This is a genomic window from Novosphingobium sp. HNCC26BN242 (genome assembly GCF_057180525.1).
Genome location: NZ_JBXUGM010000001.1, coordinates 1,477,680 through 1,535,195, shown reverse-complemented (window position 1 = coordinate 1,535,195; position 57,516 = coordinate 1,477,680). Strand labels below are relative to the sequence as shown.

General features: G+C 62.5%; 52 protein-coding genes (2 of these 52 running past the window's edge). 33 read left to right on the top strand and 19 right to left on the bottom strand.

The genetic code is table 11. From position 1 onward, the window contains the following. The 11 genes in view from AC2A1F_RS07050 to AC2A1F_RS07000 are tightly spaced (at most 17 nt apart) and all read right to left on the bottom strand, a layout consistent with a single transcriptional unit that may run on beyond the window. Positions 1 to 234, bottom strand: the 5' portion of a protein-coding gene (locus tag AC2A1F_RS07050) for a nuclear transport factor 2 family protein (RefSeq protein ID WP_484208024.1). It extends 213 nt beyond the left edge of the window; 234 of the gene's 447 nt are visible here — the first part of the coding sequence; its start codon is at positions 232 to 234; its stop codon lies beyond the left edge, outside the window. Between the two features lie 4 nt (positions 235 to 238). Then, positions 239 to 1,390: an acetyl-CoA C-acetyltransferase gene (locus AC2A1F_RS07045; protein ID WP_484208023.1), complete on the bottom strand. Its 1,152-nt coding sequence runs from the start codon at positions 1,388 to 1,390 to the stop codon at positions 239 to 241. Beyond that, on the bottom strand, positions 1,383 to 2,414 hold the full coding sequence (locus AC2A1F_RS07040) for an acyl-CoA dehydrogenase family protein (protein ID WP_484208022.1): 1,032 nt from the start codon (positions 2,412 to 2,414) through the stop codon (positions 1,383 to 1,385). The genes AC2A1F_RS07045 and AC2A1F_RS07040 overlap by 8 nt, the downstream gene beginning before the upstream one ends. Positions 2,415 to 2,431: 17 nt before the next feature. Continuing rightward, a complete protein-coding gene (locus tag AC2A1F_RS07035) occupies positions 2,432 to 3,577 on the bottom strand; it encodes an acyl-CoA dehydrogenase (protein ID WP_484208021.1) in 1,146 nt (381 codons plus the stop codon). Beyond that, complete coding sequence (locus AC2A1F_RS07030) at positions 3,577 to 4,332, bottom strand: enoyl-CoA hydratase family protein (RefSeq protein WP_484208020.1); 756 nt, start codon at positions 4,330 to 4,332, stop codon at positions 3,577 to 3,579. Before AC2A1F_RS07030 ends, AC2A1F_RS07035 begins: the two co-directional genes overlap by 1 nt. Further along, positions 4,332 to 5,402, bottom strand: coding sequence for an NAD(P)H-dependent flavin oxidoreductase (locus AC2A1F_RS07025; protein WP_484208019.1), 1,071 nt, complete (start codon positions 5,400 to 5,402; stop codon positions 4,332 to 4,334). The genes AC2A1F_RS07030 and AC2A1F_RS07025 overlap by 1 nt, the downstream gene beginning before the upstream one ends. Then, entirely contained in the window at positions 5,402 to 6,295 is an 894-nt protein-coding gene (locus AC2A1F_RS07020) for an enoyl-CoA hydratase (RefSeq protein WP_484208018.1), read from the bottom strand. Before AC2A1F_RS07020 ends, AC2A1F_RS07025 begins: the two co-directional genes overlap by 1 nt. A 14-nt stretch (positions 6,296 to 6,309) precedes the next feature. Then, complete coding sequence (locus AC2A1F_RS07015; RefSeq protein ID WP_484208017.1) at positions 6,310 to 7,101, bottom strand: CoA-transferase subunit beta; 792 nt, start codon at positions 7,099 to 7,101, stop codon at positions 6,310 to 6,312. Then, on the bottom strand, positions 7,101 to 7,982 hold the full coding sequence (locus AC2A1F_RS07010) for a CoA transferase subunit A (protein ID WP_484208016.1): 882 nt from the start codon (positions 7,980 to 7,982) through the stop codon (positions 7,101 to 7,103). The genes AC2A1F_RS07015 and AC2A1F_RS07010 overlap by 1 nt, the downstream gene beginning before the upstream one ends. Next, a complete protein-coding gene (locus AC2A1F_RS07005; RefSeq protein ID WP_484208015.1) occupies positions 7,979 to 8,917 on the bottom strand; it encodes a VOC family protein in 939 nt (312 codons plus the stop codon). The genes AC2A1F_RS07010 and AC2A1F_RS07005 overlap by 4 nt, the downstream gene beginning before the upstream one ends. A 5-nt stretch (positions 8,918 to 8,922) precedes the next feature. Continuing rightward, positions 8,923 to 9,699: an SDR family oxidoreductase gene (locus AC2A1F_RS07000; RefSeq protein ID WP_484208014.1), complete on the bottom strand. Its 777-nt coding sequence runs from the start codon at positions 9,697 to 9,699 to the stop codon at positions 8,923 to 8,925. Between the two features lie 202 nt (positions 9,700 to 9,901). On the opposite strand from AC2A1F_RS07000, the gene AC2A1F_RS06995 reads away from it, so the two are divergent. Next, positions 9,902 to 11,353, top strand: coding sequence for an FAD-dependent oxidoreductase (locus AC2A1F_RS06995; protein ID WP_484208013.1), 1,452 nt, complete (start codon positions 9,902 to 9,904; stop codon positions 11,351 to 11,353). 23 nt (positions 11,354 to 11,376) lie between these two features. After that, the gene (locus tag AC2A1F_RS06990) at positions 11,377 to 12,339 is read left to right on the top strand and encodes an aldo/keto reductase (RefSeq protein WP_484208012.1); all 963 of its coding nucleotides are present in this window, start codon (positions 11,377 to 11,379) and stop codon (positions 12,337 to 12,339) included. Between the two features lie 123 nt (positions 12,340 to 12,462). Here the strand turns inward: AC2A1F_RS06990 and AC2A1F_RS06985 are convergent, their stop codons facing one another. Beyond that, positions 12,463 to 13,269, bottom strand: coding sequence for a sugar phosphate isomerase/epimerase family protein (locus AC2A1F_RS06985; RefSeq protein ID WP_484208011.1), 807 nt, complete (start codon positions 13,267 to 13,269; stop codon positions 12,463 to 12,465). 120 nt (positions 13,270 to 13,389) lie between these two features. Between AC2A1F_RS06985 and AC2A1F_RS06980 the strand changes: the two genes are divergently transcribed. From AC2A1F_RS06980 to estDL136, 14 genes are all read left to right on the top strand, one after another. Beyond that, positions 13,390 to 14,058, top strand: coding sequence for a hypothetical protein (locus AC2A1F_RS06980; protein ID WP_484208010.1), 669 nt, complete (start codon positions 13,390 to 13,392; stop codon positions 14,056 to 14,058). Between the two features lie 5 nt (positions 14,059 to 14,063). Then, positions 14,064 to 15,659, top strand: a complete 1,596-nt coding sequence (locus AC2A1F_RS06975; RefSeq protein WP_484208009.1) for a GMC family oxidoreductase — start codon at positions 14,064 to 14,066, stop codon at positions 15,657 to 15,659. A 4-nt stretch (positions 15,660 to 15,663) separates the two neighbouring features. Then, complete coding sequence (locus AC2A1F_RS06970) at positions 15,664 to 16,752, top strand: zinc-binding dehydrogenase (protein ID WP_484208008.1); 1,089 nt, start codon at positions 15,664 to 15,666, stop codon at positions 16,750 to 16,752. A gap of 131 nt (positions 16,753 to 16,883) precedes the next feature. Beyond that, complete coding sequence (locus AC2A1F_RS06965) at positions 16,884 to 18,059, top strand: sulfotransferase family protein (protein WP_484208007.1); 1,176 nt, start codon at positions 16,884 to 16,886, stop codon at positions 18,057 to 18,059. A 16-nt stretch (positions 18,060 to 18,075) separates the two neighbouring features. Then, positions 18,076 to 18,837, top strand: coding sequence for an SDR family NAD(P)-dependent oxidoreductase (locus AC2A1F_RS06960; RefSeq protein ID WP_484208006.1), 762 nt, complete (start codon positions 18,076 to 18,078; stop codon positions 18,835 to 18,837). A gap of 13 nt (positions 18,838 to 18,850) precedes the next feature. Next, positions 18,851 to 19,621: an EthD domain-containing protein gene (locus tag AC2A1F_RS06955; protein ID WP_484208005.1), complete on the top strand. Its 771-nt coding sequence runs from the start codon at positions 18,851 to 18,853 to the stop codon at positions 19,619 to 19,621. Positions 19,622 to 19,637: 16 nt separating this feature from the next. Continuing rightward, the gene (locus AC2A1F_RS06950) at positions 19,638 to 20,510 is read left to right on the top strand and encodes an SDR family NAD(P)-dependent oxidoreductase (protein ID WP_484208004.1); all 873 of its coding nucleotides are present in this window, start codon (positions 19,638 to 19,640) and stop codon (positions 20,508 to 20,510) included. A 253-nt stretch (positions 20,511 to 20,763) separates the two neighbouring features. Beyond that, the gene (locus AC2A1F_RS06945; protein ID WP_484208003.1) at positions 20,764 to 22,182 is read left to right on the top strand and encodes a cytochrome P450; all 1,419 of its coding nucleotides are present in this window, start codon (positions 20,764 to 20,766) and stop codon (positions 22,180 to 22,182) included. Positions 22,183 to 22,192: 10 nt separating this feature from the next. Then, positions 22,193 to 22,525 (top strand): 2Fe-2S iron-sulfur cluster-binding protein, encoded by a 333-nt coding sequence (locus tag AC2A1F_RS06940; RefSeq protein ID WP_484208002.1) that lies wholly within the window; start codon positions 22,193 to 22,195, stop codon positions 22,523 to 22,525. A gap of 285 nt (positions 22,526 to 22,810) precedes the next feature. Then, positions 22,811 to 23,683 (top strand): SDR family NAD(P)-dependent oxidoreductase, encoded by an 873-nt coding sequence (locus tag AC2A1F_RS06935; protein ID WP_484208001.1) that lies wholly within the window; start codon positions 22,811 to 22,813, stop codon positions 23,681 to 23,683. Next, a complete protein-coding gene (locus AC2A1F_RS06930) occupies positions 23,680 to 24,111 on the top strand; it encodes a nuclear transport factor 2 family protein (protein ID WP_484208000.1) in 432 nt (143 codons plus the stop codon). The genes AC2A1F_RS06935 and AC2A1F_RS06930 overlap by 4 nt, the downstream gene beginning before the upstream one ends. Continuing rightward, positions 24,108 to 24,914: an SDR family NAD(P)-dependent oxidoreductase gene (locus AC2A1F_RS06925; RefSeq protein WP_484207999.1), complete on the top strand. Its 807-nt coding sequence runs from the start codon at positions 24,108 to 24,110 to the stop codon at positions 24,912 to 24,914. Before AC2A1F_RS06930 ends, AC2A1F_RS06925 begins: the two co-directional genes overlap by 4 nt. Before the next feature lie 2 nt (positions 24,915 to 24,916). Continuing rightward, complete coding sequence (locus AC2A1F_RS06920) at positions 24,917 to 25,819, top strand: NAD-dependent epimerase/dehydratase family protein (RefSeq protein WP_484207998.1); 903 nt, start codon at positions 24,917 to 24,919, stop codon at positions 25,817 to 25,819. A gap of 16 nt (positions 25,820 to 25,835) precedes the next feature. Beyond that, complete coding sequence (estDL136, locus tag AC2A1F_RS06915; RefSeq protein ID WP_484207997.1) at positions 25,836 to 26,762, top strand: chloramphenicol hydrolase; 927 nt, start codon at positions 25,836 to 25,838, stop codon at positions 26,760 to 26,762. A 56-nt stretch (positions 26,763 to 26,818) separates the two neighbouring features. On the opposite strand, the gene AC2A1F_RS06910 is transcribed toward estDL136, so the two are convergent. After that, positions 26,819 to 29,086: a TonB-dependent receptor gene (locus tag AC2A1F_RS06910; protein WP_484207996.1), complete on the bottom strand. Its 2,268-nt coding sequence runs from the start codon at positions 29,084 to 29,086 to the stop codon at positions 26,819 to 26,821. A gap of 79 nt (positions 29,087 to 29,165) precedes the next feature. Continuing rightward, on the bottom strand, positions 29,166 to 29,921 hold the full coding sequence (locus AC2A1F_RS06905; protein WP_484207995.1) for an SDR family NAD(P)-dependent oxidoreductase: 756 nt from the start codon (positions 29,919 to 29,921) through the stop codon (positions 29,166 to 29,168). A 174-nt stretch (positions 29,922 to 30,095) separates the two neighbouring features. Between AC2A1F_RS06905 and AC2A1F_RS06900 the strand changes: the two genes are divergently transcribed. Then, positions 30,096 to 31,847, top strand: coding sequence for an N-acyl-D-amino-acid deacylase family protein (locus tag AC2A1F_RS06900; protein WP_484207994.1), 1,752 nt, complete (start codon positions 30,096 to 30,098; stop codon positions 31,845 to 31,847). 134 nt (positions 31,848 to 31,981) lie between these two features. On the opposite strand, the gene AC2A1F_RS06895 is transcribed toward AC2A1F_RS06900, so the two are convergent. Then, entirely contained in the window at positions 31,982 to 32,485 is a 504-nt protein-coding gene (locus tag AC2A1F_RS06895) for a nuclear transport factor 2 family protein (protein WP_484207993.1), read from the bottom strand. 162 nt (positions 32,486 to 32,647) lie between these two features. On the opposite strand from AC2A1F_RS06895, the gene AC2A1F_RS06890 reads away from it, so the two are divergent. Beyond that, entirely contained in the window at positions 32,648 to 33,997 is a 1,350-nt protein-coding gene (locus AC2A1F_RS06890; RefSeq protein ID WP_484207992.1) for an MFS transporter, read from the top strand. On the opposite strand, the gene AC2A1F_RS06885 is transcribed toward AC2A1F_RS06890, so the two are convergent. From AC2A1F_RS06885 to AC2A1F_RS06875, 3 genes are all read right to left on the bottom strand, one after another. Then, positions 33,998 to 34,546 (bottom strand): nuclear transport factor 2 family protein, encoded by a 549-nt coding sequence (locus AC2A1F_RS06885; RefSeq protein WP_484207991.1) that lies wholly within the window; start codon positions 34,544 to 34,546, stop codon positions 33,998 to 34,000. Then, positions 34,539 to 35,309: an SDR family NAD(P)-dependent oxidoreductase gene (locus AC2A1F_RS06880; RefSeq protein WP_484207990.1), complete on the bottom strand. Its 771-nt coding sequence runs from the start codon at positions 35,307 to 35,309 to the stop codon at positions 34,539 to 34,541. The genes AC2A1F_RS06885 and AC2A1F_RS06880 overlap by 8 nt, the downstream gene beginning before the upstream one ends. Before the next feature lie 130 nt (positions 35,310 to 35,439). After that, positions 35,440 to 36,195: a helix-turn-helix domain-containing protein gene (locus AC2A1F_RS06875; RefSeq protein ID WP_484207989.1), complete on the bottom strand. Its 756-nt coding sequence runs from the start codon at positions 36,193 to 36,195 to the stop codon at positions 35,440 to 35,442. A 151-nt stretch (positions 36,196 to 36,346) separates the two neighbouring features. Between AC2A1F_RS06875 and AC2A1F_RS06870 the strand changes: the two genes are divergently transcribed. From AC2A1F_RS06870 to AC2A1F_RS06860, 3 genes are all read left to right on the top strand, one after another. Further along, positions 36,347 to 38,089 (top strand): D-aminoacylase, encoded by a 1,743-nt coding sequence (locus AC2A1F_RS06870; RefSeq protein WP_484207988.1) that lies wholly within the window; start codon positions 36,347 to 36,349, stop codon positions 38,087 to 38,089. A 135-nt stretch (positions 38,090 to 38,224) separates the two neighbouring features. After that, complete coding sequence (locus AC2A1F_RS06865) at positions 38,225 to 39,103, top strand: Coq4 family protein (protein ID WP_484207987.1); 879 nt, start codon at positions 38,225 to 38,227, stop codon at positions 39,101 to 39,103. Between the two features lie 142 nt (positions 39,104 to 39,245). Continuing rightward, positions 39,246 to 41,702: a TonB-dependent receptor gene (locus tag AC2A1F_RS06860; protein WP_484207986.1), complete on the top strand. Its 2,457-nt coding sequence runs from the start codon at positions 39,246 to 39,248 to the stop codon at positions 41,700 to 41,702. 71 nt (positions 41,703 to 41,773) lie between these two features. Here AC2A1F_RS06860 and AC2A1F_RS06855 read toward each other — a convergent pair whose 3' ends face one another. Beyond that, a complete protein-coding gene (locus AC2A1F_RS06855) occupies positions 41,774 to 42,958 on the bottom strand; it encodes an acyl-CoA dehydrogenase (RefSeq protein WP_484207985.1) in 1,185 nt (394 codons plus the stop codon). A 127-nt stretch (positions 42,959 to 43,085) separates the two neighbouring features. Here AC2A1F_RS06855 and AC2A1F_RS06850 point away from each other — a divergent pair, with 127 nt between their 5' ends. The 12 genes from AC2A1F_RS06850 to ribB all read left to right on the top strand — a co-directional run. Then, positions 43,086 to 43,568 (top strand): (2Fe-2S)-binding protein, encoded by a 483-nt coding sequence (locus AC2A1F_RS06850; RefSeq protein WP_484207984.1) that lies wholly within the window; start codon positions 43,086 to 43,088, stop codon positions 43,566 to 43,568. Beyond that, positions 43,558 to 45,762, top strand: coding sequence for a xanthine dehydrogenase family protein molybdopterin-binding subunit (locus tag AC2A1F_RS06845; RefSeq protein ID WP_484207983.1), 2,205 nt, complete (start codon positions 43,558 to 43,560; stop codon positions 45,760 to 45,762). Before AC2A1F_RS06850 ends, AC2A1F_RS06845 begins: the two co-directional genes overlap by 11 nt. A gap of 185 nt (positions 45,763 to 45,947) precedes the next feature. Further along, a complete protein-coding gene (locus AC2A1F_RS06840) occupies positions 45,948 to 46,547 on the top strand; it encodes a gluconate 2-dehydrogenase subunit 3 family protein (protein ID WP_484207982.1) in 600 nt (199 codons plus the stop codon). Positions 46,548 to 46,577: 30 nt separating this feature from the next. Continuing rightward, positions 46,578 to 48,266, top strand: coding sequence for a GMC oxidoreductase (locus tag AC2A1F_RS06835; protein WP_484207981.1), 1,689 nt, complete (start codon positions 46,578 to 46,580; stop codon positions 48,264 to 48,266). Next, positions 48,266 to 49,387 (top strand): ThuA domain-containing protein, encoded by a 1,122-nt coding sequence (locus tag AC2A1F_RS06830; RefSeq protein WP_484207980.1) that lies wholly within the window; start codon positions 48,266 to 48,268, stop codon positions 49,385 to 49,387. The genes AC2A1F_RS06835 and AC2A1F_RS06830 overlap by 1 nt, the downstream gene beginning before the upstream one ends. 123 nt (positions 49,388 to 49,510) lie before the next feature. Beyond that, positions 49,511 to 50,455 carry a sulfate adenylyltransferase subunit CysD gene (gene cysD, locus AC2A1F_RS06825; protein WP_484207979.1) on the top strand — a complete coding sequence of 315 codons (945 nt, stop codon included), beginning with the start codon at positions 49,511 to 49,513 and terminating at the stop codon, positions 50,453 to 50,455. Between the two features lie 110 nt (positions 50,456 to 50,565). After that, positions 50,566 to 52,476 carry a sulfate adenylyltransferase subunit CysN gene (gene cysN, locus AC2A1F_RS06820; protein ID WP_484207978.1) on the top strand — a complete coding sequence of 637 codons (1,911 nt, stop codon included), beginning with the start codon at positions 50,566 to 50,568 and terminating at the stop codon, positions 52,474 to 52,476. 8 nt (positions 52,477 to 52,484) lie between these two features. Beyond that, on the top strand, positions 52,485 to 53,225 hold the full coding sequence (locus tag AC2A1F_RS06815) for a 3'(2'),5'-bisphosphate nucleotidase CysQ (RefSeq protein WP_484207977.1): 741 nt from the start codon (positions 52,485 to 52,487) through the stop codon (positions 53,223 to 53,225). A 177-nt stretch (positions 53,226 to 53,402) separates the two neighbouring features. Continuing rightward, positions 53,403 to 54,515 carry a helix-turn-helix transcriptional regulator gene (locus AC2A1F_RS06810; RefSeq protein WP_484207976.1) on the top strand — a complete coding sequence of 371 codons (1,113 nt, stop codon included), beginning with the start codon at positions 53,403 to 53,405 and terminating at the stop codon, positions 54,513 to 54,515. Between the two features lie 55 nt (positions 54,516 to 54,570). After that, a complete protein-coding gene (locus tag AC2A1F_RS06805) occupies positions 54,571 to 54,936 on the top strand; it encodes a thiol-disulfide oxidoreductase DCC family protein (RefSeq protein WP_484207975.1) in 366 nt (121 codons plus the stop codon). Then, the gene (locus AC2A1F_RS06800; RefSeq protein WP_484207974.1) at positions 54,933 to 56,276 is read left to right on the top strand and encodes an ABC1 kinase family protein; all 1,344 of its coding nucleotides are present in this window, start codon (positions 54,933 to 54,935) and stop codon (positions 56,274 to 56,276) included. Before AC2A1F_RS06805 ends, AC2A1F_RS06800 begins: the two co-directional genes overlap by 4 nt. A 48-nt stretch (positions 56,277 to 56,324) precedes the next feature. After that, on the top strand, positions 56,325 to 57,516 hold the 5' portion of the coding sequence (gene ribB / locus AC2A1F_RS06795) for a 3,4-dihydroxy-2-butanone-4-phosphate synthase (protein ID WP_484207973.1). Its footprint extends 83 nt past the window's final position; only the first 1,192 of its 1,275 coding nucleotides appear in the window; the start codon lies at positions 56,325 to 56,327; the stop codon falls past the right edge of the window.

Below are 57,516 nucleotides of genomic sequence, written 5' to 3'. Positions count from 1 at the left end.
CACTTCGATAATCGGGTTCGTAATAACGTGCCGGGTGCGCGGCGTGCCGCAAGGATAGATCCGCACAAACGCGCGCCACTGCGCCAGCATCGGCGCAGCCCCTTCCACCACTTGCCCACCGCTCATCGTCACGCGGGCATGGGCGAACATCTCGGCCACCTGCTCCAGTTCGCCCGCATCCATCAGTTCGGCATAGCGATAGAGCAAGTTGGCGATTTTCGTGGCCGCGCCCATGGCCTTACAGCCTTTCGATGATGGTGACGTTGGCCTGGCCGCCACCTTCGCACATCGTCTGCAGACCATAACGCCCGCCGGTGCGCTCCAGCGCGTTCAGCAGCGTGGTCATCAGCCGCGCACCCGATGCGCCCAGCGGATGGCCCAGCGCAATCGCGCCGCCGTGGATGTTCACCTTGTCGTGGCTGATGCCCAGTTCCTGCATCCATGCCATCGGCACAGACGCAAACGCCTCGTTGCATTCGAACAGGTCGATGTCGTCCACAGTCATGCCGGCCTTGGCCAGCGCATATTGCGTGGCCGGGATGGGCGCGGTCAGCATCCACACCGGATCGTCGGCACGGACCGAGATGTGGTGGATGCGCGCACGCGGTTTCAGCCCGTGTTCCTTCACCGCCCGTTCGCTGGCCACCAGCAAGGCGGCGGCGCTGTCGCAGTTCTGGCTGGCCACGCCTGCGGTAATCACCCCGCCTTCCTGCACGGTGCGCAGGGCGGCAAGGCCTTCCAGCGTGGTGCCGGGGCGGATCGTCTCGTCATGGGCAAGATCGCCCAGCGGCGCAATTTCATTGGCGAACCAGCCCGCATCGGTCGCTGCCTGTGCGCGTTGGTGGCTGGCCACGGCAAATTCTTCCATCGCCGCGCGGGTGATGCCCCATTTGGCTGCGATCATCTCGGCCGAGTTGATCTGATTCAGCAGCCCATCGCCATAGCGTTCGCGCCAACCGACCGAGCCTGTGAACGGATCGCCAAAGCCATAGGCCTCACCGGCATACATGGCAGCGGAAATCGGAATGGCGTTCATGGCCTGACTGCCCCCTGCCACCACCAGATCCTGCGTCCCGCTCATCACGCCTTGCGCGGCAAAGTGCAACGCCTGCTGGGAGGAGCCGCACTGCCGGTCAATCGTCGTGCCGGGCACATGCTGCGGCAGACCTGCCACCAGCCAGGCGGTGCGGCCAATGTCGCCCGCCTGCGGCCCGATGGTATCGCAACAGCCCCACACAACGTCGTCCACCAGCCCTGCGTCAATCCCGGTCCGCGCGATCAGCGCCTTGATCGGATGCGCGCCAAGATCGGCGGGGTGGATTTCGGCTAGGCTGCCCTTCTTGCGCCCCACAGGCGCGCGCACGGCATCGATGATATAAGCTTCAGGCATGTTCATTCTCGCGGGCAAAGGTTTGATCCGCGCCAACCGGCTGGCTGAACACGCGCGTGGCAATGCGGCTGGTGTGGAAAGCGGGCGTGCCCCAGCTCTGCTTCAGCGCCAGCGCCCGCTTCAGGAATAGGTGGACGTCCACCTCCCATGAATAGCCCATCGCGCCATGCACCTGGATCGATGCACGCGCGGCCTGCTCTGCCGCCTCCAACGCCACGATCTTGGCCTGCGAAGCGCGGGCGCGTGATTGCACGTCGCCGTGGGCAACCTCTGCCGCAGCGGCAAAGACCATAGGCCGGGCAAATTCAATCGCCGTCTGCGCGCTGGCCAGATGGTGCTTGACCGCCTGATACGAACCAATCGGCTTGCCAAACTGCGTGCGGTCCTTGGCATAGGCCACCGCCAGATCGACTGCGCGCTGCGCAAGGCCCATACCCATCGCCGCCGCAAACACCGCCGCGCGGTCCAAGGCCAGGCCCCAATTCGCAGGGCCAAGGTCCGTTGCGCTGGACGCATCCCACTCGATACGGAACAAGCGGCGGAACGGATCGATGGATTCCACCGGCGTCAGCGTCACCTTGTCAGGCGTGGTCACAAAGGCGTGGCCATCGCGCTCGATCACAATCGCAGCGGCGATATTGGCATTGGCGACCACCGGATTCATCGCAGGCGCCACCGCAATGATCGCCGCCGGATCGGCCAGCGCCGGATGACCGGGCGCAAGGCTGGCCAGCAGCGGCGCGCCGATCCCGGCGCTTTCCACCAGCGGCTCGGGCAAGGCCACATAGCCCGCCTCAATCGCGATCAGCGCAAAGTCCAGTTCGCCCAGCCCCATGCCGCCCGCCGCTTCGGGCAGCAGCAGCGCGGCAAAGCCGTTCTCTACGATCTGCGCCCAGCGCGCAGCGTCAAACGCCGCGCCCTGCTCCATCAGCTTGTGCCAGTGATCGGGCGTGCAGGTATCGCCCAGCAACGTGCGGGCGGTGTCGGCAAACATCTGCTGTTCATTGGAAAGGGTGAAGTCCATCGGTCCGTTCCTCCCGATCAGCGCGGCAGGCCGAGCATGCGCTCGGCAATGATGTTGCGCTGGATTTCGTTGGACCCGGCATAGATCGACCCGGCCAGCGAGAAGATGTAATCGTCGAGCCAGTCATGCTCACCGGTCGGCGTGACTAGCTCAGCCTCCGCGCCCAGAATCGCCAGCGCGGTTTCGTGCAGGTGGATGTCCATTTCTGACCAGAAGATCTTGTTGGTCGATGCCTCCGCCCCGATTTTTGCGCCTGCCATCAGCCGCGATGCGGTTTGATAGATGTTCAGCGCATAGGCCTCGGCATTCACATGCGCGCGCACCACCGCGCCTTCCAGCGCCGGATCACAGCTGTTCTTGCGCCGCTGCCACAGCGCCGCCAGCGCAGCGGCAGCCTCCTGAAACCGCGCAGGCGAACGCAGCATCAGCCCGCGCTCAAACCCTGCCGTCGCCATGCAGATGTGCCAGCCCTGCCCTTCATCGCCCAAGCGGTTGAAGGCAGGCACCCGCACGTTATCGAGGAATATCTCGGCAAACCCGACATGCCCGTTGATCTTGCGGATCGGATTGCGCGTCACGCCCGGTGCGTCCAGCGGGAAGAAGATCAGGCTCATCTCCTTGTGCCGCTCGCTCCCCGGCGCGCGGAACAGGCCGAACGCCCAATCGGCAAAGGCGGCGCGGCTCGACCAGATCTTGTGCCCGTTGAGCACATATTCGTCGCCCTCAAGCACGGCGGTGGCGCGCACGCCCGCAAGGTCAGACCCGGCCTGCGGTTCAGACCACGCCTGCGCCCAGATCTCCTCGCCGCTCGCCATCGGCGGCAGGAAGCGTTGCTTCTGCTCGTGCGTGCCGAATTCCATCAGCGTGGGACCCAGCAGGAAAATGCCGTTCTGGTTGACCCGCCCCGGCGCGCCCGCGCGGTAATACTCTTCTTCAAAGATCAGCCACTGGATCAGGTCCAGCCCGCGCCCGCCATATTCCTTGGGCCAGGTAACCATGCCCCAATCGCCGCTTTTCAGCGTCGCTTCCCAAGCGCGGTGGGCCTCAAAACCTTCGCGCGAGGCATCGAAATGCTCCAGCTTGCCCGTGGGCACATGCGCTTCCAACCACGCGCGCACTTCGGCGCGGAAGGCAGTCTGTTCAGGAGTGTACGTCAGATTCATCAGAACTTTGCCACCGTGCCGGTTTCCACAAAGGCATCGCGCGCCTTCTGGCTGTCTTCGTGCATGTACATTTCCAGCGTGAAGCCTTGTTCCCAGCGATAGCCCCGGTCCACATCGCGCGGCTCCAGCCCGTTCAGCGCTTCCTTGGCGATGACCAGCGCCTTGCGGCTTTTCGATGCAATCACGCCGCAGAACGCCCGCGCCTCGGCCACCAGATCGGCGCGCGGCACCACCTTCTCCACCGCGCCAAGGCGATAGGCCTCAGCCGCCGGGATGTTTCCGCCGGTAAAGAACGCCGCGCGCACTTTATGCAGCGGCAACATCCGCGAAAGATGACTCGCCCCGCCCATTGCACCGCGATCCACTTCGGGCAGCGAGAAATAGGCATCATCGGCCGCAATGATCGTGTCCGAAGCGCCGCAGATGCCGATGCCGCCCCCGATTACGAACTTGTGCGCGGCCACTACCACCGGAATCTCGGCATCGCGGATCGCCTTGAAGGTAAGGTAATTGCCGCGGTTGAGCACCGTAATCCGCTCGGGATGCGCCTGCATCTCCTTGATATCCACGCCCCCGCAAAACCCGCGCGACTCCTCCGCCGCACGGATCAGCACCACGTTGACTTCGGGATTGCTTGCCGCGTCCCTGATGATCGCCGGCAGCGACATCCATGTTTCGCTGTCAAACGCGTTGACCGGCGGCACATCGAACACGATCTCGGCGATGCGGTCCTTGATGCTGGTGGTAATTCCCATCAAATCTCTCCGTTCGTGAGAGCGGCAATCCTCGCGCGCGCCTCAGCCTCGATCCCCTGCATAAGGTCGGCACACGTAGGCAGATCACTCAGCCGCCCGGCCACCACGCCCGTGGCCATCAACCCATTCTGAGCATCGCCCGCTTCCACCGCGCGCATGATCATCATCGGGGCAGCCGCCGCCATGATCGCCTGCGCCAGCGGCATTTCGCCATGCGCGGTCATGGCCTTGGCGCTGGCCAGCACCTGCCCCACACTCCAGCCATTCTGGCGCTTCATCTCAAGCCCGGCTTCCATCGCGCGCGCCCACATCGCCAGTTTGCCCGATCCTTCGATCCGGCGGAGCAGCGGGTTCAGGATCATCCGCTGCGGAATGCCGTCCACCTTGGTGGTTACCGCAATGTCCCCGGTCCCGGCTTTGACATAAGCCGCCTTGGGCGCGCTCGGCACCGGGCTTTCGGCGGTCATCAAGAACCGCGTGCCCATGGCAATGCCCACCGCGCCAAAGGCCAGCGCCGCCGCCAGCCCGCGCCCATCGCCAAAACCGCCTGCGGCCACCACGGGCACGTCCACTGCGTCCAGCACTTGCGGCAGCAGCACCGTGGTCGGCACCGCGCCGGTATGGCCGCCGCCTTCACCGCCCTGCACAGTCACCATCTCACAGCCCAGTTGCACCATCTTCTGTGCATGTTTCACTGCGCCCACGGTGGGGATGCACAGGATGCCTGCATCACGAAACGCGCCGATCATCTTGGCGTCCGGCCCGCGCCCGAAGCTGACCGCGCGCACCCGGTCCTTGTTGGACAGAATCGCCTGCACGATCTGATCGGCCCCGGGCTGAAAGCTGTGAAAGTTCACGCCGAAATTGTGCGGCGTAAGGTCCCGCAACCGCGCAATTTCCTCGCGCGCTTCGGCAGGCTGCATCACCGCACAGGCCAGAAACCCGAACGCACCCGCATTGCTTGATGCGGCGACAAGCTCCGGCTTGGCAACCCAACCCATCGCGGTCTGGATCACCGGCAACCGGCACCCCAGACGCTCGGTCAAAATCGTGGCAAGCACATCGCTCATCAGGATTTTTCGGCCTTGTTGGCCGATGCCGCAGATTTCCCGCTCACGCCGCCGATGGAATCGCCGGTCAGCAGATCGTTCTGCGCATGGGCAAAGTGGTGCATGTGATAGACCGCGTCCATCGCCGCCCGCTTGCCGCGCAGTTCTTCCACGTGGTTCACTGCCTGCTTGGTCAGCCAGTTGCCCAGCCGGTTCTGCGTGGCAAGCTTTGCCGCCCACACCGTTGTCGCCTCTCGCAACTGGTCACGCGGCACCACCTTGTTGACCATGCCGAAATCATAGGCGCGTTGCGCGGGCATGCGCTCGCCCAGCAGCAGGAATTCCTTGGCCACGCGCGGCGGCAGTTCATAGGCGTGGGCGAAGTATTCCACGCCCGGAATGCCCATCAGCGGGTTGACCGGGTCCTGAAAGAACGCATCTTCCGATGCCACGATCAGATCGCACACCCACGCCAGCATCAGCCCACCGGCCACACAGGCGCCCTGCACCATCGCGATGGTCGGCTTGGAAATGTCGCGCCAGCGGCGGCACATGCCCAGATACTGCTCCTGCTCACGCGTATAAAGCAGCTCTGCACCCGGCTTGTTGGTGTGCGGCGGAAACATCAGCCGCTTGTCGAACTCGTGATGCAGATCGCGCCCCGGCGTGCCGATGTCGTGCCCGGCGGAAAAGTGCTTGCCCTCGCCCGCCAGCACGATGCAGCGCACCGCATCATCTCGCACCGCGCGGTTGAAGGCATCGTCCAGCGCATAAGTCATCTGCCCGTTCTGGGCATTGTTGAACTGCGGCCGGTTCATCGTGATCCAGGCCACGCCGTCCACCACTTCGTAGCGCACCGGCTCGTCCGTCTCGTAAACGATGTCGACGGCCTTGGGCGTCACCAGATCGGACATGTCACGCTCTCCCATCACGCAGCCCGCTTCGCTGGCGGGTTGTCTTTCAGCACGGTGGCACGGATGTTGTGCGGGTCAAGGCTGGCGATGACTTCCAACGCTTCAGCGGTCGGCAGCAGCGTTTCGGTGACATTCTCGGCACAGACCAGTTCAAACCCAGTCGCCGCCTGCACGTCCTCAAACGTCACGCCGGGATGCAGCGAAACCACGCGGATCGCGTTTTGCGCACCCCCAAAGTCCATCACGCACAAGTTGGTCACGATCGTGCGCAGATCGACAGCGGAATAGTTGCCACCGGGAACGCGCTTGGCCGGATTGTACCCCACGCCCGAAATCATATCGACTTCCGGCACGAACACGCGAGGGCCGTGCGCCGGGAAGAAGAACGAGTTAGGGTGGTAGATCGTGTTGCCCGGAAACCCGCGCACACCCAGCATCTGCGTCTTGGGCTTCTGGTACGTGCCGCCCATGTACGACAGGTTGATCTGCCCGAACCGGTCCAACTGCGTCGGCGTCACCATCGCATGGCGGCGGCCAGACCACACCGCGCTATCAAAAAAGCGCGAGAACGGCAGATGCCCCGCCGGTTTGCGGTCATCATACTTGCGCGGCCCCAGCGGCACCGGCTGTTCGACCAGATAGGCCTCGCCATCGGTCATCATCAATTCGGGCGTATGCGTCAGCTTGGCGAGGCCCGCGGCCAGACGCGGCACCGGGCCAACGCCCGTCGCCACGATCTCGCCATTGTCGCGGAACGCTTCGGAACAGGCAAAAATGCACAAGTCTACAAGAGAGATATCACTCATCAGAAAATCGGCAGCGGGAGAGCCGCGACCGCCTCCTTTCCGCCAATGGATTCAAGATATTCGGCTTCCGATGCGCCCACAAAGCGGTCTGCCACAGCTGCCCAGTCACCAGGATCGCGCGCGCTGTCGGCATAGGCCTTGAACGCCTTCATATCCCAGCCATAATGCGGCGGCATCGAGCTGGGGTGCGCCCCGCCCGGCATTTCCACCACGCCTGAAACAAAGCACCGCTCGAACAGATTGAATTGCGCGTCCTGCGGGTAGTGGTCCTCCATCCGGTCCACCAGTTCCTCGCACGAAACATAGGCCTTGGCCGCTGCCTTGGCGAACCATTCATCGTAGTATGCGTCCGGCCCGAACACCTGCACGTTCCCGCGCCAATCGCTGCGGTTCACATGGATCAGCGCCGCATCCAGTTTCAGCGCGGGCATCGCGATCAGCGTTTCGGCATCGTCGTAGGGCGATTGCACGGTCTTCAACCCGCCCAGTGCGGCCAGATCAGTGCCAAGCCCGACACGCGTCGGCAGGAACGGCAGGCCAAAGGCTGCTGCCTTCAGCCCCCACTGGAACATGCCCTCGTCCAGCTCCAGCACTTCCAGCATGCCGCTTTCGCGCGCTTTGCGGAACCACGGCTCCAGCGGAATGGCATCAAGGCTGACAAACGCAAACACCAGCTTGCGCACTTTGCCCGCCGCGCACAGCATCCCCACATCTGCCCCGCCATAGGCGACCACGGTCAAGTCTTTCAGGTCAGAGCGCAGGATTTCGCGCACCAGCGCCATCGGCTTGCGCCGTGGACCCCAGCCACCAATCCCCAGAGTCATGCCATCGGACAATTGCGCAACGATTTCCGCTGCGCTCATTCTCTTGTCGAGGCTCACGCCTGTACTCCCTGTGATTCTGCGCCTGATTGTTCTTCCATGGCTTTCTGCCACGCCCAGACATGGCCCCATTCGCTGGGCACCAGATGCGCGGTCGGCGTCCAGCTTTTGGGGTCGATCACCAGCGGATCAGACCCGATCTCGATGTCAAAGCCCGCTGGCGTCTGCATGTAAAAACCAAACGTCTGGTCATTCACATGGCGCCCGATCGAGGCGCTTTCGGGCACCTTGTTCACTCGCATCCGGTCATAGCATTTGCCCACATCGCTCTGCGTCTTCATCTCCAGCATCAGATGGACGCAGCCCGATGGCGGCACCGGCATTTCGCCGATCGCCACCGAATGATGGCGGCCATTGTCGGCATGCATGAAGGCAAAACCCATGCCCGGATCATTGGGATCGTCGGTGAAATGAAAGCGCGGAATGTCGGTGTCGGCAAAGCCGATGGCCTTGTAAAAGCTGTGAGCCTCGTCAAAATTGGGCGTGGCAAACACCGCATGGCCCATGCCCATGTCACCGGTCACAAACCCGCTGACGCCCACTTCGGAAACGAACGCCACATCATCGCGCGTGTCGCCGCAAAAGAATTCCAGGCCATTGCCCGAAGGATCGCTGGTGCTGAAAAAGGCCTCCACGCCGCGCGCCGCAGCACCTGCTGCATCGCCATCTGTCACCGGGCGGCCCAGCCCCGCAATGGTGTCACGCAAAGCCGCCAACGACCCTGCATCGCCCACGTCATAGCCTGCCGCCAGCAGCCTGTCGGCCTCACCCTGCTCCACCCAGAAGCGGAACGGGCGATCATCGATGCGATAAGTCGCAACCCCTTCTGCAGGGCTCGTACCCCGCATCACGCCCACCACTTGCGTCATGAAGTGGTCCCACGCGTCCGCCTTCGCGGTAGCAATCCTGACATAGCCCAGTGACTTGATGCCCATGGCCGTCAACTCCCTTTAACGAGGTCGAGGAAGTAGGGCCGCTCGCCCCCTCCATCGACGTTGATGCGTGCGCCGCTGACCCACGATGCCAGGCTGGAACTCAGCCACAGCACGGCGCCCGCCACGTCCATTCCGGTGCCCATGCGCTGCAGCGGCAGTGATTTCGCCACCGCATCCTGCGCAGCGGCGTCGCCATATGTTTCCTCAGCCGTCTCGGTCTGCATCAGCCCGACGATGATCGCGTTCACGCGCACCCCGTCCGGCCCCCACTCCTGCGCCAGGCTCTGTGTCAGGCTCAGCAGCCCGGCTTTGGCCGCGCCATAGGCCGCCGTGCCGGGTGATGGGCGGATGCCCGATACGCTGGCGATGTTGATGATGCTGCCGCCACGTTCGCCAGAGTTGGCTTCCTGCATGTGGGCATAGGCATATTGCGACATGTACATCGCCGAATGCAGGTTCAGCTTCACGATGGCATCGAAAAAGCGCGGGCTGGCCGTGGCCGGAGCCTGTGGCGAACCGCCCGCATTGTTGACCAGAATATCCAGCCGCCCATGCTGCGCTGCCACCGCCTCAACCAACCCTTGCGCCTGTTCGGGATCGCGAATGTCTGCCGCGCGAAAAGCAATACCTTCAGGCAGATCATCCGGCGCAGTCCGCCCGCACACCGTCACCGCCGCGCCCGCCGCTGCCAGCGCCTGCGCAATCTGCCGCCCAAGCCCGCGCGTTCCGCCGGTGACGATAGCGACCTTTCCGGTCAGATCGATGTGGTCCGTGCCCTGCACCGGGGCTGCTCTCCCATGTTCTGCCGATGCAGGCGAAAAACCCGCTGCACCAGATTCGAAATCGCCAATATCGAAAGGCTATAGGCTTTTCAATTGACGATTTGCGTATCCAATGCAATCTTAAATTACGAATGCAGTGCAGAAATGCACGAAATTGAGTCGTGCCGCCGAATGCGCATGGCCATGGGAGTGGAAGACGCAGATGACCGCATATTCGCCGCACAAACCGTTGCCGATCACACACGTGCCGCAGTGGGATTTTGAAACCGACATCGCCATTATCGGCTTTGGCGCCACCGGAGCCAGCGCCGCCATCGAGGCGCGCGAGGCGGGCGCGCGCGTGATGCTGTTCGAACGCAGTTCGGGCAGCGGTGGAGCGTCTGCCCTTTCTGGCGGCGAAATCTACATCGGCGGCGGCACCGATGCGCAAGCAGCCGCAGGCTTTGCAGACACGGTCGAGGACTTCACTACCTATCTCAAACTCGCCGGCGGTCCCTGTGTTGATGAGGCCAAGTGCGAACTCTATGGCCGCGAAGCACTGTCGCACTACCAATGGCTCAAGGATCAGGGCGTGCCCTATCGCGGCAATTTCCTGCCCGGCAAAGTGATCGAGCCGACCGACGATTCCACCCTGATCTGGTCGGGCAGCGAAGCCGCCGCGCCGTTCTACAAGCACGCCAAGCCCGCCCCGCGCGGCCACGTGATCCAGCACATGGGATGGGGCGGTGGCCGCCCGCTGGTCGATATCCTTGAGGCGCGCGCCCGCGATCTCGGCACCGAAATTCACGTCGATGCCCGCGCCGTGGCGCTCATCACCGATGGGGACCGGATTGCAGGCGCGGTGGTCCGCATCGACAATCAAGACCGCTTCGTCCGCGCGCACAAAGGCGTGGTGCTTGCAACCGGCGGCTTCGTGTTCAACGAGGCGATGCGCCGCAAATATTGCCCCGAAAGCTTCCGCGTCAACAGCCCCATCGGCGACAAGGACGATGGCATCGGCATTGAACTGGGCGCATCGGTCGGCGGTGATCCGATCCACATGGACCAGTTCTTCACCACCTGCCCATGGACCATCCCGGAAGATCAGGCCTATGGCGTCTTCGTCAATGTCGCAGGCCAGCGCTTCATCAACGAAGACTGCTATCACGGCCGCGTCAGCCGCTGTGCGGTCGATCAGCCCGGCGGCAAAGTCTACCTGCTGCTCGATAGCGCCCACTTCACCCAGCCGCTCGACCTTGCCGGGATCACCATCGCGGGCACGGGCGAAACGTGGGAGGAAGTCGAAGCTGAACTCGAAATGCCCGCAGGCACGCTCTCGACCACCATGCACTTCTATAACACCCACGCGCGCGAGGGCAGCGATCCGCTGTTTGACAAGCAGGTGCCAATCCTCAAACCGCTCGACCAGTCGCCGTTCGTCGCGCTCGAATGCAATTTTGAAACCAGCTATTTCAGCTTCTTCACTTTGGGCGGACTGAAGACTTCGGCGGACGCAGAAGTGCTGGATCGTAGCGGCAGCCCCATCCCCGGCCTCTTTGCCGCAGGGCGCTGCACATCGGGCCTGCCCGCATGGGGCCACGGCTATTCCTCGGGCCTCAGCCTTGCCGATTGCACTTTCTTCGGACGCCAGGCCGGCCGCAGCGCTGCCGCTTGATCCCCCATCGCAAAGGACTTCTGATGCTCACCAAGGTAGCCCTGAACAACACCGACCTTACCGTCAGCCGCCTGTGCTATGGCACCAACATGCTCGGCTGGATGCTCGATCAGGGCAAGTCGAACGCCATCCTCGATACCTTCGCGGACCTTGGCGGGAACTTCATCGATACCGCGCGCAGCTATGGCGATTGGATGCCCGATGCCCCGGTGGGTGCCAGCGAACGCGCGATTGGCGCATGGCTAAAAACGCGCAACCGCTCCGACATGGTAATCGCCACCAAGGGCGGCTTCTTTGATATGCGCGCAGGCGATTATCGCAACCGCGTAACGCCTGCCGACATCGCCACCGATCTTGCCCAAAGCCTAGACCACCTCGGCACCAGCACCATTGACCTCTATTTCCTGCACATGGACAACCCCGAAAGCCCGGTTGAACCCATCATCGATGCCATGATCGCACACCGCGAAGCAGGCCGCATCCGCCACTTCGGCGCATCGAACTGGGCAGCCGCCCGCATCACCGCTGCCAATGCCTATGCCGCATCGCTGGGCAAGGCAGGCTTCGTCGCCTCGCAAACCTTCTGGGGCCTCGCCGCGCCAGATGCCGCTGCCGCTGCGCAGCAGGGCTATCAGCACTACTACGAGGGAGAGTACGAAGCTCTGCACGACGGCGGCCTGCCCATCGTCGCCTACGCCGCGCAATCGGGCGGCTACTTCACCAAGCTGGCAGCCGGAGAAGTGGGCGAGCAACTCGCCGCGCGCTATGCCAACCCGGTGAACGAACGCCGCCTGGCCGTGGTGCAATCGCTTGCGGCAAAGCACGGCGTGTCGATCAACGAAATCGCGCTGGCCTATCTGCTCAGCCAGCCCAACCAGACGGTAGCCATCTTCGGCGGCTCCTCGCCCGAACAAGTGGCCGAAAGCGCCAAGGCCGATGCGCTGATGCTAACAGCAGAGGAACTGGCAGCGCTGCGCGACGCCTGATGCAAAACCACCGCCAAAGCCCCAAACCCCGCTCATGCTGAGCCTGTCGAAGCATGCCAACGCCGCGCTCAACGCCTTTCGACAGGCTCAGGGCGAGCGGGGATTTAAGGGGAAGATTTGCTTCTAGGCGCGATTGGCCAAAACCCGCCGCACACTCTCCACCGCCAACCTCGCCCGCTCCTCACGTGCCACCACCCCCACCGCATGATCGCGCGGAATCTCCACACTCACCGGGCACCCCGGCGGCAAAGCGCCCAAGAACCCGGCCACATCAAACGCGCCCTCCCCACACAGCAGCCGCTCCGAAGAGGCCTCCCGGTCCAGATCATCGGGCGGCACCAGCGGCCCATCGGCCACTTGCGCATACAAGACAGAACCCCCAGCCGCAGCCAGTTCAGCAATCGTCCCACCCGACCGCATCAGGTGCAGCAGATCGACATTCACCCTTACCGCACCGGGACGCCCCACCTGCCCCACCAGCGCCAGCGCCGCCGCCAATGATCGCACCTGACTTTGCGGATAGAATTCCACCGCCACCCGGTGCCCGAACTGCGCGGCCATATCACAGAACCGCCCGAACATATCCGCCCGCCGTGCCGCATCCCGGTCATAGACCAGCACATTGAGCAAACCCGCGCCCAATTCCGCCGCGCATTCCATCGCAGGCGCAAAAGCCGCCAGATCGGTGCGCCCGCCCAGCGAGAACGGATAGGCAAGGTCCAGCACTACGCCCAGATCGTCCATCACCGCCCTGACTTCCGCCCGCGCCGCCCGGTCGCCCACGATGTCGAAGGGCGGCATCAGCGGCAGTTCTTCCATCGGATGCAGGAACAGGCACATCCCCGCGCACCCCGCCGCATGGGCCGCTTGGGCCAGTTGCACCGGCGTCGTGTCGGTCACGGTCAGATGATCAAGACTGAGGCGAAGCATGGAGCATGCTCTAGCCCCTTGCGTTTCGCGTTTCCACAAGCGATTGTGCCCATATAGCTAATTACTCGTAGATCAGACACGATTCTACAGCGCATAAAGACAAAATCGGGAGAAGCCTTAATGGCAACGACAGCACCTCGTGCCAACCTTACGATGGGCCATATTGCGCTGCATTATCCCGCGGCCGCTGACGGGCCGCTGGCCGCGCGCCTGCTGGCGCTTATGGGCCTGACCGAAAGCCAGATGCTCCCCCTGCCCGGCGGCAATTTCTACCGCTTCGTGGTCTCGCCCGATCACGTGGCGCGCGGCGATGGCATCGTGTTCCTGTCGTGCCTGCCCGAACCGCAAGCCCGCCTGATCGCCGCCATTCGCACCGCGCTGAACATCGGCGATGATGCGGAACACCAAGCCGTCACCGCCTATCGCGCGATGATGGCGCAGGATTTCGAAGCCAGCTTCCACTTCGGCCTGCTGATGGATTCGCTCGAAGACTTGGAAGCCATGGTCCTGAACCTGCAGGATCTGGCGGCAAACGACCCGGACCTGAAGGGCCGCCTGACCATCGGCATGAACCGCGCCCGCCCCGGCGATTCTGAAATCGACGCACGGCTAAATGCTTCGCCCGTGTTCGGGCAGGTCAAGCGCTATACCTATGGCGCGGGCGGTGTGCAGGTCTTTGTCGAAACTGATCTGGTCTGCGCCGGCCAGTTGGGCGAAAGCATGGTCTTCGAATTCGACTATGTGTTCCCGGACAAGAGCAGCCACATCCTGTCCGTCGTCGAACTCTGACCGGCGTGGAGCGGCTAGACTTCGATTATGTGATCGTCGGCGGCGGCGTGGCCGGATGCATCCTTGCCAATCGCCTGTCCGCCGATCCCAACCGGCGCGTGCTGCTATTGGAAGCAGGCGGCAAAGACACCAGCCCGCTGATCACCGCCCCGGGTGGTCTGCTGCCCATCATGCTCTCGGGCGCGCACGCATGGCGATATATGTCTGCCCCGCAGGCGCATCTCGATGGCCGCATGCTCTACTTGCCGCGCGGCAAAGTCTTGGGTGGCGGCTCCTCGATCAACGGCATGGCCTATGACCGGGGCTTCCATTCGGACTACGATCGCTGGGCGCAGGCTGGCAATCGTGGCTGGTCCTTCGCCGAAGTCCTCCCCTATTTCCGCAAGCTGGAGAGCTTCGCCCCTGTAAAGAACAAGTGGCACGGCACCGATGGCCCAATCCAGGTCACCCGCGCCGCGCAGGACCACCCCTTTGCCCGCGCGTTCCTCGCCGCCGGGGTGCAAGCAGGCTATCCGCTGACGGACGACCTCAACGGCCAGGCCCGCGATGGCTTTGGCGCGGTGGACCTGACCGTGGGCAAAGGCCGCCGCTCCAGCGCATCATCGGCCTATCTGCGCCCGGTGCTGAAACGCCCGAACCTCACCGTGCTGATCCAAGCGCACAGCCGCCGCATAGTGTTCAGCGGCACCCAAGCCACCGGCGTGGTGTTCCGCAAGGACGGCGCTGACACGCTCGCCACTGCCGCGCGCGAAGTGATCCTGTCGGCAGGCGCGATCAACACCCCGCAATTGCTGATGCTCTCGGGCGTCGGCCCCGCCGCCCATCTGGCCGAACACGGCATCGCACTGGTCCACGATCTGCCCGGCGTGGGCCAAGGCCTGCAAGACCATCTAGCCGCGCATGTGAAATACCGCTCGACCAAACCGTGGTCGATGCTGCGCTACCTCAATCCCTTGCGCGGCGCGCTGGCAATGGCGCAATATCTGGCCTTGCGCACAGGCCCGCTGGCCGATCCCGGCATGTCGGTGGCCTGCATGGTCCGCTCCGATCCCGCACTCGACGAACCCGATATCAAGATGCTGCTGGTCAGCGCCTTGTTCGCGCAGAACGGACGCAAGATGGAGCCAACGCACGGCTTCTATGCCCACATCAACGTCGCCCGCCCTGAGTCACGCGGAAGCGTCACCCTTGCCAGCGCAGATCCCGATGCGCCGCCGGTGATCGACCAGAACTATAACGCGACTGAAAACGACCGCCGCGTGATGCGCGAAGGCGTGCGCATTGCGCGCCGCGTGTTTGTGCAAGCCGCGTTCGACGAAATGCGCGGCGAAGAACTCGCCCCCGGCCCCGGCGTGGAAAGCGATGAGCAGATTGACGCCTATATCCGCGCCCATGCCGAGGCCGATTACCATTCCACCAGCACTGCGCGCATGGGAGCGGACCCGATGGCCGTGGTGGACAGCCACTTGTGCGTCCACGGCCTCACATCGCTGCGCGTGGTCGATGCCTCAGTCATGCCGCACCTGCCCGGCGGCAACACCGCGATCCCGGTGGCCATGATTGCCGAAAAGGCCGCCGATCTGATCCTTGGAAGGATATAGCCCCATGAAAACCAGAGCAATGGTCTGCCACGCACCCGGCACGCCGCTGGTCGAGGAACTGCTCGATCTTGCGCCGGTTGGCCCGGGCGAAGTGCTGATCGAGATCATGGCCAGCGGGTTGTGCCACACCGACTTGAGCCAGTTGGACGGCGTGGCAGCGCCCTACCCCTTCCCCATCGTCGTCGGCCACGAAGGCGCAGGCGTGGTGCGCGAAGTGGGGCCGGGCGTGTCTTCTATAGCGATGGGCGATCACGTGATCCCGCTGGGCATCGGCGAATGCGGCACTTGCCGCAATTGCCTGTCGGACAAGACCAACTTGTGCGAGGCATTTCTGGCCGACATCGCCACGCAGCCCACACCCTTTTCGCTGAACGGCAAGCCCGTCGCCGCCTATTCAGGCGTCGGCTCGCTCGCGCAATTCGTGGTCATGGCAGAGCGCAACGTGGCGGTGATCCGCAAGGATGTGGCCTTCCACGTCGCCTGCACCGCGGGCTGCTGCGTGGCCACCGGCGTCGGCGCAGTGATGAACACCGCGCATGTCGAAAGCGGCGCAACCGTGGCGGTGTTCGGCCTTGGCGGCATCGGCCTCAACGTAGTGCAAGGCGCGCGGCTTGCGGGAGCCTCGCGCGTAATCGGCGTCGATATCAACCCGCTGCGCCACGAACAGGGCAAGCGCTTCGGCCTGACCGAATTTATCGACGCGCGCGAAACAGACGCCGTGTCCGCCATTCAGGCCCTGACCGGTGGCGGTGTAGATTATGCGTTCGAGGCTGCAGGCTCGGTAAAACTGATGCAACAGGCCTTTGAATCCACGCGTATTGGCGGGGGCTGCACCGTGGTGCTGGGCGTGCCGCCCGATGGCAATGCGATGCACCTGATCCCGTTCCAGCTCCAACTGGGACGCACGGTGCAAGGATCGTTCATGGGCAATGTGAAGGGCCGCAGCCAGCTTCCCAGCCTGCTCGATCACTATGCGCATGGGCGGCTGAACCTTGATGATCTGGTCACGCACCGCCTGCCGATGGCACAGGTCAACGAGGGCTTTGCGCTGATGAAACGCGGGGAATCGCTGCGGACTGTCGTGGCATTCTGATTTCGCCCGCATTTTGCGGAATTATATTTGCATAATCGGCATAGTGCTGACAAAATACCGCAAATTGCGAACATAACATCGCCAAGCATTACGCATGGTGGCAATATTGGTCTTCGGGAGAGACATAGCAAATGGCCACGACAGCCACTACCACTGGCGCACACGCCTTTGACCGCGAAACCCTGCTTGCCGCCGCGCGCGAACGCACAGGCCTGTCGGACTTTGGCGACACGTGGTTCTTCGAACCGATGGACCAGTACATCGCCGCCGCCAATGCGGAGGGCAAGCTGACCGAGGCGGGCTTTGGCGGGCAAACCGAATCGATCCTCAAGGGCCTCGCCAGCCGGTTGCGCATGGTCGAGGATATCAAGCAGCACCCTGAAATTCTTGACGAGCAGGTAGAAGTCGCCGCGATCATTCTGGGCCTGCCACGCACCGGCAGCACGATCTTCCACCGCCTGCTGGCCAGCGCGCCGGGGATGACAGCGATCCGCTGGTACGAAGCGCAGAACTATGCCCCGCTGCCCGGCGACGAACCCGGCAACCCGGTGGCCCGCCGCGCCTATGCCAATGCGATGATCGAAGGCTGGCTGAACCTGTCGCCCGAACTCGCCTCGATCCATCCGCTCGATCCCGAAGCCCCGGACGAGGAAATCATCATTCTGGGCCAGCTGTTCATCACCACGATGGTCGAGGCGATGACCTTCATCCCGTCCTTCGCCAAGTGGCTCGATACTTATGACCAATCGAAGGGGTACGAGGATCTCAAGACGATCCTGAAGTACCTGCAATGGCAGGACCCCACCCGGCGCGGCAAAAAGTGGGTGCTGAAAAGCCCGCAGAACCTGCCCTATACCGATGTGATCGCCAATGCTTTCCCCAAGGCGGTGCTGGTGATGACACACCGTGATCCGCTGGAGGTGGTGCCAAGCTATGTCAGCATGGAAGCTGCGCTGTATAAACTGAACTCGGTCCATTCGGACGAGGCGGTGGGCGGGTTCTGGTTCCCGCGTCTGGCCGGATGGATGAAGCGCTTCGAAGAGGCGCGCGCGCGGATTGGCGAGGACCGGTTTATCGATATCGACTACCGCGAAGTGGCCAAGGAGCCGCTGGCACAGGCGCAGCGCGTGCTGGCCCACATCGGCGTGCCGCTGGACGACCAGATTGAGGCCGCGCTGACCGAATTCATGGCCGGCAACAAGCGCGAACAGCGCCCGATGCACGACTATTCGCTCGAACGCTTCGGCCTGAACGAAGCCGACGTGCGCGAGGCGTTTTCGTCCTACCGCGCCCGCTACATCCGCTAAATACGAGGATATTTTCATGACCGATCTTTCGGGCAAAGTGGTGCTGATTACCGGCGCAGGCCAGGGCATTGGACAGGGCGTAGCGCTCGCCATGGCAGGCGCGGGGGCAGTGGTGGCCGTTACCGGGCGTACGCTTTCCAAGGTGGAAACGACCGCAGCGATGGTGCGTGAACGCGGCGGGAAAGCGCTGGCGCTGGCCTGCGATGTAAAATCCGCCGCTGATCTGGCCGCAACGGTCGATGCCACTGTGGCAGAATTCGGTGGGCTCGATATCCTTGTCAACAATGCGCAGGAAGTGCCGCTGGGCAAGCTGGAGGACGTGACCGACGAAGCGTTCACCGCAGGCTTTGAATCCGGCCCGCTGGCCACGCTGCGCCTGATGAAGCTGGCCCGCCCGCATCTGGTAGCGCGCGGGGGCGGCACGATTTTCAACTTCTGCTCGTCTGCCGGCATCCGCTGGGACATGACCGGCTATGGCGCTTATGCGGCAGTCAAGCAGGGCATCCGCGCACTCACCCGCGCGGCCGCGGCAGAATGGGGCGGTGAGGCCATTCGCGTGCTGACCATTGCGCCCCACGCTGAATCGCCGGGGCTGAAGTGGTGGATCGAAAACAACCCGGAAGAAGCGCAAGCCTTCTTCCGCACGATTCCGCTGGGCCGCGTTGGCACGCTGGAGGGCGATATCGGCCGCGCGCTGGTGGCGCTGGCGGGGCAGGATCTGGCGTACCTCACCGGTGCGACGATCCCGCTCGACGGTGGGCAAGCCAACTTCGACTGAGAGAGGCCGCGCCATGGAAAAAGTAATTGCAGCGCTATGGGCGCCAGGGGGCGAAAGCCACGCCGATTATGGCGCGCGGCTGCTGGCCACGCTGCCCGCTGCGCTGGTGGAGGCGGGCGCGCAAGCGGTGCGGCTGAACGTACGCGATGCGGCGGTGGTCACCGGCTCGGCGCTGGTGCAGCAATGGCAGGCTCCGCAGCAGGCGGCGATTGCGCAGTTCTGGATGCCATCGGCCAACGCGCGCTTTCGCAGCGCAGTCGATGCGGCGTTGGCGCAACACTCGGCGCGCTTTGCCGCTTGGGTGGTGTGTGAATCCACGATCATTCCGAATACTGAGTATGCTTGTTCACGATCTGTTTCCCCGGGGAAACGAGCCGAAGGCGAGTTCAGCGAAGCTAAACACCCAGCGAACCTTGTAAACCCAGAACGCACTTGGGGCTGGAGCCAGGCCAGCTTCATCTCGTTCCGCCCAGACCTGAAGCGCGAAGCCGCCATCGCGCACTGGCATTCGCACCACACGCGCGTGGCGATCGAAACGCAATCAAACTTTGAATATGTGCAGAACCTGATCGTGCGCCCGCTGACCGAAGATGCGCCCGCCTATGACGCCTTTGTGGAAGAGTGTTTCCCGCTGGAAGCGCTCGACCAACCAGAGGCGTTTTTCGATGCGGTGGGCGATCCTGCGAAGTTTGACGCCAATCTGGCGGCGATGATGGAAAGCTGCGCGGGCTTCATCGACTTTACGCGGATCGATGTGATCCCGACCTCGCAATTCGATTTCTGACATAAGGACGCTCAAGATGACTCAACCAAAAGTCGCAATCGTAACCGGCGCAAGCCGTGGCGCGGGCGCAGGCATTTCGCGCGGTTTCGGCGAGCTGGGCTACACCGTCTATGTCACCGGCCGCACGATCACCCCGGGCGACGCCAAAGGTTGGGACGGCTCGGTCCTGCCCGGCACCGTCGCGGAAACCGCGCAGCAGGTGACCAAAAATGGCGGCAAGGGCATTGCGGTGGTCTGCGACCATGGCGATGATGCCTCCGTCGCCAAGCTGTTCGAACAAGTGATGGCAGAACAGGGTCGGCTTGATGTGCTGGTCAACAATGCGGCCTATATGCACCATCAGTTGATCGAAAAGCTGCCGTTCTGGGAAAAGGAACTGGATGCGCAGAAGATCCTCGATGTCGGCCTGCGCAGTGCCTACGTGGCCAGCTGGCACGCAGCGCGGATCATGGTGCCACAGGGGTCTGGGATCATCGCCATGACATCTTCTTTCGGCGCAAACTGTTACATGCACGGCCCAGCCTATGGCGCGCAAAAGGCCGGGCTAGACAAACTGGCGCACGATATGGAGCATGATTTCCGCGGCACCGGCGTTGCGGCCGTCTCGCTTTGGCTCGGCCCACAAGTGACCGAGCGTTCGCAGATTGCGGTCAAGACTAATCCCGAACAGTACGAAGGCTTTCTGGCTATGGCCGAGAACCCCGAGTTTTCGGCGCACGTGATCGACGCCATCGACAAGGCACCGAACCGCGATGAGCTTTCGGGGCAGACGCTGATCGTGGCGGAGATTGCCAAGGAACTGGGCGTGACGGACCGGGGGAACGAGCGGCCCTCGCACCGCGAAATGCTGGGCAGCCCGCGTCCGAAGAACCCGGCGGCGGTGTATTGAGTGGGTAGCGCCAAAGCCCACCCCTAACCCCTCCCGCAAGCGGGAGGGGGACCAAAAGCGTATGCTTCCCCCCTCTCTTGATGGAGGGGTTGAGGGTGGGTGTACCGCCACCCACAGTGCAAACTACGCCATGATCCCGCATGGATCACCGCGTGATCCTTTCCCTCGCCTGCCTCTTGCGTAGCGTCCGCCCGTCCATACCCTCTTACGATCAAATGCCGGGCCAAACCGGCGTGTTTACGGGAGATATGGCATGGCAAGTGCAGCAAATGCTGGGGGCGGTTTTCCCTTGCTCGATGGCGGCGCGCCGCTGTTTGGCCACATCGCGCAGTTTTTCCGCGATCCGGTGTCTGTCCTGAAGCGTGGCTACAAGACCAAAGGCCGGATGTTCGCGATGAACTTCATGGGCCAACGCATGAATGTGATGCTGGGGCCGGAGCACAACCGGTTTTTCTTCGAGGAGACCGACAAGCTGCTGTCGATCCGCGAATCCATGCCGTTCTTCCTCAAGATGTTTTCGCCGGACTTCTATTCGTTTGCGGAAATGGACGAATATCTGCGCCAACGCTCGATCATCATGCCCCGGTTCAAGGCGGCGTCGATGAAGCAGTATGTGCCGGTGATGGTTGAGGAATCGCTCAATCTGGTGGAGCAGCTGGGCGATGAGGGCGAATTTGACCTGATCCCCACGCTTGGCCCGATCGTGATGGACATTGCCGCGCACAGCTTCATGGGGCGCGAATTCCACGAGAAGCTGGGGCATGAATTCTTCGATCTGTTCCGCGATTTTTCCGGCGGCATGGAAATCGTGCTGCCGCTGTGGCTGCCCACGCCCAAGATGCTGAAATCGCAGGCCGCCAAGAAGAAGCTGCACAATATCCTGCAATCATGGATCGAAAAGCGCCGCGCCGCACCGCTTGATCCGCCCGACTTTTTCCAGACGATGATCGAGACGAAGTATCCCGATGGCCGCCCCGTGCCGGATGAGATCATCCGCCACCTGATTCTGTTGCTGGTGTGGGCGGGGCATGAAACCACCGCCGGACAGGTGAGCTGGGCGCTGGCCGATCTGCTGCAGAATCCGGGCTATATGCAGGTCTTGCGCGATGAAATCACCGGGCTTCTGGGCGGCGGAGATGGCGGAAATCTGAGCTGGGAACACGCCATCGCCATGGAAAAGATGGACCTTGCCCTGCGTGAGACTGAGCGGTTGCATCCGGTGGCCTATATGCTCAGCCGCAAGGCCAATGCCGATATCGTGCGCGAGGGCTATACCATCCGCAAGGGCGAGTTCGTGCTGCTCGCGCCATCGGTCAGCCACCGCATGGCAGAGACCTTCCCCAATCCCGATGCCTATGATCCCGAACGCTTCAACCCCGCCAATCCCAATGCGCAGACGACCAGCAATTCGCTGATTGGCTTTGGCGGCGGGGTGCATCGCTGTGCGGGCGTAAACTTTGCGCGCATGGAGATGAAGGCGCTGCTGGTGATCCTGCTACAGAACTTCGACATGGAACTGCTGGACGAAGTGAAGCCGATTGCCGGCGCATCGACTTATTGGCCCGCCCAGCCCTGCCGCGTGCGCTACAAGCGGCGCAAGGTTTCGGGCGAAGCGGCTGCAGTCGATGCCGCAGCGCTGGCCAAAGCAGCCGGTTGCCCGGCGCACGCATAAGGGACGATTGATGGCCAAAGTGACTTTCGTCCAGCCCGACGGGACGGCGCGCACTTGCGTGAATTTTGAGGGCATGACGCTGATGCAACTGGCGGTCGGCAATCTGGTGGATGGCATCGATGCGCTGTGTGGCGGGATGATGCAATGCGCCACCTGCCACTGCTACATCGATCCCGAATGGCTGGACAGGACCGGCGCGGCGCATCCCGATGAACGCGAAATGCTGGGGCTGATAGAGGGCGTGGAAGTGCGCCCGAACAGCCGCCTGTCGTGCCAGGTGCAACTGGGCGAAGAACTGGACGGGCTGGTGGTGCATATCCCGGCGGATCAGCCGGGGGCGTAAGCGCCGGGCTATTAACCAATTTGCCTACGTCCTACCAATCTTCGTCACCCCGGACTTGATCCGGGGTCCATTTCTCCGCCGAGAGCCTTGGTTTGGTTGCAAGATGGACCCTGAACCAAGTTCAGGGTGACGAAAAACGGCGAAAGCGACCTAGCGGGCTAATCACCAACGCGCCCTCGCCTTTAAACTGCGCATCCCGTTGACAGAGCGCGTTTCCATCCGCACTATGCGTAGATAATTGATAATCAAACGCCGATTCATCGGCGTGGAGAGGAAACGCACCGGATGACTGCGAACACGCAGAGCGGCACATTTGCGCATGCGCTGGACTTTACCGGCAAGACTGTGCTGGTCACCGGGGGCGGCGTGGGCATCGGGCGGGCGATTGCCGAAGCTTTTGCCGATGCGGGCGCGCAAGTAGTGATTGCCGAGATCGATCCGGCCCGTGCCGATCAGGCGGAAACTGCCATGCCCAGCGCGCGCGTGATCCGCTGCGATGTGCGCCAACGCGGCGTAGGCGCGATGCTGGCTGAACGGATCGCGGCGGAAACCGGCAAGCTGGATGTGCTGGTCAACAATGTTGGCCACTTCGTCCACGCGCGGCCCTTTGCCATGTTGGAGGACGAGGAAGCCGAGGAAATTCTCGACACCAATCTGGGGCAATTGCTGCGCATGACGCGCGCGATGATCCCGCTGCTGCGCAAGGCGGACCGCGGGGCGTCGATCATCAATGTTACATCAATCGAGGCGCATCGCGGCATTCCCTACTGCAGCGTCTATGCTGCGGCCAAGTGGGCGGTGACAGGCTTTACCAAGAGCCTCGCGCTCGAACTGGGGCCGGAAGGCATCCGCGTGAACACCATCGCGCCTGAAACGACCGATACCCCGCAAGTGGCGCTCGATTACATGATCCCGCCCGAAAATCGCGCGCATGAAGAGCGCTGGATTCCGCTGGGCCGCTTTGGCCAACCGTCCGACAGCGCGGGCGCGGCGCTTTATCTGGCCAGCCCGCTGGCGGCGTGGGTTACTGGCACCGCGCTCAATGTCGATGGCGGGGCACTGGCAGCAGGCGGTTGGTATCGCACGCCGCAGGGTGAGTGGACCAATGTGCCACTGATTTCGGGCAATGGGCTGGTCATTCCGGGGACGGTAGCATGAGCGATCTGGAGCACCTGCGCCGCACGGCGGAGCGTTATGGCCTCGGCGCGGATCGGCGCGACAAGGCGCTGTGGCGCGCAGTCATGGCATACGATGTGGAGATTGTCGGCCCCGGCTTTGCGATCAGCGGGCTTGAGGCCAATCTCGGCTCAATCGATCACCTCGCCCATGCGTTCAAGGCCACGCGCCATGTGGTGCATGACATGGACGTGGTGGTGAGTGGCGACACGGCGCAGGGCGAAACCCGCTCTACCGCCGAACACCGCATGACTGGGCCGGATGGGCACGATGTGCTGCTGGTCTGGGCGATACGCTATCAGGACCAGTGGCGGCGTGAAGGCGATGGGTGGAAGTTCACGCGGCGCGAACTGGTGGTTGATTGGGAAGAAGTGCGGCCCGTTCACGATGTGGGCGGCGCATCAGCATGAGCGGCGCGCTGGCCGGGCGCACCGCGTTCATCACCGGGGCGACCGGCGCAATTGCCGGGGCCTGTGCGCTGGCACTGGCGCGCGATGGGGCAACGCTGGCGCTGATGGCGCGGCGTGCGGATGCTTTGGCGCAGGCGGCAGCGGACATTCGCGCCGCCGTGCCGGGCGCGCAAGTGCATGAATTCCTGGGCGACGGGACCGACGAGGACGCAGTGGCAGCAGCGCTGGCCGGGGCACACGCGCTGGCAGGAAGGCTCGACATCGCCTTTGCAACGGTAGGCGGCGGCGGGTTCAAACCGCTGATCGAAAGCAGCCCCCAAGAGTATCGCGATGCCTTTGAAACCAACGTGATCGCCACGTTCCACGTGATCCGCCACGCCGCGCCGCTTATGGCACCGGGCGGGTCGATCATCGTCCTGTCATCGGGCGCGGCGGTGCTGACGTTCCGGCACTTGTCGGCCTATCACGTGGCCAAGGCGGGGTTGGAAGGACTTGTGCGCATGGCGGCGGACGAGCTGGGACCATCAGGCCTGCGCGTAAACGCAATCCGCCCCGGCCTGACGCGCAGCGGCGCGACGCAGGACATGTTCGATGGCGGCGCGGCGGCAGCATTTCTGCCCGAATATCCGCTGGGCCGCTTGGGCGAGGCCGAAGACATGGCTGGGGCCGTGCGCTTCCTTGCCGGAGACGAAAGCGCCTGGGTAACCGGGCAATGCATTGCGGTGGACGGCGGCAATCTGCTGCGCCGCAGCCCGGATCTTGCGCCGCTACCGTTTGCCAATCCGCTCTATCAGGAGAAATAGCCATGAAAGTTCTCGTAGTCGGCGGCACCGGCGCGCTGGGTGGCCATGCCGCGCTGCATCTGGCGGCACAGGGCCATGATGTGACGATCACCGGGCGCGGAACGGGCGCGCCTGAAGGCACGCCGCTGACCAAGCTGGGCTTCCTGCAGGGCGATTATGTGGCGGGCGATTTCACGCCAGACCGGCTTAAAGGGTTTGACTGGGTGGTTTTTGCCGCGGGCAACGATCCACGCCATGTTCCGCAGGGCGAGGATTTTGGCGCGTGGCTGCACAAGGCCAACCACGTGGCCCTGCCCGCGTTCTTTGCCGCCGCGCGTGAGGCTGGCGTTGCGCGCGCAGTGCAGCTTGGCAGCTTTTATCCGCAGGCCGCGCCCGAATTGGTGGCGGGCAACGTGTATATCCAGTCGCGTCTTGCCGCGTGTGAGGGTGCGCGGGCAGAAGGTGCGCCCGGATTTGATGTGGTTAGCGTGAATGCGCCCTTCATGGTTGGCACCGTGCCCGGCCTGCCAAGCGCGATCTTCGATCCCTATGTGCAGTGGGCCAAGGGCAATATCCCGATTCCGTTCTATGCGCCGACCGGCGGAACCAACTTCATGTCGTTCCGGTCCTTGTCCGAAGCCATCGAAGGCGCGCTGCTGCGCGGCGAGCCAGGCGCGGCCTATCTGGTGGGCGATGAAAACCTGACGTTCCAGCAGTACTTCCAGCTGTTCTTCAACGCCGTTGGCAGCGATGTGGTGCTGGAGGCGCGCGACCAGGAACTGCCGCTGCTTCCCGACATTGCGATCCCGCAAGGGCGCGGCAACACGATCAGTTATGAACCCGACGCTGGCGAAACCGCGCTGCTCGGCTATCGTCGAAACGATGTGGCGGCGGCTGTCGCGGAAATCGCCAAGCAGTTCGGCTGAACCGGGAGAGATACGAATGACGCTAAACCCTCAGGTCGAGGCGCTGCTGGGCTATATGGCACAGATGCCGCCGGTCGATTACGCCACGGTCACCCCGCAAGCCTTGCGCGAAATGAACAAGCCGATGCAGATGGGCCCGCCGCCTGCCGTGGCGCAGGTCCGCGATCTTTCGCTCGATCTGCCGGGCCGCACCATCGGCGCGCGATTTTATGTGCCTGAAGGCGCAGGCGAAAATCCGCCGCTCGTGCTGTTTTATCATGGCGGGGGCTGGGTGATCGGCGATCTGGAATCGCACGATGCCACCGCGCGGGCTCTGGCCCGGGCAAGCGGCGCGGCGGTGCTCGCGGTGGATTATCGGCTTGCGCCCGAGACGAAGTTCCCCGGCCCGCTGGACGATTGCTATGACGCGTTGCTGTGGGCCGTGGCCCATGCGGCCGATCTGGGCATCGATCCGACACGCCTTGCCGTGGCGGGAGACAGCGCCGGGGGTAACCTTGCCACCGCCGTGGCCATCCGCGCGCGCGATGAAGCAGGGCCGAAGCTGGCGCACCAGTTGCTGATCTATCCGGTGGCCGACGCCGATTTCACGCGCGCTTCTTACACGTCCAACGGCGGCGGAGAATACTTTCTGTCGACCGCCATGATGCAGTGGTTCTGGGCGCATTATGTCGATGATGTGGCCGCGCCGCATTCGCTAGCGGCGGTGGTGCGCCATGATGATCTGGCTGGGCTGCCATCGGCCACGGTGCTGGTGGCACAATATGATCCGCTGCGCGACGAAGGGCTGGCCTATGCCGAAGCTCTCGCGGCGGCGGGCGTTGCGGTGGATACCGAAGAAGCGCCGGGCATGATCCACGGCTTCTTTTCGATGTTCGAAGCCGTGCCCGATGTTCTGCCCTATATCGAACGGACAGGCGCAAAGCTGAAAGCGGCGCTGGCCTGAGCATGCGGTCAAGCAAGGGGCAGTAACCATGCCGCCCCTTGCTTCACACCTTCGGCTCAGCGTTGAAACGCAACCGTTACCCAGAACCGCCGGGGTTGGTTGTAGTACCCTTCAAGGAAGCCGAACGACGTTCGTGCGTCATACCCAGCCACCAGAACGCGCTGGTTGGTGACATTGTCTACCGACAGGCGCAGCGATGCCCCGGTATCCGGCAGGCGGAACGTGGTGCTGAGGTTCACGATGGCGTGATCGGGTGCGGCCAGTTCCGGGGTGTTTTCCACATCGAGGAAGTTCTGCGACCGATAGGCCGCATCGGCACGGAAAATGGCTTCGGCAGAGCCTCCCAAGGGCAGAGTATAGGACACGCCAAGGCTCCCGGTAACATCAGGCGCTTGCTTTGGTGTGCGGAAGGACACGTCGGTTGGCACACCGCCGATGACCGAAACATACTGCTGATACCGCGCATCAAGCAGGCCCAGCGAGCTTTCGATGCGGAAACGCGGTGAAACGCGCACACTGGCTTCCAGTTCAAGACCCTGAATGCGTGACTTGCCCGCGTTTTCGGTCCGCACCACGATCAGCCCGGTGTTCTGGCTCACCGTGCTGATCAACAGTTGCTGATCGCGATATTGATTGCGAAACGCCGCAAGATTGAGCGTCAACACGCCGCCGATCTGGCTTTTCACGCCAACTTCGAAGGCTTCGAGATGTTCGGGATCAAAGGCCCCGATCTCTTCGAGCGATGTGGGGCGTCCATTGAAGCCACCGCTGCGGAAGCCGCGTGACCATGAACCGTAGACCAGCACATCGCGCGCAGCCTTGTAGGCAAGCGAGACACGCGGGGTGAACGCATCCCAGCTTTGATCGAGCGAATAGGACGGTGTGCCAAACAGCAGCGGCTGATTGCTGTAGATACGGTTGGCGGCTTGGCTGAACCGCTTGTTTTCATGCGTGTACCGCCCGCCCAGTTCAAGCGTGAGCGCCTGCGCCACCGGCACAGTCATGTTGCCGAACACAGCGTAGTTGGTCGTCGTCTGGCGATTGTCGAAATCGATGTTGAAATCGAGGAATGCAGGCGGAATGCCCAGAACATTGGCCGAAAAATCGGCAAAGCCCGGCGCATTGAACAGGCCATCTGCCACGACCAGACGGGTGAGATCAGAACTGCGTTCGCGGAAGTAATAGGCCCCTATCAACAGGTTTCCGGTGCCAAACACGGGCATGGTGAACTGCAATTCCTGGCTCAACTGGCGGGCGCGTTCATTGTGGAAATCGCCTGCGTAGTTCACCGCCGACGATGCATCGCCATCGCGGCCAAACTGGGCGTGAACCCAGCGATAGGCCGTGATCGATTTGATCTGCGCCGCGCCCAGATCATAGCTGAGGGTCAGCGATCCGTTGACGGCATCGGCATCATCGCGGTTCAGCGCGGGCGTGGAATCAGTCCGGTCGATCCTGCTCGGTACGGTGCAGCATGGGGCCAGAAACGTCGATTGCAGGGTTGAGAAGAAGGTTGGCGTGAACGCCAGCATATTGTGCGCGGCAGAGTTCTGGCGGCGGTGCAGGCCATCGACCTGTGCGATCGCTTCGAAAGGACCATCGGCATAGCGCAGCACTGCGCGGCCCGAGATGACATTGCGATTGCCCAGATTATCGCCCGAAGGCACCTGCTGCCAGCCATCGCCCCATTGGCCCAGACCCGACAGGCCGAACGAAAAGCCGCCGCCCAAGGGCGTGGCGATGCGGGCGCGGACACGGAAATCGTTGTACGAACCATAGCGCACATCGCCTTCAACCTCGGTCACATCACCGGGCATACGGCTGACGATGCTGATCGCGCCGCCAACGGTGTTCTTGCCGAACAGCGAACCTTGCGGCCCGCGCAGCACTTCGATCCGCTCAACATCCAGCAGTTCGGCCGCAGCGCCAAAGGTGCGCGCGACGTAGACGCCGTCTATATAGGTGCCGACCGCAGGGTCGGACGTGATGATGAAATCGTTTTCGCCAACACCGCGGATGAACGGCGCAATCGCGCCGCTGTTGCCGCCCTGGCCGGGGGTGAACTGCAGGTTGGGCGCAACCTGCTGAAGATCGGTCACCGCGCCAAGTCCGCGCGCCTCAAGCGCCTGGCCGGAAATGGCCGTGACCGCGATCGGTACATCCTGCAAGCGCTCGTTCGTACGGCGCGCTGTGACGATGATTTCATCGCTTTGCGTGGCGGCACCATCAGCCTCTTGCGCGGTGGCAGGCGCTGCAATCCACATGCCTGCCAATGCGGTGCCACTTGCGAGCACGACGCGCCTTTTCCAACTTTGCGTCCTCATAGCGTAAATCCCTGTATCTGTCTTTATCTTGGCGAAGCGCCGCGCCTTGCAGCGCGGCCACCCCGGTATCAATCCGCGCTCAAACCGCCGTCGCGCCGCCATCGACGACCATGGCGTGGCCGGTGACGAAGCTGGCGGCAGGCGAGCATAGCCATACCACCGCTTCAGCGATTTCCTCGGCCGTGCCCATGCGGCCCATCGGGGTCATCGAATCGATCACCTTTTTCATTTCCGGGCTGGCGACCAGAGGCGCGGTCATCGGGGTTTCGATTACACCGGGGCACACGGCATTCACGCGGATACCGGCCTGCGCCCAGCGCAGCGCGCCGTGGCGGGCAAGGCCGACCACGCCGTGCTTTGCCGCGACATAGGCGGGCTGGCCACCATTGCCGACGATGCCGTTGATCGAGGCCGTGTTGACAATGGCCCCACCGCCGCGCGTCAGCATCACTTCGGCCTCTTCGCGCATGCAGCGCATCACGCCCGATAGGTTGATGCCCATGTTGCGCTCCCAGATCGCGTCATCATATTCATCATCGCCCAGGCGGTTGATCCCGGCATTGTTGAACGCGCAATCAAGCCCGCCGAATGTGGAGACGGCAGCGGCGACCATGGCCTTGACCTCGTCAGACTTAGACACATCGCAGCGGTGGAAGGCAGCCTTGCCGCCAGCGGCTTCGATCATGGAGACCGTTTCGGCCCCGCCTGCTTCGTTCACATCGCTCACCAGCACGCTGGCGCCCGAACGGGCAAAGACCAGCGCGGTGGCGCGGCCAATGCCGCCGCTTGCGCCGGTTACGAGCGCTGCTTTGCCGTGAAGGCCATAATCGATCATTGTCCCGAATCCTCTCCGATGTTTCGTAGCATTGCCGGTATCGTATAACGCAAAGTCTGGTCAACGACACATTTTATCTGGTATATGCGGATTTTCAAACACGAAAAACTTGGCATAGTTGTTGCCGTCGGCCTGCACGTCCGATACCATAGACGCAAACAAGGGAGAGAGATGATGACCGTGCAGGCTGAACTTGCCGATCTGGTGATCCGGGGCGGCACGATTGTCGATGGATCGGGCGGGGAACTGTTCGTTGGCGATGTTGCTCTGCGCGGGGGCGTGATCGCCTTTGTTGGCGCGCATTTTGGCGGCGCGGCGCATGAAGAAATTGACGCCGCCGGGTGCATCGTGACGCCGGGCTTTGTCGATATTCACACGCATTATGATGGGCAGGCGGTGTGGTCTGACACGCTTTCGCCCAGCAGCTCGCACGGGGTGACCACCGCCGTTCTGGGCAATTGCGGCGTGGGCTTTGCGCCGTGCCGCAAGGCCGATCATCAGGCGCTGATCCGGCTGATGGAGGGCGTAGAGGACATTCCCGGCGTGGTCATGGCGCAAGGGCTGCCGTGGGACTGGGAGACGTTTCCGCAGTATCTGGACGCACTGGCCGCGCGCCCCCGCGATATCGATGTGGCCTGCCTGCTGCCGCACAGCCCCTTGCGCGTGTGGGTGATGGGGGAGCGGGCGCTGGCGCGCGAAGCGGCGACGCAGGACGATCTGGCGCAGATGCGCGATATTGCGCGTGAGGCTTTGGCCGCAGGGGCCATCGGCTTTGCCACGTCGCGGCTGAACATGCATCGCACCAAGGCGGGTGAATTGATCCCCACGTATGGCGCGGAAACGCATGAACTGATCGCCATCTGCGAAGCGTTGGCCGATGCGGAAACCGGGGTGTTTCAAGCGGTTTTGGATGCGCCGTTCGAAACATGGGAAGACGAATTGACGCGGCTGATTGCTGTGGCGGAAAGCGCGGGCCGCCCGGCCACGTTCACGCTGGCGCTGGCCAACAGCGGGCCGAACACCTGGGACGCGCCGCTGCGCATGGTGGATGAAGCCAATGCGCGCGGGCTGGATATTTCACCGCAGATTCTGCCGCGCCCGGTGGGCATGGTTTCAGGCTGGGCGCTGTCCACCCATCCGTTCTGCCTGTGCCCATCGTATCAGCCGCTGGTGGACCTGCCGCTGGAAGAGCAGGTGGAGCAGTTGCGCGACCCGGCCATGCGCGCGCGCCTGCTCGCCGAGATGCCGCAGCCGGGCCATCCGCTGGCCATGCTGACGCGCAACTGGGACTGGATGTTCCCGTTTGGCGATCCACCGCAGTATGAGCCAAGCGCCGACCAAAGCATCGGCGCACTGGCCCGCGCGCAAGACCGCAGCCCGGAAGAGGTGGCCTATGACGTGCTGATGGAAAACGGCGGCACAGGCATGATCCTGAACACGCTGGGCAATTTCCACCAAGCGCGGCTCGATGCGCTGATCCCGCTGGTGCGGCGTGCCGATACGGTGATCGGCCTTGGCGATGGCGGCGCGCACTATGCGGCGATCTGCGATGCCAGCTACCCCACGTTCATGCTGACCTGGTGGGTGCGGGATCGGGCGGGTGAGCGGCTGTCGGTGGCCGAAGTGGTCCAAATGCTGGCGGCCAAGCCAGCACGCGTAGCGGGGCTGATGGATCGGGGGCTGTTGCGTGCGGGATACAAGGCCGATGTCAACGTGATCGATCTGGCCGCGCTGCGCCTGCACGCGCCAGTGATTCGGCACGATCTGCCCGGCGGCGGGCGGCGGCTGGACCAGACGGCCAGCGGCTATGTGGCCACGGTGGTCAGCGGGCAAGTGATCCGGCGGGGCGATCAGCCAACGGACCAGCGCCCCGGACAGGTGGTGCGCGGGATGCAGCAGGCACCGGTGCTGGCGGTGGTTGCCTGAGGCATCCGACATGGATAGGCCGAAAACCCTCCCCCAGCCCCTCCCTTGAGGGAGGGGAGCGAGACTTATTGAGCGTTAAGCGAAATTAGTCGCAGCGGGGAGGGTGTTCGGGACAGTCGTGGGGCAAACAATAATCAGGCAGCGGGCGCTTCAGCCAGAGCGACAACCGTCACGCTGCCATCTTCGCCAACCTGTTCGGTCAGCATCGAGGTGACATAGCTAACCGTCTCGACGATCCACCAGCGGCCATCGCGCTTGGCGTAGACATCTTCATATTCCACCGCGAGGCGGACGATCTGGCGCGGGCCGGTCAAGATCGTGCGGAAATTGAGCGCCCATTTGCCGGTGGCGCTGTCTGCACCCATCAGTTCGATTTCGGCGTTGGTGGCGTGGTGAATGTCATAGACGCCCGGCTGACAACCCATCTGGCGATAGATTTCCACGAAATCATCGCGATTGGTGAATTCAGGGAAGTTCTGGTACGCAATGCGGATTTCGCCCGGAGCAAAGCAATCGCGCACCACATCGGGCTGCTTCAAATCGCAGGCCCGCAGATATTGCGCTTTCAACGCGCGGATCGCTTCTTTGTCTTCCAGCGCGGTGAGACGGGCGGCAAGGCTTTCCAGAGTGACGGACATTGAGCTCTCCCAAGCGATTCGGTGTGTTCGATGCACTGTCATACGCATAGCCTGATTGCACCACAATCACCACACCCACGCGAATTGAGCGTTTACCTTGCGCCATTTGCGGAGTATATGCCAAAAAATAATACGCATATAAAGCGCTGCGGGAGAGACCTGATGACCAATGCCGTTGGCAGCAGTGGTGCGATTGCTGCCCCCCTTCCCGCCTCGCCTGTTTCTGCCGCCCCCGTTCCCGCAGCAACCATGACCGCTGCCGGCCGCCCGCTGACCAATCGCTGGCTGGCGCTGTTCCTGATCGTGCTGGTGGCTATCCTGAACTATGCCGACCGCTTTCTGATCCCCGGCCTGGCCCAGCCGATCAAGGCGCATTTCGGCATCAGCGATACGGTGATGGGCCTGCTGATGGGGCCTGCCTTCGCGCTGCTCTACACCGTGTTCACGCTGCCGATTGCGCGGCTGGCAGACCGCAAATCGCGCGTGTTGATCATTGCCGGGGGCTGCGGTTTCTGGAGCTTTTTCACACTGCTTTCAGGCATGGCGACCAGCCCGGCGATGCTTGCGCTCGCCCGCGTGGGTGTGGGCATTGGCGAGGCGGCCTATCAGGCTCCGGCAGCCGCCCTGATCGCCGCCTATTTCCCCATTGCCGAGCGCGGGCGCGCTTTTGCGCTCCTCGGAACGGCGATTTACATCGGGCAGATGAGCGGCCTTGCTGGTGGGCCTGCGATTGCCGCAGCAAGTGACTGGCAAACCGCGTTTCACGCGCTGGGCGTGGTCGGGCTGATCGTGGCGCTCGCCACGTGGCTGATCGTGCGCGAACCGGCGCGCGATCCGGTGGCCCATGCCGCGCCAGTGCTGCCGCTGGGATCGACGATGAAGCTGCTGATCGGCACGCCTTCGGTGCGCTATCTGGCCACGATCATGGCGCTGGGTTCGCTTTCGGGCGTGACCTTCGGCATGTGGGGGCCAGCGCTGTTTGAGCGCGCCTATGGCCTTTCAACCCAAGCCGCCGGGGCCACGTTCGCGCTGTCGTTCGGCCTGCCGGGGCTGTTGGGCGTACTGGGCTTTGGCTTCCTGACCGACAAGCTGGGCAAGAATGACGCGACGGTGCAACTGCGGTTGACCGCGCTGGCCCTGTTCGGGGCGACCACGATGATCCTGATCGTGACCTGGAGCGAAAGCCTGACAATGGCGCGGCTGTTTGCACTGCCTTCGGGGCTGATGGGCGGGGGCTGGTCAGTCGGCGTTCTGGCCGGCTTGCAATATCTGCTGCCCAACGCCCACCGCGCCACCGGCACCGCGCTGGTGCTGCTGATTTCCAGCATGTTTGCCACGGTGCTGGGGCCGGTGATTGCGGGCCAATTGAGCGACTGGATTGCCGGGGCTGGGCCGCATGGCTTGCGCATTGGGCTGAGCGTGGCGATCCCCACCGGCTACATCGGCGTCTGGGCTGCTTGGCGGGCGGTGAGTTCGCTCGAACGCGACAAGATGAACCTCGCGGCGGCTTGATCAACTCCGTTTGAACAAAGAAAGCCGCGCATAGACCGGATCATCGGCCCCGGCGCGCCCGGTGCCAACGCCTACGCTGCCGAAATCATCGCCATTGGCCACGGGCAGATCTTCGGCAAAATCGAGGATGAACGAGCGGCGGGCAAAGCGCCACACGCCATCGCGGCGCGCATAGTGATCGGCATAGCGCCCCCACGCCACGAACTGGCGCGTGCCATCCAGCGTCAGGTGCCATGCGCGCGCGGTAATCTCGCCCTGCGCATGATCGCCATCAATGGCAAAGAGGCATGACAGCGCGGTGTGCATCGTTGCGCGCCAATTGGCCATCATCGTGGGCAGCCATGCGATGTAACCATCGACCGGGCCGCAATAATAGGGCGTGTGATCGTCCACCGCATCATCGTGATAAAGCGTGCGCAGCAGTGCCCAATCGCGCCGGTCAATCGCGTGGCCATAGGCGGTGGTGAGGTGGCGCAGCGCTTCGCGCGTCGCCAGCTCCTCCAATCCGATGGCGTGTGGTGCCAAGTCAGACACCGAAGCGTCAGACACCGAAGCCGCCGCCGACCGAAATGGTCTGCCCGGTCACGTAATTGCCCCGGCGCGATGCGAAATAGACAGCCGCCTGCCCGATATCCTGCGGCGTGCCCCAACGCTTCAGCGGAAGCATGGATTTGACCGCGGCTTCCCATTCCGGCGTGAAGGTGCCCGCTTCCTGCCCGATCTTGAACTGCCCGGCATCGATCACACCGACAAGGATCGAATTGGCGCGGATTTCGTGGAAGCCCTCTTCCTTGGCAATGCCCTTGATCAAGGCTTCGTTGCAGGCCTTGGGCACTACGGAAAGGCCATCAAGTTTGGGCCACCAATCATGCCCCGCCGATCCCAGATGGACGAAACTGCCCCCGCCATTGGCGCGCATATGCGGCAGCGCGGTGTGGACCGCGTTGTTGAAGCCGAACGCCTCGATCTCCATAGAATCGCGGAACATTTCCTCGGTCCAGTCGGCAATCAGCACTTGCGGCACCACCGGCCCTGCAGCCCAGACCAAGGTGTGAATGCGCCCATGCGTGGCCACCGCATCGGCAAAGGCGGCGGCGACTTGCGCGCGGTCACGCACATCGGCCTGATGGATCGAGGCTTTGCGCCCGGCATCGCGCGCCTGCGCCGCCACGTCTTCGGCCACATCGGGCTTCGACCGGTAAACCACTGCCACATCACTGCCTTCACGCGCGAATTCGAGCGCCACGCCGCGCCCGATGCCGCCGCTGCCGCCAAACACGATGGCGGCTCCTGCTGGAAAATTGGCGTCCATGCTCTCTCCCTTTCGTTCTGCCCGCAACCGCAGGTGGTGTGCGCGCAGTGTCAGAAAGTGTGGAAGTGAAGTCAATGAATTTGCGAATGTGACGGTACAGAATGCCACGAAATTGGCATTTGCGTAGATTTTACCCGGCCAGCTCGTCCTGCGCCTCCAGCATCGGCGAAAGGTCAAGCCGCCGCATCACGCTTAACACGCCCACCCATTCGCGCGTTGGTGCAGCGCCTTCGGCGTCACGGTCTGCCAGCGCCTGCACTTGCACACGGAATTGCTCCATCAGGTCGGCCAATTGCACCTGACCCGCGCGGGACAATTTGACGACCTCTGAAATGTAGGTCGTTTCAGGTGCGCTGTAATCGAGTTCAAAGAACACGTGCTTCATGTGCTGTTCGAACAGGGCGCGCAGCGGCTGTTTGCGGAACACCATCGTGCGGTCGATCAGGGGCCGCACTTTGCCGCTGCGCAGCCGATCAATCAGCGCGAGCCGCTCAAGCCGGGCCAACGCCGCTTCCATCGTGCGCGCAGGCACGGCAAAGTCCGTCGCTGTCTCGGCCGGTTGCACGCCGTTGAGGATCGTCATGAACAGGAACGACAGGAAGATGTTGCTCGACAACGCTTTTTCCTGTGCCAGCGTCAGTTCGTGCGCAAGCTCGCCCGGCGCGTCCTCGGCCTCGCGCGCCAGATCGCCCAGAACAAGGCCGCAAAGCCGCGCCATGGCTTCCAAACGGTCGATGGTCAGGCCCTTGCCCGCCAGCCACCGCTTGATAGTAGCCTCGCCCACACCGATTTCTTGCGAAAGTCGCAGAATCGTCCACCCATCTTTGCGCAAATGGCGGCGCAAAACGGATAACATTGCAGATGCGCTTGAATCGTATCGCGTCATGATCCGCATCAGATAACGAAACGATCTGTTTGGCAAGCGATTGCTTAGACAGAATCACCCTTAGGCATATGCTGCAGTCAACCCGATCACTGGCCGCGTGCACAATCTGCAGCATCACCGGCTGGATGGTTCGGAAGTTTGGGAGAAAACCATGTCAGATATTCTCATCAAGAACGGCACAGTCGTGGACGGAACGGGCGCGCCTGCCTTTGCGGCTGACGTGCGTATCAAGGGCGGCCTGATCGCCGAAGTGGGCGCCAATCTGGCCCCTGCGGGCGAACGGATTTTCGATGCCAGCGGATGCCAGGTGACGCCGGGCTTCATTGAAAGCCACACGCATTATGATGGCACCATGTGGTGGCAGGCCGATCTCGATCCGCTGCCCGGTTATGGCGCAACCACGATGATCATGGGCAACTGCGGCTTTTCGCCCGCGCCGCTGCACAAATACATGCCGGCCCAGCGCGAAATGATCAACATTTTCAGCTTCTTTGAAGACATTCCCGCAGGTCCGTTCATGGACAACCTGCCGTGGGACTGGAACACATGGAGCGAATATCGCGCCTCGGTGGAACGCAACGTCAAAGTTCCGCTGAACTACGCCGCTTACGTCGGCCACATCGCCATCCGCCTTGCCGCGATGGGCGTGGAGGCGTGGGAGCGTGAAGCGACCCCGGAAGAAATCGCCAAGATGGCTGAACTGCTCGACGATGCACTGGCTGCAGGCGCGCTGGGCATGTCGGACAACATGCACGACCATGATGGCCAGAACCGCGCCGTGCCTTCGCTCAAGGCCTGCGATGCCGAGTTCGAAGCGCTGTTTGATGTGATGGCTCGCTATCCCGGATGCTGCTATCAGGTGATCGTCGATACGTTCATGCGCATGACCGGCCCTGCCAATCTGGAACGCCTGTCCAAGCTGCTGGGCGGCCGCAAGATCAAGGTGCAGATTGCAGGCGCGATCCCCACGCTGGAATTCCAGAAGGGCATTCTGCCCGCGATGCAGGAATCGGTGCGCAAGATGCGCGAAGCCGGGGTCGATGTGTGGCCGGGCTATGCCCACGTTTCGCCCACCTCGACGCTCAGCCTCGTCAAGTCGCTGATCTTTGCGCAGTCCAACGATTATGTCTGGCATGAAGTCGTGCTGGAAGACGATCACCACAAGAAGGCCGCACTGCTGGCCGATCCCGATTGGCGTGCCCGTGCCCGTGAAAGCTGGGACACGCAGGCCTGGGATCACTCCCCGCTGAAGAACCCGCAGGAACTGTTCCTGCTCGACAGCGAAAACGGCACTGGCCCGGTTGGCATCACGCTGAAGGACTATGCCGACAGCGTGGGTCTGCACCGGTCCGATGCGATGGCCGACTGGATCATCAAGAACGGCACGCTTTCGACCGTCCACATGGCCCCCTTCCCCAAGGATGAGGCGCTGACGCTGGAGCTGATGAAGGACCCGCGCACCGTGGGCAACATCTCGGACGCAGGGGCCCACCTTCAGATGCTGTGCGGTGGCGGTGAAAACGCGCTCTTGCTGACGCAGTATGTGCGCGAAGAAAAGAAGCTGACGCTGGAAGAGGCCATCCATGTGATGACCGGCAAGCTGGCGGGCCACTTCAACCTGAACGATCGCGGTGTTATCGCCGTGGGTAAGCGCGCCGATATCGCCGTGTTCAACATGGACGAAATCCAGCGCCGCGAAATGGAAAAGGCCCATGACGTGCCCGATGGCAAGGGTGGCACGACCTGGCGCTTTACCCGCGCCGCCATGCCGACCCGCCTGACGCTGGTGAACGGCATTCCGACCTTTGAAAACGGGGCCTTCACCGGCGCGATGCCGGGTGAATTCCTCTCACCCGCCAATGATGTTGCCGAGCTGGCCGAGGCTGCGGAATAAACCAGCGCCGTCCTGATTGGGGCATTCAGATTGGGGAAGCCTTGACCAGCTTCCCCGAGGGGGCGTCCATCCCTCCGGGCGCCCCCATCCCGCATTTCAGTATAATCCAGCTTTTCAGCATAAGGATGCCAAGCCATGAGCGAAGCCAAGATTGGTGAAGCCGACCGCGCCTATTTTAACGGTGCAATCCGTAAGATCGAAACCGAAAGTTCGGTGCTCGTCAGCTCGTCCAAATACCTCAACCATGCCGGCTTGCGCACGCTGATCGCGCAGGAAATGCTGCGCCGCAACGGTCCGGATCTGCCCAACACCGCCTATATCCCCGAAGTGGCGCAGGCGCTGCATGATCTGGAAGACATGCACCGGATCATCGAGCTGTTCGAAATGGAAAAGGCCCGCCTGCCGCTATTCAAGCGCTGGCTCGAACGCCGCAGCCTTTCCAACTTCACGCTGGCCGAAACCGAACATTGCGCACCCGGCACACTGGGCGCGGCGATCTACAATTTCATGAAGAACTCGGGCTATCAGCTCGATCTGTTCTTTCAGGAAATCCAGGTGGTGAACGATTTCACCTATTACCTGCGCCAGACCGCGCTTTCGCATGATATTGAACACATGGTTTCCGGCTTTGGCCCGAACCATGGTGGCGAAGTGGCGCTGCTTTCGGCCAACATGCATGCCAAATCGCTGTACTTCCACCCGGAACTCAGCAACTTCTTCAGCCGCATCGCTTTTTATCTGAAAGCCAAGACGGTGATGAAGGACGGCCTGTTCTATCCCGAAGCCATGGTCGTCAATCTTGAGGCGGAATTCCTTGGCGCGCAGCAGGGCCGCAACTGGAAATATCCGCTGATGCTGGTCGATTGGCGCGAATATATCGACGTGCAGATCGATGATATCCGCCGCGAATTGAACATCACGCCGGTAATCGACAGCCGCTGGGATCTGACCAACCGCCTCTGCAACGAAGATGACCCGCACTATGGCGAACCGCTGATGGAAGCTGCCGAGTGATAGAATACGCGGTCTCCGCACAACCACCTGACTGAACTACCGGGCGGCAAAGCGCGTGTGCGTTTTGCCGCCCAAATGGCGTCACGGCGGGCAACGCCGGGCAGCCGACGAGGATCAAGACAACAACGGAGGGAGAGAGATGATGAAAGCACGGCATTTCCGCAAAGGGCTCTTGCGCGGCACAATTCTGGCTGCCGGGGCATTTGCTCTGACGGGCGCACTGGCAGGCGCTGCCCATGCCGAAGAACAGGCCCCTGACGATCAGAGTGCGACTGAACCGCAAGCCTCAACCGGGGCGGCGCAGTCCTCCATTCAGGAAATCATCGTCACCGCACAGCGCCGCGAGGAAAGCCTGCAGAAGGTGCCTGTGGCCGTGACGGCCATCGGATCGGAGCAGCTGGCCGCCCTGCGCGTTACCAGCGTGCGCAATCTGGCTGGCCTTGCCCCCAGCTTGCAGTTCAATACCCAAGGCCAGCAGTCCAACCCCACGATCATCATTCGCGGCGTGGCCTCGGGCACATCAAGCAACTCGGTCGACCCCAAGGTCGGCATGTATGTTGATGGCGTCTACATCGGCCGCGCGGTCGGCTCGCTGCTCGATTTCTCCGACATTCAGCGCGTCGAAGTGCTGCGCGGGCCGCAGGGCACGCTGTTTGGCCGCAATGCCACATCGGGCGCGATCAGCATCGTTACCGCCGCACCCAAGGGCGAATGGGGCGTGAAGGCGACCGGCTCCTACGGCAATTACAACGCCTGGCGCGGCAAGGTATCGCTCGATCTGCCACAGATTGGCCCATTCTCGATCCGCTTGTCCTATCTGCATGACCAGATCGATGGCGATGTGACCAATACCATGGGCGGCAAGGGCCTCAACATCGCCCTGCGCGCGCCGGAGTTTGGCACGCAGCGCTTTGTCAACAAGCTGGGCTATCGCAATGTCGATGGCGGCCAGGTGGCGGTGCGCGGCGAATTTGGCGCGCTGACTGCCGACTACCGCTTTGATTACACCGACACGCGATCATCGGCCCGCGCCATGCAAAGCCTTGGCGTGATCCCCGATGCCTCAGGCCAGTTGCTCGCCCCCATCGTGGCTTTGCAATCGTTCTTTGGCGGGACCACCAATGAAGGGCTGAACGGGCCGCTAAGCTCGGTTGCGGCTGCAACCAGCGAAGAGCATATCGTGACGCAAGGCCACAGCCTGACGCTCACGCTTGAAGCCAGTGACAACTTCACGATCAAGTCGATCAGCGCCTATCGCAAGTTCCGGCAAGACCCGACCATCTTCGATCTCGGCTCAGCCGGTGGCATGCGCTTCACGCTGCAGCAACTGGGCGTACTGCTAACCCCGGGCCTGACGCCGCAGCAGGTGCAAGCTGGCCTGTTCAACCCGGCCAACCTGCCCGGGCCCAATGACTATTTCTTCCCGCTGCTGTCGGCCCGCGCCACCAATCAGGAACAGTTCAGCCAGGAACTGCAGTTCCAGCTGTCCAACGACAATTATGATCTGACCGCAGGCCTGTTCTACTTCCACGAACGGTCACCGGGCACCGAAGTGCTGGGCATCCTGTCGCCCACGCCGAACGCCACGATCGTGCCCAGCCCGTTTGATGCGATCTTCGGCAGCGGCATTACCCGCACTGTCGGCATCAACGATTCGATGGCAGGCTATGCCCAGTTGACTTGGCACCTGTCCGACAATTTTGACATCACCGGCGGCTTGCGCGGCACGATTGATGATCGCGAACTGGACATCACGGCAATTTCCGGCGCGCAGGGCGGATCACTGGGCGTTGGCAAATACAAGCAGACCTACAAGAAGCTCACCTACACCGGCATCGCCACCTGGCGGCCAACCGAACAGACGATGCTCTTTGCCAAAGTCGCCACGGGGTATGTTTCGGGCGGCATTCTGAGCGGCATCCCCTATCGCCCGGAAAACATGACCAGCTATGAAGTGGGTGCCAAGACCCAGTTCCTTGACAACCGGGTGCGCCTGAACGTTGCGGCATACTACAATGATTACAATGATCTGCAGACCCAGAACTTCATCAACGGGCGGCAGTTCTTTGACAACGCGGGCAAGGCGAAGATCAAGGGCTTCGAAGCTGAACTCGATGTCGTGCCGGTGCGCGGCCTGAACCTTTCGGGCAGCATTTCCTACACCAACTTCGATTATGATACGTTCGTCCTGAACAACGAGGAAGTTGCCGCGTTTGCAAGGCCAACCTACTTCTCGAACTGGACCGGACGCGCGGCGGCAACCTACACCTCGCCTGATCTCACCAGCAATGGCGGGCATGTAACCGGCCTGCTCGAAGCGCGCTATCGCAGCCAGTACTTCCTCACCTCCACCCCCTTGCGCAATCTGGCCGGGCAAAACGTGCTGGAGGACCGCAACCGCCAGCCCGCGTTCTGGCTGGTCAATGGCCGGTTGGGGCTGGCCGACCTACCAGTGGGCGGAACGCGCGTGGCGATCTCTGCCTTTGGGGATAACCTGCTGAACGAACGCTTCATCAGCTTCGGCGCGCCAGTGCTGTTGTTTACGGGCACTTATGAACGTGGCCGCACTTATGGTGTGGAAGTGGGCTTCTCGTTCTGATGTGACCCGTAGTTCTGATGTGACACGGCCTTGCGCGATGGTTCAGCCCCATTGCGCAAGGCCGCCGTCCATTAAAACGCCGCAATCCCCGTAATCGCGCGACCCAGGATCAGCGCGTGGACATCGTGCGTGCCTTCATAGGTGTTCACCGTCTCAAGGTTCACCATGTGGCGGATCACCTGATATTCGCCTGAAATGCCGTTGCCGCCGTGCATGTCGCGCGCCATCCGCGCGATATCGAGCGCCTTGCCCACGTTGTTGCGCTTGACGATGGAGATCATTTCCGGCGCAAACTTGCCGGCGTCCATCAACCGGCCCACCTGCAGTGACGCGTGCAGGCCCAGCGTGATTTCGGTGACCATATCGGCCAGCTTCTTCTGGTAAAGCTGCGTGCCCGCCAGCGGCCGCCCGAACTGGTGCCGGTCCAGACCATACTGGCGCGCGGCGGCATAGCAGAACTCCGCTGCGCCCAACGCGCCCCACGAAATGCCATAACGCGCACGGTTAAGGCAGCCGAATGGCCCTTTCAGCCCCTGCACATTGGGCAGGAGCGCATCATCGCGCACGAACACATCGTCCATCACGATCATGCCGGTGATCGAAGCGCGCAAGGATACCTTGTTCTCGATCTTGGGCGCAGACAGGCCCTTCATGCCCTTTTCCAGCACGAAGCCGCGAATGCCCTGGCCATGCGCATCGCTCTTGGCCCAGACCACAAAGACATCGGCAATCGGCGCGTTGGAAATCCACGTCTTGGCGCCGTTGATGATATAGCCGCCATCGACCTTACGCGCGTGCGTCCGCATGCCGCCGGGGTCCGATCCAGCATCGGGCTCGGTCAGCCCGAAGCAGCCGATCCATTCGCCCGTGGCCAGCTTTGGCAGGTATTTGCGGCGCTGTTCCTCTGATCCAAACTCAAAGATCGGAAACATCACGAGGCTGGACTGCACGCTCATCATCGAACGGTAACCAGAATCTACCCGCTCCACCTCACGCGCGACAAGACCATAGGACACGTAGTTTGCGCCAGTGCAGCCATAGTCTTCGGGCAAGGTGACGCCCAGCAGCCCTTGCGCGCCCATCTCGCGGAAGATTTCGGGATCGGTATGTTCGTTGGCAAAGGCATCGATCACGCGCGGGGCCAGTCGGTCTTGCGCAAAGGCGCGCGCGGCATCGCGGATCATCCGCTCATCATCGCTGAGCAGGCTGTCGAGCCCCAGCGCGTCTTCCCAATCGAACGGAACCATACCGGCCATTTTTCTCTCCTCTGGCTTCTCTTTGGCACTACCCAACGGGTACATCAACTGCGCCGAAAAGGCATTTGTCAGCGCCCTGTCATGGGCTTAGTGCAGTGACGCTACGGAAGCGTGCAGGGAGAACAAGATGCCGACCATCCTGAAAGTGAACGGAACCCCGCGCGAGGTAAACGTTCCCGGCGAAAAGCCGCTGCTGTGGGTGCTGCGCGAAGATCTGGGCTATCTTGGCCCCAAGTTTGGATGCGGCGCGGGGCTGTGCGGGGCCTGCACGGTGCATCTGGATGGGCAGGCGATCCGGTCGTGCATCACGCCGATCAACTCGGTTGGCGATGGAGCCATCACCACCATCGAAGGCGTGGGTGCCAGCGATGTGGGCAAGCGCGTAAGCGCGGCGTGGACCGACCTTGACGTGCCGCAGTGTGGATATTGCCAAGCCGGCCAGATCATGAGCGCGGTGGCTCTGCTCGAAACCAACCCTGCGCCCAGCGATGCCGATATTGACAGCGCCATGGCGGGCAACTTGTGCCGTTGTGGCACCTATCACCGCATCCGTAATGCAATCAAACAGGCAGCAGGCCAAAAGACCGCAGGAGGCACCAATGCGCGCTGATACACCTATGCTCGCCACCGACCGCCGCCTTGTGCTCAAAGCCATGCTGGCCGCAGGCGGCACGCTGGCTTTCGATATCCAGATCGCCGCTGCGCAAAGCGCCAAGCCAAACGGCGCAGCCTCGGCCAGGATCAGTGCCTATGTCGCCATCGCGGCTGACAACACTGTTTCAATCACATCGAAGAACCCGGAAATCGGCCAGGGCGTGAAGGCCATGCTGCCGATGCTGATTGCTGAAGAGCTGGACGTGGCGTGGTCTTCGGTAAACGTCGAACAGGCCGTGTCTGACCAGTCGCGCTTTGGCATGCAGATGGCCGGCGGATCGATGTCTACCCCGATGAACTGGATACCGATGCGGCAGGCCGGGGCCACTGCGCGCGCGATGATCGTGGCAGCAGCGGCCAAGCAGTGGGGCGTGCCCGCAGCGCAAATCACCACCAAAGCAGGCGAAGTAATCCACGCAGCGTCCAATCGCCGCGCGCCCTATGCGGCGCTGGCCGCTGCTGCGGCCAAGGAAGCCGTGCCCGATGCCGCCACGCTGGCGCTGAAAGACCCAGCCACTTTCACGATCATCGGCAAGCCGGTGCCCGGCCCCGATACGCCCGCGATTGTCGCCGGAAAGCCGCTGTTCGGCGTTGATACCGTGCTGCCCGGCATGGTCCACGCCGCCTTGCTGACCGCGTCAGTGCGCGGAGCCACGCTGAAAAGCCATGATGCGGCCAAGGCGCTGGCCATGCCCGGCGTGCGCAAGGTCGTGGTCCTGCGCCAGCTTGGCCATGATGATGCGCCGGTCGATGCGCTGGCCGTGGTCGCCGACAGTTGGTGGACCGCCAGTGAAGCACGCAAGGTGCTGGTGGCGCAATGGGACAATGGCGGGCGCGAGAAGCATTCCGATGCCGCATTCGCCGCATCGGCCAAGGCCGCGTTCGCAGCCAAGCCGGTCACCTCTGTCCGCAAGGAAGGCGATGTTGCTGCGGCGCTGGCCAAGGCGGCAAAGGTCGTGTCGGCCGAATATAGCTACCCCTTCCTGTCCCACGCCACGCTTGAACCGCAGAACTGCACCGCGCAGTTCAAGGACGGCAAGCTGGAACTGTGGGCCCCCAGCCAGATGCCGAATGAGGGTCAAGAACTGGTTGCCAAAGCGTTTGGACTGTCAGCCGATGCGGTAACGGTGAACCTCACCCGCATCGGCGGCGGCTTCGGGCGTCGGTTGCAAAGCGATTTCATGATCTTTGCAGGGGCCATTGCGCGCGAAGTGCCAGGTGTTCCTGTAAAGTTGATCCTTGAGCGTGAAGAAGATTTCCGCATGGACTTCTTCCGCCCGGGCGGATTCCACAAACTGGACGCCGCGCTTGATGCCAATGGCAAGCTGACGGCGTTTCGCACACACCTCGTCACCTTCGGGGCCAAGGGTGAACCCGGGCGTGGCGGGGAATTGCCTGCCGATATGGTGCCCGCCAATCTGGTGCCCAATGCCGATCTTGGGATGACAGTGCTGGACAGCAACATCCCGCTGGGCTGGCTGCGCGCACCGGGATCAAACGCGCTGGCCTTTGCCAGCCAAGCCTTCATGGATGAAGTGGCGGCTGCGGCGGGCAAGCCCTTGCCGATGTTCATGCTCGATGTCTTGGGCGAATCCCGCCTCGTCACCCCGCCGAAAATCCCCGGCGTGCCCGATATCTGGCAGCCGCCCGCGTTCCACACAGGCCGCGCGGCCTCTGTCATCCGCGAGGCGATGAAGATTTCAGGCTGGCAAGGTGCAACTGCAAAGGGCCGCGGCTTTGGCTTCTACTTCAGCCATCTGGGCTACTTCGCGGTCGTGGCCGATTGCACGCAAGAAGGTGGCGCGATCAAGGTTACCAAGATGTGGGTGGCTGGCGATATCGGCAGCACGATCATCAACCCGCTCAATGCCGAGCAACAAGTGCGCGGCGCGATGATCGAAGGCATCAGCCACGTGATCGGCGGGTTGCAAGTGCCAATTGCGGGCGGGCAGGTGCAAGTGGCAAACTTCGATGCCTATCCCCTGCCCAGAATCGATGTTGTGCCGCCCATCGAAATTTCGATGGTGCGCAGCGATTTCCCGCCCACCGGGCTTGGCGAACCGGCCCTGCCGCCTGCCGTGGCGGCGGTGGCCAATGCCATCAGCAGCCTGACCGGCAAACGCGTAAGGTCCCTGCCCTACACGGCCTGAAAGCATAAACCGGGGCGCACCAACGCCCCGGCAATCGCCTTGGCGCAAAATTCGTTAGCGCTACCTTGACCGATGCAGCCAACCTTCTAATACCAGTGCCGCGCATGCAGAGAACTGCAGCATCGAAATCTGCTCTTGCCCGCATCGCGTGGCAAAGCGCAGCTTGCTTGGGAGAAGCGGAACAAATGTTCGAAGCAAGTGCCGTAGACAGGCGCGGAGCCATGGCACGCATGGCCATGCTGCTGGGCGCAACAACCCTGCCGTTTGAAGCCTTTGCCGCCACCGGCGTGCCTGCCAAAGGCCACTTCGGGACCGACATGTTCGCCCTGCTTTCCGCCGTGGCCGATACCATGATCCCCAAAACCGACACGCTCGGCGCGCTGGATGCCAAAGTGCCCGCACGGCTCAATCTGATGCTGGCCAACTGGGCATCTCCTGCCACGCGCGATGCGTTGGGCGGGGCCTTGCTGCGGATCGCAGCGTCAGCCACCGGTGAAGCGGGCAAGCCGTTCGCCAAGCTGAATGCAAAGGACCGCGCCGTCGCGCTGCGCTCTTACGATGCCAAGGCGCTGGTCCGCTCGCCACTGCCGCCGGGCACGATTGACCAGCCCTATGGATCGCGCCGGACCTTTGCCGATCCCGACTACTGGCGGCTCAAGCAGCTGATCATCGATCTGTACTATTTCAGCCCGGAAGCCACAGCGACCGAGCTGGTCTATGAACATGTGCCCGGCAGATACGAACCTTCGATCAAGCTGACCCCGCAATCGCGCCCGTTCCTCTGATCCGGCCCTGCTGAACGCGAGTACATTTCCATGTTTGATGCTATCGTTATCGGTTCGGGGATGAGCGGCGGCATTTCCGCCAAGGAGCTGTGCGAACGCGGCCTCAAAGTGCTGCTGCTTGAACGTGGGCGCAAGGTGGAGCACATCACCGATTACAACGACACGCAGCAGCCTTGGGAATTGCCCAACGACAACCGCATTCCCGAAGAAGAACTTGCTGCCGATTATCCTGTGCAGCGCCAATGCTATGCGGTGAATGCGGCGACCAAGCAGTTCTGGGTAAAGGACAGCGAACACCCTTATACCACCGAAGAGGGCAAGCCCTTTTCCTGGATTCGCGGCTATCACCTTGGTGGGCGTTCGATCATGTGGGGGCGGCAGGCCTATCGTCTGTCCGAAATGGATTTTGAGGCCAACGCCAAGGATGGCCACGGCGCAGACTGGCCAATCCGCTATGCCGATATCGAACCTTGGTATTCGCACGTTGAAAAGTTCATCGGCGTGGCCGGCAGCAAGGATGGCCTGCCGCAATTGCCCGATGGAGAGTTTCTGCCAGCGTGGGAAATGAATGACGGCGAAAAGCTGTTCAAGGCCACGATCGAAAACCGCTTTCCGGGGCGCAAGGTCATCATCGGACGCAATGCCAACCTCTCGCAAGCGCAGCCGCACCATGAAGAGCTGGGCCGCACCAGTTGCCAGAACCGGTCGATCTGCGAGCGCGGCTGCAGCTTTGGCGCAAACCACTCCAGCCTGTCGTCGTCGCTCCCGGCGGCAGAGCGCACCGGGAACCTGACCACGATCACCGATGCCATCGTACATTCGCTGGTGCAGGACCCCAAGACCGGACGCATCACGCAAGTGCGCGTGATTGATGCCAAGACGATGGAGGGCCGCACATATGAGGCCAAAGTGTTCTTCCTGAACGCCTCTACCTTTGGCACCGCGCAAATCCTGCTCAATTCCCGGTCAGAAGCCAATCCGCGCGGGCTTTGCAACAAATCCGATCAGGTGGGCCGCAACATTATGGACCATCTCTATGGTCTGGCCACGATGGGGATCATGCCGGGGTATCCTGAGGATAGCTACTATCGCGGCCGCCGCCCCACCGGCATCTACGTGCCGCGCTATCGCAATTTCAGCGAAGAGGCCGATGGCTTCGTGCGCGGCTATGGCTACCAGGGCGGGGTATCGCGGCAAGGCGGCAAACCCGGTGCCGATGTGCCGGGCATCGGGCAGGATATCAAGGATCGCGGGCGCAAGTTCGGCCCGTGGATGGCCACGCTGTTCGGTTTTGGCGAAATGCTGCCCAATCCCGATAACCGCACCACATTGCACCCCACGCGCAAGGACAAGTGGGGCATTCCGCTGCTCCATATGGATGTGGCCCACGGCAAGAACGAGATGGCGATGGCCAAGCAGATCCTTGCCGATGGCCGCGCCATGATCGAAGGCGCAGGTGGCAAGGTCATCGCGCAATCGGGCGGTCCTGCTCCGGCCGGACTTGGCATTCACGAAATGGGCACCGCGCGCATGGGGCGCGATCCGATGACATCGGTGTTCAACGGCTATAATCAGGCGCACGAAGCGCCAAACCTGTTCTGCACTGATGGCGCAATCATGGCCTCTTCAGCCTGCCAGAACCCATCGCTCACGTATATGGCGCTGTCTGCCCGCGCGGCCCATCATGCGGCGCTGTGGCTGAAGGAAGGAAAACTGTGATGCACGCAAAACTTCTTGCACGGGTTCTGGCATCGGCTGCGCTGGCCACTGCAGCGCCTGCCATCGCAGCAGGTCCGGTCACCGATTGCCCAAACCGCGATGTACCGTTTTCGGCTTCGGCCCCGTTGATCGATGTGATGATGAGCGAGCGGGCAAAGGCGGTGCTGGAACAGACCATGCCAGGAGAATTGGCCAAGATCCCGCTGTTCTTCAGCAACACGCAAATCCCGACGTTTTCAGCCATCGTTTCGCTGGAAGGGATCGGTTCGTACCTTGGCCTGAAGGCCGATTCCATTGCCGCCGCTGATGCCGCCTTGCGCGCCCTGCCAGTGACCGAGGCCGAAAAGGCCGCGCGTTGCGCCCGGTTTGACAATGATGTGCCCGCCTTTGCTCCGATGAAGGGCAAGGTCAAAGTGCTGGTCTTCGAAAAAATCAACGGTTTCAAGGATACGCCCTCGGTCAACGCGGCGCATGAAACGCTCACCGCCATGGCTGCGCGCAAAGGCTGGGCCGTACAGTTCACCGACAAGGGCGGCGCGTTCAATCCGCAAACGCTCAAAGCGTTCAACGTGGTCGTGTGGAACAACAATTCGGGCGAAGTGCTGACCCTGTCCCAACGCGCCGCGTTCAAGGGCTGGCTCGAAGCGGGCGGGGCCTATGTTGGCATCCACGGCGCAGCGGGCGATCCTACCTATTTCTGGGACTGGTATCCCGATACGCTGATCGGCGGGCGCTTTGCCGGGCACCCGCGTGATCCGCAGTTTCAGGAAGCACGCGTAGAGGTCGTCACCGCGCATCCGCTGGCCAAGGGGCTGCCCGCCGAATGGCGGATGACTGAGGAATGGTATTCGTTCAAATCCAACCCGCGCCTTGCCGGGGCAACGCCAGTGCTGCTGCTGGATGAAAGCACTTATCGCCCCGATGATCCGCAAGCGCCGGGGCTGGTCATGGGCAAGGACCATCCGCTGGCGTGGACGAACTGCATCGGCAAGGGCCGCGTGTTCTATTCCGCCATCGGCCACCGGCCCGAAGTTTACAGTGATTCCAATCATATGCGTCTTCTGGAAAATGCCATCATCTGGGCGGCGACTGATCGGAAGGCTTGCCCGGCAAAAAGCTGATAAAGCCACGCTTTAGGGCAGTGCAAAAATTAGCATAGTCATTGCTCCCATATGGGAACTTCGCAGCGTGCAGCCTGGCTTCATCTGGATGCCATCAGGCTGCAACAGCGAAGTTCCCCGATCATGACCACTTATCCCGACCGCAAGACCCTCACCCACCTTGAACGCCTTGAATCCGAGGCGATCCACATCATGCGCGAAGTGGTGGCCGAGGCGACCAACCCGGTGATGATGTATTCAGTGGGCAAGGACAGCGCAGTGATGCTGCATCTGGCGCGCAAGGCGTTCTACCCTTCGCCCCCGCCATTTCCGCTGCTGCACGTGGACACCACGTGGAAGTTTCAGGAGATGTACAAACTGCGCAACCAGATGGCGCAGGACAGCGGCATGGAACTGCTGGTCTATCAAAATCCCGAAGCCACCGAAAAGGGCATCAACCCGTTCGATCACGGCGCGCTACACACCGATATGTGGAAGACCGAAGGGCTGAAGCAGGCGCTCGACAAATATGGCTTTGACGCAGCCTTTGGTGGCGCCCGGCGTGATGAAGAAAAGAGCCGCGCCAAGGAGCGTATCTTTTCGTTCCGCACCGCCAGCCACGGCTGGGACCCGAAGAACCAGCGCCCCGAACTGTGGAACCTCTATAACGCCCGCAAGAATTCCCGTGCTGGTGGGGGGGGCGAAAGCATCCGCGTGTTCCCGATCAGCAACTGGACCGAACTGGACATCTGGCAGTACATCCACCTGAACGACGTGCCGATTGTGCCGCTCTATTTCGCGGATGAGCGCCCGACCTATGAATGGGAAGGCCAGCTGTTCATGGCCGACGATATTCCGCGTCTGGAGAAGGTGCTGGGCTACCGTCCCGAAATCACCATGAAGTCCGTCCGCTTCCGCACGCTGGGCTGCTTCCCGCTGACCGGCGCGGTGGAAAGCACCGCCAAGACTTTGCCCGAAGTCATTCAGGAAACCCTGCTCACCACTACCAGCGAACGCCAGGGCCGCGTGATTGACAAGGACGCAGGCGGCGCGGGCATGGAAGTGAAGAAGCAGCAGGGGTATTTTTGACCCGCATGCTTGAGCCGCGTCCCCGCGAAGGCGGGGACCTCGTGCCGCAAAGCTATACTTAACCGGCCTGAGGCCCCCGCCTTCGCGGGGGAGCAGGGAGGAACCAGACGATGAACGACCAGACCGACGTGATCTACAAGACCGAAGCCCTCATCGCCGAAGATATCGACGCCTATCTTGACCAGCATCAGCACAAGACCATGCTGCGCTTCATCACCTGCGGGTCGGTGGACGATGGCAAGTCTACGCTGATCGGCCGCCTGCTCTATGATTCGAAGATGATCTTCGAAGATCAGCTGACCGCGCTGGAAAACGACAGCAAGAAGGTGGGCACGCAGGGGCAGGAGATCGACTTCGCGCTGCTGGTCGATGGCCTTGCGGCAGAGCGCGAACAGGGCATTACCATTGATGTCGCCTATCGCTTCTTCAACACCGAAAAGCGCAAGTTCATCGTGGCCGATTGCCCGGGGCATGAACAGTACACCCGCAACATGATTACCGGCGCATCAACCGCCGATCTGGCCGTGATCCTGATCGATGCGCGCAAGGGCGTGCTGGTGCAGACGCGGCGGCATTCGTATCTGTGCCACCTGATTGGCATCAAGAACATCGTGCTGGCGGTGAACAAGATGGATCTGGTCGATTACGACCAGGCCACCTTCGATGCCATCGTCAAGGATTATGCCGAGTTCGCCCGCTCCATCGGGATCGAAAGCTTCACTGCCCTGCCAATTTCCGGCTTCAAGGGTGACAACATCACCACCCGTTCGCCCAATACGCCGTGGTATAAGGGCCCCACGCTGGTCGAGCATTTGGAGACGGTGGAAGTCCTGTCATCGATTGATGCAGACAAACCGTTCCGCATGCCGGTGCAATGGGTCAATCGCCCCAACCTCGATTTCCGGGGCTTTTCGGGCCTGATTGCCACCGGCAGCGTAAAGCCCGGCGATGAAGTGCGCGTTCTGCCTTCGGGCAAGACCAGCACGGTCACCCGCGTGGTTACGCTTGATGGCGATCTGGATCAGGCGGTGGCGGGCCAATCGGTTACGCTGTGTCTGGCTGATGAGGTTGATTGTTCGCGTGGCGATGTGATTTCGCTGGCCGACAATCCCCCGCAGGCCGCCGATCAATTTGAAACCACACTGGTGTGGCTGAACGATGAATCGATGATCCCCGGCCGCGCCTATTGGCTGAAGCTGGCGACGCAAACCGTATCGGTCACCGTGCAACAGCCGAAATATGTCGTGAACGTCAATACGATGGAGCAGCTTGCCGCCAAGACGCTGGAACTCAACGCCATCGGCGTGGCCGAAATTTCTACCGACAGGCCGATTGTGTTTGAAGCCTATGCTGACAGCCGCACGCTGGGCGGGTTCGTGCTGATCGACAAGATGAGCAATGCGACCGTTGCCGCCGGTATGCTGAACTTCAGCCTGCGCCGTGCGCAGAATGTGCATTGGCAGGCGCTGGACATCAGCCGCGATGCCCATGCTGCGCTGAAGCAGCAGAAGCCCAAAGTCCTGTGGTTCACCGGCCTTTCGGGATCGGGCAAATCGACCATCGCCAACATGGTGGAAAAGCGCCTGCATGCGCTGGGCAAGCACACATTCCTGCTGGACGGCGACAATGTGCGCCACGGCCTGAACAAGGATCTGGGCTTTACCGAGGCGGACCGGATCGAAAACATCCGCCGTGTGGGCGAAGTGGCGCGGCTGATGACCGACGCGGGCCTGATCGTGCTGACCGCCTTCATCAGCCCGTTCCGCGCCGAGCGCGAGATGGTGCGCGGGTTGATGGCCGAAGGAGAGTTTGTCGAAGTGTTCGTCGATACCCCGCTGGATGTAGCCGAAGCGCGCGATGTGAAGGGCCTGTATAAGAAGGCACGTTCGGGCCAGCTCAAGAACTTCACCGGGATCGACAGCCCCTATGAAGCGCCGGAAAACCCCGATTTCCGCATCGACACCACCGCCGAAACACCCGAAGCCGCCGCAGAACGCATCGTCAAGGCCCTGCTCTCGTGAGCGCGGGCATGACCGACGCCGCCCTTGCCGCGCATCTGGCGCAGGTGGCAGGCCACCTCCTGCTGACGGTGCGCGACAGCGCGGTGCTGAGCCTGAAGGCGCTGGGCAAGGCAGGCGATGCCACCGCCAACCAGTTCCTGTGCCACGCGCTGCGCGAACAGAGGCCTGATGACGGGCTGCTGTCGGAAGAGGAAAAGGACAACCTTGACCGGCTGAACTTTGCACGCACCTGGATCGTCGATCCGGTGGACGGCACGCGCGAATATGGCGAGGCGCGCACCGATTGGGCAGTCCACGTGGGGCTGGCCATTGATGGCGTGGCCAGCATTGGTGCGGTCGCCCTGCCGGGTGCGGATATCGTGTTGCGCACCGATCAGCCGCGCCAGATTCCACCCGCGCCGCCTATCTTGCGCATGGTCGTTAGCCGCACGCGGCCCGCACACGAAGCGGTTACCGTGGCGCAGGCCATCGGGGCCGAACTGGTGCCGATGGGCAGCGCAGGGGCCAAGGCGATGGCGGTGATTCTGGGGGATGCCGACATCTATCTGCATTCAGGCGGCCAGTACGAATGGGACAGCTGTGCGCCGGTCGCAGTCGCGCTCGCCCACGGCCTGCATTGTTCGCGCATCGATGGCAGTCCGCTGGTCTACAATCAGGCCGACACCTACATGCCCGATCTGCTGATTTGCCGAAAGGAACACGCGCAAATGGTGTTGGACGAGGTGGCAAAGGTTTCGCCGAAAGTGTGACTGCCAATCACTGCAACACCCGTTCGTGTCGAGCCCCTCGACATGCTCGGGATAAACTTGGTGCCTTTGGCACGAAGTCGAGACACGAACAGACATTTGGAGAGCGTGGCAGAGCAGGGTTTCCCCGGGGAAACGCCTCGGGCTTGACGAACCCACTCCCATATGGGAGCAAGCTCCATGCCGTTCACGCCCCTCGATCAGCGCGAAATCTATCTGCCTTTGATCGAGGGCATTCACGAAACCCCGCCGTTCGGCCTGTTCATGCGCAACCTTGTGGCGCGAACCGGCGCGCGGCGGGCGTTTCTGGTGTTGACCCTGGCCAATGCAGCACCGGGACAGGAAGCGGCGGTGATCCCGGTCAGCGCGCCCCGCGCCCATCATGAACCGCCCATAGATTACCGGCGGCTCGATGCCTTGCGCCTGCACCCACATGGCCCGCTTCGTCCCGGCCGCGTCTATGCGCTCGACGAAATGCTCAATTACGATGACCGCACGCAACTGGCGCTGCAACGCGCCGCGCTTGATGAAATGGGCATCCGCTATGCACGCTGGCTGCGCGTCAGCGCGGGCGGTGCAGCCGATGCCTGGCTGGTGCTGGTGCGCCTGCGCGAGGATTTTTCGGCCAGCGACGTGGCGCTGCTGGCGGAACTTGCGCCAACGCTGGCCACGGCCCTGCGCACGCTGGTGGCACTGATCGGGCAACGGTTGCAAACCGCGCTGGCACAATCCGCGCTGGACCGGCTTGGCATTGGCCAGATCGCGCTGGACGCAGACGGGCGCGTCATGGCCGCAGACCCGCTGGCCGAGAACATGCTGACGTTCCTGCCCGATCCCGGCCCGACAGGTGCCGGACGCCGCCTGCAGGTTTTGCCCGATGTAGCGCGCCAGATCGAAACGGCCTGCGCGGCGCTGGCAGAAGGGGATGAAGCAGTGCGCGTGGTCCGTATTGATGCGCGCCGCCAGATCGATCTGGTGCTGCGGCCTGCCGATTTGCGGCTTGTTGACCCCGCCGCCCGCCCCGCTGTGACAGGTGCCCTGCGCCTGCACCGGCGCGAGGATGAAGCGGCAGGGGCCTTGGTTCTGCGCGCGCTTCATGGCCTTTCGGCCCAAGAGGCGGCGCTGGCACAGGCCCTTTCCCGCGGGGAACCGCTGGTGGAGGCAGGGCTGGCGCTGGGGCTGACACCGGAGACGACCCGCAACTATTCAAAACGCATCTACAGCAAGACCGGGGCCAGCGGGCAGGCCGATCTTGTACGCATCGTGCTGGAAGGACTGGCCCCCACGGCGTGAGTCCAGCCCTTATTGTCAGGTCACCAAACCCGCCGATGATCCCCATATCCCTACCATGAGCGCACCGTCTGATCCCCCTGTTCCAGTCACTGTATGGTATGATGGTGCCTGCCCGCTGTGTACGCGCGAGATTGCGCTGATGCGGCGGCTGGATGGTGATGGACGGATCGCGTTTGAAGATGTGAGCAACGCTTCGGTGGCCTGTCCAGTGGATCGCAGCGCGGCGCTCAAGCGTTTTCATGTGCGCGAAGGGGACCGCGTGCTTTCGGGCGCAGCCGCCTTTGCCGCGATGTGGCGCGCGATCCCGCGTTTGCGCTGGCTGGGCAGGCTGGCCCAAATCTGGCCGTTGAGCGTGATGCTCGAAGCTCTGTACCGCCTGTTCCTGATATTCCGCCCGCATCTGCAAAGGCTGTTTAAATGAGCGATTCACGTTATCGCAAGGTGCCCACGGCGCGGCTTTCGCGTTTTGCTGCGTTTGGCCAGTTGGCGGGCGGTGTGGCCGGAAGCGTGCTGAGCGAAGGCGCGCGGCGGCTGGCGCGCGGCGAGGCGCCCAAGCTTTCTGACCTGCTGCTGACGCCCAAAAACGCTACCCGCGTAGCCGATCAGCTTTCACGCCTGCGCGGCGCGGCGATGAAGCTGGGGCAGATGATATCGCTTGATGCAGGCGATGTGCTGCCGCGCGAATTGACTGAGATACTCTCGCGCCTGCGTGACAATGCCCACTTCATGCCGCCGGCCCAACTGGAACGCGTGCTGGCCGCCGATTGGGGCATGGGATGGCGCAAGCAGTTCAAATCGTTTCAGGCAACGCCCATTGCCGCAGCATCCATCGGGCAGGTCCACCGCGCGGTCTTGCACGATGGGCGCGTGCTGGCGATAAAGGTGCAATATCCCGGCATTGCCAAAAGCATCGATGCCGATGTGGACAATGTGGCCAGCCTGCTGAAGCTGACCGGGCTGTTCCCCACAACACTCGACATCACGCCGCTGCTGGCCGAAGCCAAGCGCCAGTTGCACGAAGAAGCCGACTATGTCCGCGAGGCGCAGATGATGCGCCGCTATCACGCCTTGCTGGCAGATGACCCGACATTCGTTGTGCCGCAGCCCCACGATCCACTTTGCGCAGGCAGCGTGCTGGCGATGGACTTTATCGACGCCAAGCCCATCGATCTGCTGGCCAATGCGCCGCAGGACGTGCGCGAACGGGCGATGGGATCGCTGCTGGGCCTGGCCTTGCGCGAACTGTTCGAATTCGGCTTTATGCAGACCGATCCGAACTTTGCCAATTTCCGCTGGCAACCCGAAACGCAAAAGCTGGTGCTGCTGGATTTCGGCGCGGCGCGGCCAGTGCCAGAGGGCACCGCAGAAGCCTATCGCCGTTTGCTGGGCGCAGGCCTTGCCGAAGATCGCAGCGCCCTGCGCGCGGCACTGCTAGAGGTGGGCTTCGTGTCCGAAGGCCAGCTGGACCGCCACAGCGATGCGATGGACCGCGCCATTGATGTGCTGATTGCGCATATCGGCAAGCCCGGCCTGTTTGATTTTGCCGACCGGTCTTTTGTCGAAAAAGTGCGGGCCGAAGCCGAAGTGGTGGCCAGCGACCGCGCCAGTTGGCACATTCCGCCGATGGACACGCTGTTTGTGCAGCGCAAAGTCAGCGGCACGGCATTGTTGGCGATCCGCATGAAAGCGCGCTTGCCGTTACGGGAAATGGTAGCTGATGCCATCGGAGTGCCATTGCCAGTGAAAGAACCGACATTGTGATGTGATTTATGTTGACCAGCGCTATCGTGATGTGTGATGCCACTGGTCATGGCACAGGACATTGTAGCGCGTGCGCGCAAACTCATCGAAGACCGGATCATTTCACGGGCAGCACTTGCCCGCGCAGCCGGGCTCCATCCCAACACCTTGCGCGATGCGCTGTTGCCCGATTGGAACCCCACGGTCGACACGCTGAACAAGCTGGCGCGGGCGATGGACGACGGCGAAGACGATGATTTCGCGCTCGCCTCGGTAGAGGAAATCATCGCCGAAGTGCGCAATGGCCGGATGGTCATTCTGGTGGACGACGAGGACCGCGAGAATGAAGGCGATCTGGTGATCCCCGCGCAGATGGCCACGCCCGAATCGATCAATTTCATGGCCACGCACGGACGCGGGCTGATCTGTCTGTGCCTGACCAGCGAACGCGCAGGCCAGCTTGGCCTTGAACTGATGAGCCGCAACAACGGCACGCGCCATGGCACCGCCTTCACCGTTTCGATCGAAGCGCGCGATGGCGTGGATACCGGCATTTCGGCGGCGGACCGCGCGCGGACCGTTGCCGTGGCAGTCGATTCGAACAAGACCAAGGACGATATCGTCACGCCCGGCCACGTATTCCCGCTGATCGCGCGCGATGGCGGCGTGCTGGTGCGCGCCGGGCATACCGAAGCGGCAGTCGATCTGCCGCGTCTGGCGGGCCTCAACCCTTCGGGCGTGATCTGCGAGATCATGAACGACGATGGCACGATGGCGCGGCTCAATGATCTGATTCCGTTCGCGCGCAAGCACGGGCTGAAGATCGGTACGATCCGCGATCTGATCGCCTATCGCCGCCAGCACGATCATCTGGTGGAATGCATCAACCACGCGCCGTTCACCACCGATTACGGCGGCGACTGGACGATCAAGACCTATCGCAACAAGGTGGACAGCTCGGTCCATCTGGTGCTGCAGAAAGGCCCGATTCTGCCCGGCCAGCCCACGCTGGTGCGCATGCACGCCATTTCGGTCCTGTCCGATGTGCTAGGCCAGCCTGGCCCGCGCAAGCGCATCCTGCAGCGCGCCATGTCGGAAATGGGCGAGGCGGGCGCGGGTGTGATCGTTCTGCTGATGCCGACAGAGCCCGATCAGCTGATTCGGGAGGTGAGCGGCACGGCCGGGCACGACATGGAACTGCGCAGCTATGGCATCGGCGCGCAGATTCTGGCTGACCTTGGCATTCACGACATGGTGCTGC

Coding starts and splice junctions, on each gene's coding strand:
- AC2A1F_RS07045 (WP_484208023.1), bottom strand. CDS start 1,390: ATGCCTGAAGCTTATATCATCGATGCCGTGCGCGCGCCTGTGGGGCGC.
- AC2A1F_RS07040 (WP_484208022.1), bottom strand. CDS start 2,414: ATGGACTTCACCCTTTCCAATGAACAGCAGATGTTTGCCGACACCGCC.
- AC2A1F_RS07035 (WP_484208021.1), bottom strand. CDS start 3,577: ATGAATCTGACGTACACTCCTGAACAGACTGCCTTCCGCGCCGAAGTG.
- AC2A1F_RS07030 (WP_484208020.1), bottom strand. CDS start 4,332: ATGGGAATTACCACCAGCATCAAGGACCGCATCGCCGAGATCGTGTTC.
- AC2A1F_RS07025 (WP_484208019.1), bottom strand. CDS start 5,402: ATGAGCGATGTGCTTGCCACGATTTTGACCGAGCGTCTGGGGTGCCGG.
- AC2A1F_RS07020 (WP_484208018.1), bottom strand. CDS start 6,295: ATGTCCGATCTGGTGACGCCCAAGGCCGTCGACATCGTTTACGAGACG.
- AC2A1F_RS07015 (WP_484208017.1), bottom strand. CDS start 7,101: ATGAGTGATATCTCTCTTGTAGACTTGTGCATTTTTGCCTGTTCCGAA.
- AC2A1F_RS07005 (WP_484208015.1), bottom strand. CDS start 8,917: ATGGGCATCAAGTCACTGGGCTATGTCAGGATTGCTACCGCGAAGGCG.
- AC2A1F_RS06995 (WP_484208013.1), top strand. CDS start 9,902: ATGACCGCATATTCGCCGCACAAACCGTTGCCGATCACACACGTGCCG.
- AC2A1F_RS06990 (WP_484208012.1), top strand. CDS start 11,377: ATGCTCACCAAGGTAGCCCTGAACAACACCGACCTTACCGTCAGCCGC.
- AC2A1F_RS06985 (WP_484208011.1), bottom strand. CDS start 13,269: ATGCTTCGCCTCAGTCTTGATCATCTGACCGTGACCGACACGACGCCG.
- AC2A1F_RS06980 (WP_484208010.1), top strand. CDS start 13,390: ATGGCAACGACAGCACCTCGTGCCAACCTTACGATGGGCCATATTGCG.
- AC2A1F_RS06970 (WP_484208008.1), top strand. CDS start 15,664: ATGAAAACCAGAGCAATGGTCTGCCACGCACCCGGCACGCCGCTGGTC.
- AC2A1F_RS06965 (WP_484208007.1), top strand. CDS start 16,884: ATGGCCACGACAGCCACTACCACTGGCGCACACGCCTTTGACCGCGAA.
- AC2A1F_RS06960 (WP_484208006.1), top strand. CDS start 18,076: ATGACCGATCTTTCGGGCAAAGTGGTGCTGATTACCGGCGCAGGCCAG.
- AC2A1F_RS06955 (WP_484208005.1), top strand. CDS start 18,851: ATGGAAAAAGTAATTGCAGCGCTATGGGCGCCAGGGGGCGAAAGCCAC.
- AC2A1F_RS06950 (WP_484208004.1), top strand. CDS start 19,638: ATGACTCAACCAAAAGTCGCAATCGTAACCGGCGCAAGCCGTGGCGCG.
- AC2A1F_RS06945 (WP_484208003.1), top strand. CDS start 20,764: ATGGCAAGTGCAGCAAATGCTGGGGGCGGTTTTCCCTTGCTCGATGGC.
- AC2A1F_RS06940 (WP_484208002.1), top strand. CDS start 22,193: ATGGCCAAAGTGACTTTCGTCCAGCCCGACGGGACGGCGCGCACTTGC.
- AC2A1F_RS06935 (WP_484208001.1), top strand. CDS start 22,811: ATGACTGCGAACACGCAGAGCGGCACATTTGCGCATGCGCTGGACTTT.
- AC2A1F_RS06930 (WP_484208000.1), top strand. CDS start 23,680: ATGAGCGATCTGGAGCACCTGCGCCGCACGGCGGAGCGTTATGGCCTC.
- AC2A1F_RS06925 (WP_484207999.1), top strand. CDS start 24,108: ATGAGCGGCGCGCTGGCCGGGCGCACCGCGTTCATCACCGGGGCGACC.
- AC2A1F_RS06920 (WP_484207998.1), top strand. CDS start 24,917: ATGAAAGTTCTCGTAGTCGGCGGCACCGGCGCGCTGGGTGGCCATGCC.
- estDL136 (WP_484207997.1), top strand. CDS start 25,836: ATGACGCTAAACCCTCAGGTCGAGGCGCTGCTGGGCTATATGGCACAG.
- AC2A1F_RS06910 (WP_484207996.1), bottom strand. CDS start 29,086: ATGAGGACGCAAAGTTGGAAAAGGCGCGTCGTGCTCGCAAGTGGCACC.
- AC2A1F_RS06905 (WP_484207995.1), bottom strand. CDS start 29,921: ATGATCGATTATGGCCTTCACGGCAAAGCAGCGCTCGTAACCGGCGCA.
- AC2A1F_RS06900 (WP_484207994.1), top strand. CDS start 30,096: ATGACCGTGCAGGCTGAACTTGCCGATCTGGTGATCCGGGGCGGCACG.
- AC2A1F_RS06895 (WP_484207993.1), bottom strand. CDS start 32,485: ATGTCCGTCACTCTGGAAAGCCTTGCCGCCCGTCTCACCGCGCTGGAA.
- AC2A1F_RS06890 (WP_484207992.1), top strand. CDS start 32,648: ATGACCAATGCCGTTGGCAGCAGTGGTGCGATTGCTGCCCCCCTTCCC.
- AC2A1F_RS06880 (WP_484207990.1), bottom strand. CDS start 35,309: ATGGACGCCAATTTTCCAGCAGGAGCCGCCATCGTGTTTGGCGGCAGC.
- AC2A1F_RS06875 (WP_484207989.1), bottom strand. CDS start 36,195: ATGACGCGATACGATTCAAGCGCATCTGCAATGTTATCCGTTTTGCGC.
- AC2A1F_RS06870 (WP_484207988.1), top strand. CDS start 36,347: ATGTCAGATATTCTCATCAAGAACGGCACAGTCGTGGACGGAACGGGC.
- AC2A1F_RS06865 (WP_484207987.1), top strand. CDS start 38,225: ATGAGCGAAGCCAAGATTGGTGAAGCCGACCGCGCCTATTTTAACGGT.
- AC2A1F_RS06860 (WP_484207986.1), top strand. CDS start 39,246: ATGAAAGCACGGCATTTCCGCAAAGGGCTCTTGCGCGGCACAATTCTG.
- AC2A1F_RS06855 (WP_484207985.1), bottom strand. CDS start 42,958: ATGGCCGGTATGGTTCCGTTCGATTGGGAAGACGCGCTGGGGCTCGAC.
- AC2A1F_RS06850 (WP_484207984.1), top strand. CDS start 43,086: ATGCCGACCATCCTGAAAGTGAACGGAACCCCGCGCGAGGTAAACGTT.
- AC2A1F_RS06845 (WP_484207983.1), top strand. CDS start 43,558: ATGCGCGCTGATACACCTATGCTCGCCACCGACCGCCGCCTTGTGCTC.
- AC2A1F_RS06840 (WP_484207982.1), top strand. CDS start 45,948: ATGTTCGAAGCAAGTGCCGTAGACAGGCGCGGAGCCATGGCACGCATG.
- AC2A1F_RS06835 (WP_484207981.1), top strand. CDS start 46,578: ATGTTTGATGCTATCGTTATCGGTTCGGGGATGAGCGGCGGCATTTCC.
- AC2A1F_RS06830 (WP_484207980.1), top strand. CDS start 48,266: ATGCACGCAAAACTTCTTGCACGGGTTCTGGCATCGGCTGCGCTGGCC.
- cysD (WP_484207979.1), top strand. CDS start 49,511: ATGACCACTTATCCCGACCGCAAGACCCTCACCCACCTTGAACGCCTT.
- cysN (WP_484207978.1), top strand. CDS start 50,566: ATGAACGACCAGACCGACGTGATCTACAAGACCGAAGCCCTCATCGCC.
- AC2A1F_RS06815 (WP_484207977.1), top strand. CDS start 52,485: ATGACCGACGCCGCCCTTGCCGCGCATCTGGCGCAGGTGGCAGGCCAC.
- AC2A1F_RS06810 (WP_484207976.1), top strand. CDS start 53,403: ATGCCGTTCACGCCCCTCGATCAGCGCGAAATCTATCTGCCTTTGATC.
- AC2A1F_RS06805 (WP_484207975.1), top strand. CDS start 54,571: ATGAGCGCACCGTCTGATCCCCCTGTTCCAGTCACTGTATGGTATGAT.
- AC2A1F_RS06800 (WP_484207974.1), top strand. CDS start 54,933: ATGAGCGATTCACGTTATCGCAAGGTGCCCACGGCGCGGCTTTCGCGT.